Annotated in this window: 54 protein-coding genes (2 of these 54 only partly in view); 28 read left to right on the top strand and 26 right to left on the bottom strand. The window is 66.4% G+C overall.

Annotation, left to right across the window (positions count from 1 at the left end; genetic code table 11):
* The 5 genes from NL241_RS28740 to NL241_RS28720 all read right to left on the bottom strand — a co-directional run.
* Positions 1 to 966, bottom strand: the 5' portion of a protein-coding gene (locus NL241_RS28740) for an ArnT family glycosyltransferase (protein WP_494395727.1). 846 nt of this gene lie to the left of the window's left edge; the window shows 966 of its 1812 coding nt (coding positions 1-966); the start codon lies at positions 964 to 966; its stop codon lies off the left edge, out of view.
* On the bottom strand, positions 953 to 2833 hold the full coding sequence (locus tag NL241_RS28735) for a hypothetical protein (protein WP_494395726.1): 1881 nt from the start codon (positions 2831 to 2833) through the stop codon (positions 953 to 955). The genes NL241_RS28740 and NL241_RS28735 overlap by 14 nt, the downstream gene beginning before the upstream one ends.
* A gap of 35 nt (positions 2834 to 2868) precedes the next feature.
* Entirely contained in the window at positions 2869 to 4317 is a 1449-nt protein-coding gene (locus tag NL241_RS28730; protein ID WP_494395725.1) for a glycosyltransferase family 2 protein, read from the bottom strand.
* The gene (locus NL241_RS28725) at positions 4314 to 5807 is read right to left on the bottom strand and encodes a hypothetical protein (protein ID WP_487696667.1); all 1494 of its coding nucleotides are present in this window, start codon (positions 5805 to 5807) and stop codon (positions 4314 to 4316) included. The genes NL241_RS28730 and NL241_RS28725 overlap by 4 nt, the downstream gene beginning before the upstream one ends.
* 461 nt (positions 5808 to 6268) lie before the next feature.
* Positions 6269 to 7663 (bottom strand): hypothetical protein, encoded by a 1395-nt coding sequence (locus tag NL241_RS28720; protein ID WP_494395724.1) that lies wholly within the window; start codon positions 7661 to 7663, stop codon positions 6269 to 6271.
* Positions 7664 to 8311: 648 nt separating this feature from the next.
* On the opposite strand from NL241_RS28720, the gene pta reads away from it, so the two are divergent.
* Entirely contained in the window at positions 8312 to 10408 is a 2097-nt protein-coding gene (gene pta, locus NL241_RS28715; RefSeq protein ID WP_494395723.1) for a phosphate acetyltransferase, read from the top strand.
* Entirely contained in the window at positions 10405 to 11598 is a 1194-nt protein-coding gene (locus tag NL241_RS28710) for an acetate kinase (RefSeq protein WP_494395722.1), read from the top strand. The genes pta and NL241_RS28710 overlap by 4 nt, the downstream gene beginning before the upstream one ends.
* A gap of 13 nt (positions 11599 to 11611) precedes the next feature.
* Here NL241_RS28710 and NL241_RS28705 read toward each other — a convergent pair whose 3' ends face one another.
* Genes NL241_RS28705 through glnX form a run of 3 tightly spaced genes read right to left on the bottom strand, consistent with a single transcriptional unit; the run spans position 11612 to position 16317 of the window.
* On the bottom strand, positions 11612 to 14026 hold the full coding sequence (locus NL241_RS28705; RefSeq protein WP_494395721.1) for a serine/threonine-protein kinase PknG: 2415 nt from the start codon (positions 14024 to 14026) through the stop codon (positions 11612 to 11614).
* A 9-nt stretch (positions 14027 to 14035) separates the two neighbouring features.
* Positions 14036 to 15001 (bottom strand): glutamate ABC transporter substrate-binding protein, encoded by a 966-nt coding sequence (locus NL241_RS28700; RefSeq protein WP_487696672.1) that lies wholly within the window; start codon positions 14999 to 15001, stop codon positions 14036 to 14038.
* Entirely contained in the window at positions 14998 to 16317 is a 1320-nt protein-coding gene (glnX, locus tag NL241_RS28695) for a protein kinase G-activating protein GlnX (protein WP_494395720.1), read from the bottom strand. The genes NL241_RS28700 and glnX overlap by 4 nt, the downstream gene beginning before the upstream one ends.
* Before the next feature lie 140 nt (positions 16318 to 16457).
* On the opposite strand from glnX, the gene NL241_RS28690 reads away from it, so the two are divergent.
* Positions 16458 to 16958: an NUDIX hydrolase gene (locus tag NL241_RS28690; protein WP_494395719.1), complete on the top strand. Its 501-nt coding sequence runs from the start codon at positions 16458 to 16460 to the stop codon at positions 16956 to 16958.
* 31 nt (positions 16959 to 16989) lie between these two features.
* Here the strand turns inward: NL241_RS28690 and thiE are convergent, their stop codons facing one another.
* A complete protein-coding gene (thiE, locus tag NL241_RS28685; protein ID WP_487696675.1) occupies positions 16990 to 17676 on the bottom strand; it encodes a thiamine phosphate synthase in 687 nt (228 codons plus the stop codon).
* A gap of 127 nt (positions 17677 to 17803) precedes the next feature.
* Here thiE and thiO point away from each other — a divergent pair, with 127 nt between their 5' ends.
* From thiO to NL241_RS28655, 6 genes are read left to right on the top strand one after another with little or no spacing between them, the layout of a single operon-like run.
* Positions 17804 to 18826 (top strand): glycine oxidase ThiO, encoded by a 1023-nt coding sequence (thiO, locus tag NL241_RS28680; RefSeq protein WP_494395718.1) that lies wholly within the window; start codon positions 17804 to 17806, stop codon positions 18824 to 18826.
* A complete protein-coding gene (thiS, locus tag NL241_RS28675) occupies positions 18823 to 19020 on the top strand; it encodes a sulfur carrier protein ThiS (protein WP_487696677.1) in 198 nt (65 codons plus the stop codon). The genes thiO and thiS overlap by 4 nt, the downstream gene beginning before the upstream one ends.
* A gap of 1 nt (position 19021) precedes the next feature.
* Complete coding sequence (locus NL241_RS28670) at positions 19022 to 19789, top strand: thiazole synthase (protein ID WP_487696678.1); 768 nt, start codon at positions 19022 to 19024, stop codon at positions 19787 to 19789.
* A gap of 4 nt (positions 19790 to 19793) precedes the next feature.
* On the top strand, positions 19794 to 20579 hold the full coding sequence (locus tag NL241_RS28665) for an SGNH/GDSL hydrolase family protein (protein ID WP_487696741.1): 786 nt from the start codon (positions 19794 to 19796) through the stop codon (positions 20577 to 20579).
* Positions 20576 to 21505 (top strand): ABC transporter ATP-binding protein, encoded by a 930-nt coding sequence (locus NL241_RS28660; RefSeq protein ID WP_494395717.1) that lies wholly within the window; start codon positions 20576 to 20578, stop codon positions 21503 to 21505. Before NL241_RS28665 ends, NL241_RS28660 begins: the two co-directional genes overlap by 4 nt.
* Entirely contained in the window at positions 21502 to 22260 is a 759-nt protein-coding gene (locus NL241_RS28655; RefSeq protein WP_494395716.1) for a DUF2705 family protein, read from the top strand. The genes NL241_RS28660 and NL241_RS28655 overlap by 4 nt, the downstream gene beginning before the upstream one ends.
* Here NL241_RS28655 and NL241_RS28650 read toward each other — a convergent pair.
* Positions 22225 to 22914 (bottom strand): slipin family protein, encoded by a 690-nt coding sequence (locus NL241_RS28650; protein WP_494395715.1) that lies wholly within the window; start codon positions 22912 to 22914, stop codon positions 22225 to 22227. The genes NL241_RS28655 and NL241_RS28650 overlap by 36 nt on opposite strands.
* Before the next feature lie 348 nt (positions 22915 to 23262).
* Here NL241_RS28650 and NL241_RS28645 point away from each other — a divergent pair, with 348 nt between their 5' ends.
* Together NL241_RS28645 and NL241_RS28640 are read left to right on the top strand one after the other, a co-directional pair.
* The gene (locus tag NL241_RS28645) at positions 23263 to 24762 is read left to right on the top strand and encodes a M28 family metallopeptidase (protein WP_494395714.1); all 1500 of its coding nucleotides are present in this window, start codon (positions 23263 to 23265) and stop codon (positions 24760 to 24762) included.
* A 23-nt stretch (positions 24763 to 24785) separates the two neighbouring features.
* Positions 24786 to 26261 carry a M28 family peptidase gene (locus NL241_RS28640; RefSeq protein ID WP_494395713.1) on the top strand — a complete coding sequence of 492 codons (1476 nt, stop codon included), beginning with the start codon at positions 24786 to 24788 and terminating at the stop codon, positions 26259 to 26261.
* Positions 26262 to 26267: 6 nt separating this feature from the next.
* Here NL241_RS28640 and NL241_RS28635 read toward each other — a convergent pair whose 3' ends face one another.
* The 4 genes from NL241_RS28635 to NL241_RS28620 form a co-directional block, all read right to left on the bottom strand.
* Positions 26268 to 27512, bottom strand: a complete 1245-nt coding sequence (locus NL241_RS28635; RefSeq protein WP_494395712.1) for an acyl-CoA dehydrogenase family protein — start codon at positions 27510 to 27512, stop codon at positions 26268 to 26270.
* Positions 27513 to 27584: 72 nt separating this feature from the next.
* Positions 27585 to 28649, bottom strand: a complete 1065-nt coding sequence (locus NL241_RS28630) for a phosphotransferase family protein (RefSeq protein WP_494395711.1) — start codon at positions 28647 to 28649, stop codon at positions 27585 to 27587.
* The gene (locus NL241_RS28625) at positions 28646 to 29224 is read right to left on the bottom strand and encodes a TetR/AcrR family transcriptional regulator (RefSeq protein WP_494395710.1); all 579 of its coding nucleotides are present in this window, start codon (positions 29222 to 29224) and stop codon (positions 28646 to 28648) included. Before NL241_RS28625 ends, NL241_RS28630 begins: the two co-directional genes overlap by 4 nt.
* Positions 29225 to 29288: 64 nt before the next feature.
* On the bottom strand, positions 29289 to 30956 hold the full coding sequence (locus NL241_RS28620) for a class I adenylate-forming enzyme family protein (RefSeq protein WP_494395709.1): 1668 nt from the start codon (positions 30954 to 30956) through the stop codon (positions 29289 to 29291).
* A gap of 246 nt (positions 30957 to 31202) precedes the next feature.
* Here NL241_RS28620 and NL241_RS28615 point away from each other — a divergent pair, with 246 nt between their 5' ends.
* The 3 genes from NL241_RS28615 (at position 31203) to NL241_RS28605 (ending at position 34364) form a co-directional block, all read left to right on the top strand.
* Positions 31203 to 32504, top strand: a complete 1302-nt coding sequence (locus tag NL241_RS28615; RefSeq protein ID WP_494395708.1) for an MFS transporter — start codon at positions 31203 to 31205, stop codon at positions 32502 to 32504.
* Between the two features lie 100 nt (positions 32505 to 32604).
* Positions 32605 to 33447, top strand: a complete 843-nt coding sequence (locus NL241_RS28610) for an SDR family NAD(P)-dependent oxidoreductase (protein ID WP_494395707.1) — start codon at positions 32605 to 32607, stop codon at positions 33445 to 33447.
* A complete protein-coding gene (locus tag NL241_RS28605) occupies positions 33444 to 34364 on the top strand; it encodes a TIGR03619 family F420-dependent LLM class oxidoreductase (RefSeq protein ID WP_487696690.1) in 921 nt (306 codons plus the stop codon). Before NL241_RS28610 ends, NL241_RS28605 begins: the two co-directional genes overlap by 4 nt.
* Here NL241_RS28605 and NL241_RS28600 read toward each other — a convergent pair.
* The 3 genes from NL241_RS28600 to NL241_RS28590 all read right to left on the bottom strand — a co-directional run bounded on the left by NL241_RS28600 (position 34345) and on the right by NL241_RS28590 (position 37374).
* Positions 34345 to 35634 (bottom strand): uracil-xanthine permease family protein, encoded by a 1290-nt coding sequence (locus NL241_RS28600; protein WP_487696691.1) that lies wholly within the window; start codon positions 35632 to 35634, stop codon positions 34345 to 34347. The genes NL241_RS28605 and NL241_RS28600 overlap by 20 nt on opposite strands.
* 111 nt (positions 35635 to 35745) lie before the next feature.
* Complete coding sequence (locus NL241_RS28595; protein WP_487696692.1) at positions 35746 to 36522, bottom strand: SDR family NAD(P)-dependent oxidoreductase; 777 nt, start codon at positions 36520 to 36522, stop codon at positions 35746 to 35748.
* Between the two features lie 9 nt (positions 36523 to 36531).
* Complete coding sequence (locus NL241_RS28590) at positions 36532 to 37374, bottom strand: sugar phosphate isomerase/epimerase family protein (protein ID WP_494395706.1); 843 nt, start codon at positions 37372 to 37374, stop codon at positions 36532 to 36534.
* A 207-nt stretch (positions 37375 to 37581) separates the two neighbouring features.
* On the opposite strand from NL241_RS28590, the gene NL241_RS28585 reads away from it, so the two are divergent.
* Genes NL241_RS28585 through NL241_RS28570 form a run of 4 tightly spaced genes read left to right on the top strand, consistent with a single transcriptional unit; the run spans position 37582 to position 41459 of the window.
* Positions 37582 to 38925, top strand: a complete 1344-nt coding sequence (locus tag NL241_RS28585) for an MFS transporter (RefSeq protein ID WP_494395705.1) — start codon at positions 37582 to 37584, stop codon at positions 38923 to 38925.
* Positions 38922 to 39761 (top strand): transketolase, encoded by an 840-nt coding sequence (locus NL241_RS28580; RefSeq protein WP_494395704.1) that lies wholly within the window; start codon positions 38922 to 38924, stop codon positions 39759 to 39761. Before NL241_RS28585 ends, NL241_RS28580 begins: the two co-directional genes overlap by 4 nt.
* A 3-nt stretch (positions 39762 to 39764) precedes the next feature.
* Positions 39765 to 40748: a transketolase family protein gene (locus tag NL241_RS28575; protein ID WP_494395703.1), complete on the top strand. Its 984-nt coding sequence runs from the start codon at positions 39765 to 39767 to the stop codon at positions 40746 to 40748.
* A gap of 51 nt (positions 40749 to 40799) precedes the next feature.
* Positions 40800 to 41459 (top strand): GntR family transcriptional regulator, encoded by a 660-nt coding sequence (locus tag NL241_RS28570; protein ID WP_487696697.1) that lies wholly within the window; start codon positions 40800 to 40802, stop codon positions 41457 to 41459.
* A 31-nt stretch (positions 41460 to 41490) separates the two neighbouring features.
* Here the strand turns inward: NL241_RS28570 and NL241_RS28565 are convergent, their stop codons facing one another.
* The gene (locus NL241_RS28565; protein ID WP_494398409.1) at positions 41491 to 42651 is read right to left on the bottom strand and encodes an APC family permease; all 1161 of its coding nucleotides are present in this window, start codon (positions 42649 to 42651) and stop codon (positions 41491 to 41493) included.
* Positions 42652 to 42740: 89 nt separating this feature from the next.
* Complete coding sequence (locus NL241_RS28560) at positions 42741 to 43580, bottom strand: alpha/beta fold hydrolase (RefSeq protein ID WP_494395702.1); 840 nt, start codon at positions 43578 to 43580, stop codon at positions 42741 to 42743.
* 64 nt (positions 43581 to 43644) lie between these two features.
* Between NL241_RS28560 and NL241_RS28555 the strand changes: the two genes are divergently transcribed.
* Positions 43645 to 44262, top strand: coding sequence for a TetR/AcrR family transcriptional regulator (locus tag NL241_RS28555; RefSeq protein WP_487696699.1), 618 nt, complete (start codon positions 43645 to 43647; stop codon positions 44260 to 44262).
* Here the strand turns inward: NL241_RS28555 and NL241_RS28550 are convergent.
* The 3 genes from NL241_RS28550 to NL241_RS28540 are packed head-to-tail and all read right to left on the bottom strand — an operon-like array spanning position 44237 to position 45662.
* The gene (locus NL241_RS28550) at positions 44237 to 44569 is read right to left on the bottom strand and encodes a hypothetical protein (RefSeq protein WP_487696700.1); all 333 of its coding nucleotides are present in this window, start codon (positions 44567 to 44569) and stop codon (positions 44237 to 44239) included. The genes NL241_RS28555 and NL241_RS28550 overlap by 26 nt on opposite strands.
* A complete protein-coding gene (locus tag NL241_RS28545) occupies positions 44569 to 45441 on the bottom strand; it encodes an oxygenase MpaB family protein (protein ID WP_487696701.1) in 873 nt (290 codons plus the stop codon). Before NL241_RS28545 ends, NL241_RS28550 begins: the two co-directional genes overlap by 1 nt.
* Positions 45438 to 45662: a hypothetical protein gene (locus NL241_RS28540; RefSeq protein ID WP_487696702.1), complete on the bottom strand. Its 225-nt coding sequence runs from the start codon at positions 45660 to 45662 to the stop codon at positions 45438 to 45440. The genes NL241_RS28545 and NL241_RS28540 overlap by 4 nt, the downstream gene beginning before the upstream one ends.
* Positions 45663 to 45788: 126 nt before the next feature.
* On the opposite strand from NL241_RS28540, the gene NL241_RS28535 reads away from it, so the two are divergent.
* Positions 45789 to 46997 carry a TetR/AcrR family transcriptional regulator gene (locus NL241_RS28535; protein WP_494395701.1) on the top strand — a complete coding sequence of 403 codons (1209 nt, stop codon included), beginning with the start codon at positions 45789 to 45791 and terminating at the stop codon, positions 46995 to 46997.
* 30 nt (positions 46998 to 47027) lie between these two features.
* Here NL241_RS28535 and NL241_RS28530 read toward each other — a convergent pair whose 3' ends face one another.
* On the bottom strand, positions 47028 to 47711 hold the full coding sequence (locus tag NL241_RS28530) for a GntR family transcriptional regulator (protein WP_494395700.1): 684 nt from the start codon (positions 47709 to 47711) through the stop codon (positions 47028 to 47030).
* 212 nt (positions 47712 to 47923) lie between these two features.
* Here NL241_RS28530 and NL241_RS28525 point away from each other — a divergent pair, with 212 nt between their 5' ends.
* The 8 genes from NL241_RS28525 to NL241_RS28490 are packed head-to-tail and all read left to right on the top strand — an operon-like array spanning position 47924 to position 55212.
* Positions 47924 to 48739: a transporter substrate-binding domain-containing protein gene (locus NL241_RS28525; protein WP_487696705.1), complete on the top strand. Its 816-nt coding sequence runs from the start codon at positions 47924 to 47926 to the stop codon at positions 48737 to 48739.
* A gap of 15 nt (positions 48740 to 48754) precedes the next feature.
* Positions 48755 to 49417: an amino acid ABC transporter permease gene (locus NL241_RS28520; RefSeq protein WP_487696706.1), complete on the top strand. Its 663-nt coding sequence runs from the start codon at positions 48755 to 48757 to the stop codon at positions 49415 to 49417.
* On the top strand, positions 49417 to 50127 hold the full coding sequence (locus tag NL241_RS28515; RefSeq protein WP_494395699.1) for an amino acid ABC transporter permease: 711 nt from the start codon (positions 49417 to 49419) through the stop codon (positions 50125 to 50127). The genes NL241_RS28520 and NL241_RS28515 overlap by 1 nt, the downstream gene beginning before the upstream one ends.
* Positions 50124 to 50852 carry an amino acid ABC transporter ATP-binding protein gene (locus tag NL241_RS28510; RefSeq protein ID WP_487696708.1) on the top strand — a complete coding sequence of 243 codons (729 nt, stop codon included), beginning with the start codon at positions 50124 to 50126 and terminating at the stop codon, positions 50850 to 50852. The genes NL241_RS28515 and NL241_RS28510 overlap by 4 nt, the downstream gene beginning before the upstream one ends.
* Before the next feature lies 1 nt (position 50853).
* Complete coding sequence (locus NL241_RS28505; protein ID WP_494395698.1) at positions 50854 to 52449, top strand: N-acyl-D-amino-acid deacylase family protein; 1596 nt, start codon at positions 50854 to 50856, stop codon at positions 52447 to 52449.
* Positions 52450 to 52481: 32 nt separating this feature from the next.
* Entirely contained in the window at positions 52482 to 53618 is a 1137-nt protein-coding gene (locus NL241_RS28500) for a mandelate racemase/muconate lactonizing enzyme family protein (RefSeq protein ID WP_487696710.1), read from the top strand.
* Positions 53615 to 54250, top strand: a complete 636-nt coding sequence (locus NL241_RS28495; protein WP_494395697.1) for a bifunctional 4-hydroxy-2-oxoglutarate aldolase/2-dehydro-3-deoxy-phosphogluconate aldolase — start codon at positions 53615 to 53617, stop codon at positions 54248 to 54250. The genes NL241_RS28500 and NL241_RS28495 overlap by 4 nt, the downstream gene beginning before the upstream one ends.
* On the top strand, positions 54247 to 55212 hold the full coding sequence (locus NL241_RS28490; protein WP_494395696.1) for a sugar kinase: 966 nt from the start codon (positions 54247 to 54249) through the stop codon (positions 55210 to 55212). The genes NL241_RS28495 and NL241_RS28490 overlap by 4 nt, the downstream gene beginning before the upstream one ends.
* Positions 55213 to 55228: 16 nt before the next feature.
* On the opposite strand, the gene NL241_RS28485 is transcribed toward NL241_RS28490, so the two are convergent.
* From NL241_RS28485 to NL241_RS28475, 3 genes are all read right to left on the bottom strand, one after another.
* On the bottom strand, positions 55229 to 55492 hold the full coding sequence (locus tag NL241_RS28485) for a DoxX-related protein (protein WP_487696712.1): 264 nt from the start codon (positions 55490 to 55492) through the stop codon (positions 55229 to 55231).
* 16 nt (positions 55493 to 55508) lie between these two features.
* On the bottom strand, positions 55509 to 56999 hold the full coding sequence (locus NL241_RS28480; RefSeq protein WP_494395695.1) for a flavin-containing monooxygenase: 1491 nt from the start codon (positions 56997 to 56999) through the stop codon (positions 55509 to 55511).
* A 77-nt stretch (positions 57000 to 57076) separates the two neighbouring features.
* Positions 57077 to 57156, bottom strand: partial view of a cytochrome P450 gene (locus tag NL241_RS28475; protein ID WP_494395694.1) — the 3' end only. Its footprint extends 1291 nt past the window's final position; the window shows 80 of its 1371 coding nt (coding positions 1292-1371); the start codon falls outside the window, past its right edge; it ends in the stop codon at positions 57077 to 57079.

Below are 57156 nucleotides of genomic sequence, written 5' to 3'. Positions count from 1 at the left end.
AAGTGCGGCTGCCACTGCGACGGCGATCAGGACGAAGGGCTGCATGCCCAGCAGCCGGGCCGCAATCACCACCCAATCGTCGGAGGCCGCCAGTGCCGCCGGACCGCCACGTTCCATGGCTTCGGCGACCTGGCTTCCGTTGCCGTACTGCGAGGTCAGCGTCGCGAAGAGCTCACCGGTGACCACCCATCCGGTGAGCGCCCAGATCAGGAAGACCGACACCACCGGGAACATGACGATCAGCATCGCCAGCAGTGCGGAGTTGAACCTGGAGCCCTGCCGTGAGCGCAGGAACGTCACCACACCCACCAGGGCGGCTGCCCCGCAGGCTGCTGGTATCACCTCATAGCGGGCCAGGTACCCCAGGCCCAAAGCGATTCCGGCCCAAGCCAAGTCGCCGACCCAGTTGTCCTGCAGCCAGCGCAGCAGATGCCGGACGCACCACAGCAGGAAGAAGGCTTGGGCGGCCTCACTCATCCCGGAGGCGCCGTAGACGACGATCATCGGCTGCAGTGCGAAAACGCCGACGGCGAGCCTGCGCCACACCGTTCCGACCCCGCGGTCCAGGGCGATCCGCCGGACCATCACCGCGGCGCCGGCCATGAACAGCGCGCTTTGAACCACTGCAGCCAGCCCGTGGGTCTTCAGTTCGGGCCACCAGCCGCTGAACTGCAGCACGGGGATCTGCACCAGGCTCGGCAGCGGGTTCCAGACGAACCCGATTGCCGAGAGGTGAGGTTGCCGGCTGAACAGCGCGTAACCGGCGTTGGCGACCCGGCTGGGTGCGTCGGGGTCGAACATGTTGTACCGCAGTACGAGTATCGCGCCCACCGTGAAGTAGAGCCCCGAGAGCGTGGCGAAAAGGGCTGCGCCCCAGAACTTCTTGGGTGCGGAGTTCGGCCCTGTCACGGCGGTGCCGGTTGGCACCACCGTGACAGGGGGCGTCAGGACGTCAGTGGCCGGCACGCCGGCGCCGTACGAAGACGAACGTCACCGCACCGAGCACTGCCGCGGTGCCTGCTGCGATGGACACCCAGGCCCACCATTTCCAGCCGTCGCCGGGGTACTCGTTGGTCATACCGCCGCCCTCATGGAGGGTGAGGTTCACCGAATCGCCCGCGGTGCCTGTGGCCACCACATCACCGGTCAGTGAAGCCCACCGGTTGGGGAGACCCCGGATGTAGTCGAAGCTGGCGTCCACCAATGCCCAGTCGTCGCTGCCGGAGATCGCCAGCACCGTGCGGTCATTGTGGGTGAATGCCTGCACCACACCGACGCCGCCCTTGAGGTCGACGTCGGTTTCCGGGCTGCCGTTGACGTCCACCGCCGAGGCCGACGACGGGAGCAACGGCGGTTGCATACCCGCTTCGGCCAACTGACTGCCGTCGGTCACCGCGAGCAGCCCGGTACCCGCGGTGGCCGCCTCGGTGAACGTGGTGACGTGTGGGCGCAGCGGCACGGTGCTCTGCTGACCCATCAGGTTGATCGCCTGCGCGGCGAAGTCAAGATGACCGGGCTGATCGAGCGCCACCTCGAAGTCGGGGTTGAAGGCCATGGGCAGCACCGGGAATCCGCCGCGGTTGCGGCTGCCGGGGGTGACGGTGACCGTCGACTGCGGGTCCAGAGCGAAGGTGATCCGGTCGTTCATCGGTGCGCAGTCTTGGTCCGGTGAGTATCGGAGTTCCAGCGCCATACCGATATTCGAGGTGACCGACTCGGCCGGGATGTCGCCGGTGACGTCCAGGACACCGGACTCGTCGAGCTTCTGGGTGGCGAGCACCGTGGAACCCGAGCGGATGAGCACCGATGCCTCGCCTCCCACCACCGGGGTGTACCGGGCCTTCAGATGCACCTTGGCGTTGGTGATCGAGCCGACGCCGAAGGTGCTGACGTCGAAGCCGGCATACATCGTGGTGAGGCCGAGGACTGAAGCCTGCCCGGTCATTCCGAGTTGTTCGAAGGTCTTGATATTGGTGATCTGGGCCTGCTGCTGGTTTGCGGTCAGCACTATTGCCGAGGGGTTCTGTGCCAGGCCGAATCGGCGATCAGCGAACAACTCGACCTGTTGCTGGAGCTCCGGGCCGCTGCCGGTGATCGCCAGCACCGCCTCGGGACTGTCCGGATTTTCCACCGCCACACCGGGTTCGCCGTCTTCACGGATGACGATGGTCCGGCTGGTTCCCCTGTTCGGGCCCTGGGCCGACTCCGACTCGGTGTCGATGTCGATACGGACCGGCATCGGGCGGTACAGGTGGGTGAGCTTGGCCACCAGGTCCAGAGCTGCCTGCTGCTGATCCTGGGTCGGCTCCGGGCCCACCTCGATGGTGATGCGGTCGAGATAACCAGGAAGGAAGTCGGCGACAGTGGTCGGATCCGGTGTAGCGCCGGAATATGTTGCCGCGAGCTGACTCAGCGTCACCTCGGGCGGCTGGACACAACTGTCGATGCGTTTGTTGTCGAGGTCACGCAGCCGGAAGCTCAGTTTGGCCACTCCGTCGACCACCTGCGCTTTGGAGACGTCGATGTTGAAGGGAACCGTCTGCAGATCAGCCGGAATGGGGATGTTGGCGATGAGTACCCCACGCGCGTCCAGCACGTCGATCCGGCCGGTGGTGTTGACGACGGAGCCGATCTGGCCGCTCAGACGCGCGGGCGTCACCCCTGCGGGTACCGGCATCTCGATGTCGGTCGGCTGGTTCGCGCCCAGAAGCTGAATCTGGTTTGACAGGCCGAGCTGACTCCAGCCGATGGCCGGTGAGGAAGTTCCCGGTGCGGCAAATGCCGGCGCGCTCAGCGGGACCGCCATGCCGGCGGTCATGGCGACTGCGCCCACAGCGCAGATGATTCGTCGAACTGATTTGTGCACGGTCACTTTTCTCCGTTGCTCTCTACGCTGCTGATCGCAGGCCTGGTGGGGGTCAGAGGGGTCTGGGTGAGACCGTGGACGGTCTTCTCCCAGAAGAAGGGACGGAATACGAGCTGGTAGATGGCTTTGAGCGCGGCCACCGACTGCAGGACCCAGTAGAGCGGGACCAGCAGGGCCGCCCACCACAGGTACGGCTTGCCCTGGGCGTAGCTGACGACCAGGCCGACGAACACCGCCATCGGTGCGACGATCACGAACAACGCCAGACACAGGTAATAGGTGAACGGTGGGAACAGAAAGCTCACGAACGGTGGCCGGCCTGCGATCCAACAGAGCAGCGCGAACCAGAACAGGAGGTTGAACGCGTTGCCCAGGGGGACAGCACCGATCATCGTGATGAGCCGCAGGATCGCCTTGGTGCCGATTTCACGTCTGAGTTGAACCGGGTGACGAAGGTGCACCATCATCGTTTGCAGATAACCCTTGTACCAACGGGAGCGCTGCCTGACCCAGTTGATGACGTCGGAGTTGGCCTCCTCCAAGGTCACCGAGTCCAGGATGATCGTCCGGTAGCCGTACCGGGCCAGGCGGACGCCGAGGTCGGCGTCCTCGGTGACGTTGAACTCGTCCCAGCCGCCGACTTCCCGCCACACCCGGGTGGGCATGTGGTTGGAGGTACCGCCGAGGGGCACCACACAGCGGGCGTCCTGTATGGCGGGCAGCACCACGCCGAACCACTGATCGTATTCCAGCGCAAACCATCTCGTGAGGAGGTTCTGCTTCTCGTTGAAGTAACCGAGGCGGCTCTGCACGCATCCGACATCCGGCGATGCGCGGCGCAACGCCACCACGGCCCGCCGCAACTGGAGGGGTTCGGGGATGTCCTCGGCGTCGTAGATGGTCATCATCTCGCCACGCGGATCAGCCAGCAGCATTCCGTAGTTGCAGGCCTTCGGCTTGGTGCGGGGCATGCTCGGCGGCACCAGCACCACGCGGATGGATTGCAACTGGATGTCGGCCACCGCGAGCTGTGTGGCCAGGTCGTCCTCTTCGATCAAGAGCAGGACTTCGAGCTTTTCGGCCGGGTAGTTCAACTGACCCACGCCGGTGACGAGATTGTGCATGATCGTCGGTTCGTTGAAGACGGGCAGCAGCACCGTGTAGAAGGGCAGTTCGTCATCGGGAACCGCCAACGCTTCGGCGTCGCTGATCTGCACCAGTGACGGCGAGGTGAAACCTTTCACCAACAACCAGTTTCGGTCCAGCGACGTGAAGAGGTAACACACCGCCACGAATGTCGTTGCCACCGCTGCTGTTCCGTCCGGAATCAATGCGAAGGCGAGCACAACCAGCCCCACCACCACAGCGATGCGCACAATCGAGCGGCGGTCGAGCACCGTGCGCGCGGACAGGTGAGGCGGCAGCTGTGCCGAGCTGAATTCGTGGTTCACTGCGCGAGATTCCCGGCAATGGCCGGAGTCTGCTCGCCGAGGAGCCGGGACACCACGGCCTCGGTGTTGGCCCGGGCGATCGGATTCACCACACCCGGCTCGGAAGGCTGCTGGCGCAGCGTCCACAAGGTGGGCTCGATGAACGCCGTGTGCAGCGTGAGGGGTTGTGGCTCCGGCGCGGCCTGATTTCTGCTCTGACTGGTCAGCACCGTCACCTGCTGGAAGACCGCCCCGCTACGCCAGATCCAGGTCACCGCGTCCCAGTCCGTCGCGGAATTCGTGGTAGCGGAGTCCGCGTCGCTGTGGGCCGATTTGATTCCGGCCGGGGCTGCGACCTGGGCATCGAAGGGCGTGTAGTTGACCGGCACGGCCGACGGGTACCAAATGGCGTCCGTGAAGTCCTGCAGGCGCGCGAGATCTGGGGACGTCATGACGTCGACCACGGTTTCGTAGGCGCCGGCGTCATTGGCAACTCGATACCGGTCCAAACTGGAGCCCGGGCCCAGGAAACGGGTGATGAACGGGAAGCTCTGCGCGCGCTCGAGTCCGGTGTTCTGGATCCAGTCGGTGTTGACCTGTTCCACCGGCGCCGGCCGGGTCATCGGCAATTGCAGGCAGAGCATCACGATCGCAGCGACGACGAGCACCGCGTAGGACTGCGGCCTGCATTGGGGGAGAGGGGATGTCGCGACGGTCTGCTGCGCTCGGCGAGGTGCCGTGATCCGGTGCAGCGCGAGTACCACCACAACAGGAACGGCGCCGGCGGCGACGACCACACGAACATAGAGGCTGGTGTCGATGAGCAGGACGACTGCGAGGCTGGACAGTCCGAGGTTGATCAGCGTGCTCAGCAATCGTCGGCCGAATGAAACGAAACGGGTGGCCAGGAACACCGCTACGGTCCCGATGAAGGCGGAGACCAGGGCCACTGCTGTGTCCGATCCGCCCAGTTGAGCGGTCATCAACATGACCGGCATGACTGGCGCGAGGACAAGACCGAGCACCCACACGTTCCACAACCGAAGGACATGACGAGCGGAGAAGACCACCATCCCGCAGGCAGCCACCCAGATCAGGAAGCCGACGTTGTCGATGTGCCACAGTGCGGCCAGTGACGGCAGGCGGCGTTCGATCAGGATGATTGCGGCGAACCCTCCGACGCACAGGAGAGCGGCCGCGATCCAGTCCGACTCGGCGTCGATGACACCCCTGGGGGGATGGCTGTATCCGGCCGCCACCAGCCCTGCCAAGACCGGCGCGATGACCAGGTAGGCGGACTGCGAGCCAGCGAAGGCGGTGCGACCGGCCTCACTGAGCTGAACGAAGTAGGCGAGCACACCGACGAAGAGGACGAACCAGATCCGGGCCCACAGCTCGGGGTTGACGGCCGGGCGCGCGGATCGGACAACATCGTCGAAGCGATCCAGCTCCACACCGGCGGCGCCGGCAGCGTTCGAATCGGCTCGGTACAGGGGGAGATCGATGGACATGTTCTCTGTTCTCGATTACGGGTCGTGTCGTCCGGTGACACGACCAGCGGTATGGCGGTCGGTTTGCCTCCGTCGCAAGCGATTTCGGCGGCCTGGACTCTCCCCCTCGAGTGCAGGCAAAACGTGCTTCAAATACGGTGGAACGCCCCCCGCACTGCGTTGCCGATGCGGCGCGGTTCGTCGAGGGGAGTCCGGGCGATCGATCGGCCGGTGATGTCGCTGACCAACTTCCAGCATCGCAAGACTGAGGCCTAGCTAATACTGACGAACTGGAAAAAACGTTACTGCATGCAAATCTAGCAAACAAAGTCGATACGCTGTGATCTCAGTCACAACGGGTTTGAGGGGTGTGGGTCACCGGCCACCGCAGGTGAGTGGCGCGCCGACGTGGGCGTGCCGTGAAGCGCAGACGTGGCGGTGAAGGCAGCGGCGTGGCTACGAGCCCAATGGCGTTGTGGCGCTCAGGAAATCGGGTTTTCCACCGTCTGTGGCTGCCCCGCGGCGAGCAGGCGATTCACCACTACCTTGGTGCTCGCCAGGACAATCGGATCCACCACACCGACCTGCAACTGCTGCTGACGGGTCATCCACAGGGCGGGCTCGACCACGACGTTGTGCACCGACAGTGGTCTCGGCGCGGGTGCCGGGACGCCTCTGGCCTGACTGGTGATGACGGTGACTCGCTGGAAAGTGTTGCCGGAGCGCCACACCCACGTGACGGCGTTCCAGTTGTGGGCGCCTTGGGTTTCGGCGGCATCGGCGTCGCTGTGTGCGGTCTGGATGCCTGCCGGGCTGTCGGGCCCGGTGTCGTAGGGCGCGTAGTTCACCGGGGCCGACGACGGATACCAGACTGCATTGGAGAAGTCTTGTAGCCGAGCCAGATTCGGTGAGCTCATGACATCGACCACCGTCTGGTACTCGCCGGATCCGCCGGGGGCCCGGTAGCGGGTCAGGGTGGCATCGGGGCCGAGAAAGCGCGTGATGAAGCCAAACTCCTCGACAGGATCGAGGGTGGCGGCAGCGATCCAGTCGGAACGCACCTCCTCGACAGGGGCAGGGCTGGTCATCGGCAGGTGTAACCACAACATCGCAACAGCAGCAACCGCCAGCGCGACCCAAGACTGGGGCCTGCGCCGCGGCACCGTCGCTTCGACAGCGGGAACTTCGATGCGACGACCCGAACGTGCGAATCGGTGTGCGGCAAGCACGGTGATCAGCGGGACGACACCGGCGGCGACGACCACCCTGAGGTACAGGCTCACTTCGGCGAGCACGAGCACAGCTGCGATGGCGACGACGGCGTTGGCAGTTGTGACGAGCAATCGCCGGCGCAGGTCTGCGAACCGGGCCGCCAGGTAGACCGCGAACGTGCCGAGGGCCGCCGAAGTCATGGCGATCGCAGTGTCGGATCCGCCGAACTGAGCCGTCAGCAACATGAAGGGCACAACCGGTGCCAGTAACAGGCCCGCCACCCAGATGTGCCACATCCGCAGCATGTGGCGAGCGGAGAAGATGACCATGCCGCTGGCGGCGACCCAGATCAGCAGTCCAGCGTTGTCGATGTGCCACAGTGCCGCCATGGTGGGCAGGCGACTCCCGATCAGCCATAGCGCGGCGAACCCCGCTGCTGCGACCAGGATGGCACCGATCCAGTCCGACTCCGCGTCGCCCACTCCGCGCGGCGCGCGGATGTAACCCGAGGCCACCAGGCCGGCCAGTACGGGGGCGACCACCAGGTATGCCGATTGAGAACCGGCAAAGGCAGCGCGGCCGATTTCACTCAAGGGGACGAAGTAGGCGAGCGTCCCGATTGCCAGGACGAACCAGATCCGCGTCCAGATCTCCGCACGACTCATGCGGGGATGTGCGGATACGGCAACGTTCGGTGTTCGATCCCAATCGTCGCTGGCTACGTCGGCGTGAGTGGAACCTGCACTGTACGCGGAGGTATCGGGGGCCATGTTCTCTGTTCTGACTACGTGCCACGGTCGTTGTGGCAAAGGCCTACAGTACGCATCTTGCGGTGCGGCCGCCGGGCAAGGCGGCGCCAACCGCGTGTCGGTTCGACAACGTTTTCGTTGTCGATTCGCTTCAGCCCCGCGGTTTCGGGGTTGATCGCCGGTGCGCGGGTGCGAAATGAGTGGTGGAGGCCATCTCGCTCCGCACGACGGGCGACGTGCTCACATCCATGCGCTCGTTGCCCCGGTCCCGCCGCATTGCCCCCCGGCAATCGCAACGGGTGAGGGTCGACACTCGACGTCGCCCCGGGCGGGAACGGCGGCGAATTCGACCATGGCTCGACTTTCTTGCCGGTAGAGTGCGACCGGCTTCCCAACGTCGGCCTGCATTTCCAGCATCGTGATTCTGGAATCGATACGTTATTTACGAACTGGCAAAAACGTTAGCTGACGCGATTACAGCAAACAAATACATTCGGCTGTGACCTTGATCACAACTGCGTTTGACTCGGTTAGCCAGGGGGGCCTCTGGATCGTCTCGGGAAGATGCGGAAGGCTGTAACGGTGCCGCAAGGACCGGGTTTTGCCTCCAGCATCTACGTCGCCTCACCAGAAGGTGACACCGGCAAGTCGACCATCGCGCTCGGCATTCTCAATCGCCTGACAGCCACGGTCCCCAGGGTCGGGGTGTTCCGCCCGATCACCCGGCTCGGCGAGGTACGCGATTACATCCTCGAGCTCCTGTTGGCTCAGACCTCGGCCGGGCTCACCTACGAGGAATGTGTCGGCGTCGGCTATCAGGAACTCCACGAAGACCCCGACGCCGCCATCGCGCAGATCGTCGACCGCTATCACCGAGTTGCCGACCGCTGCGACGCCGTGCTGATCGTGGGCAGTGACTACACCGACGTTGCGAGCCCGAGCGAACTCGGGGTCAATGCGCGCATCGCCGTCAACCTGGGCGCGCCCGTGGTGCTCGCCGTCCGCGCCAAAGGTCGGACACCGGACGAGGTGGCTCAGGTGGTGGAGCTGTGCCTGGGCGAACTGCGCGCCCAGCACGCCCATGCCGCCGCCGTCGTGGCCAACCGATGCGAGCCGGCCGAGCTCGAAGCCGTGGCCGCCGCGCTGAGTCGGTTCGAGCCCAAATCGTATGTGCTGCCGGAAGACAAACTGCTGGTCGCGCCGTCGGTGGGTGATCTGCGCACCGCTGTCGGTGGCACGCTGATCAAAGGTGACGAGTCGTTGTTGGGCCGCGAGGTGCTCGATGTCCTGGTGGCGGGTATGACGGCCGAGCACGTGGTCGAGCGGCTCACCGAAGGCGTTGCGGTGATCACCCCCGGTGACCGCTCCGATGTGGTCCTGGCGGTGATGAGTGCTCATGCGGCCGAGGGCTTTCCGTCTCTGTCCGGTGTGATTCTCAACGGCGGCCTGGACCTGCACGACTCCATCGCCGCCCTGGTCGACGGGCTGCGGCTGCGGCTGCCCATCATCGCCACCGATCTCGGGACCTTCGCCACCGCCAGTGCCGTGGCCAATGCACGCGGGCGGGTGACGGTCGACTCGGCGCGCAAGATCGACACCGCATTGGAACTGATGGACCGATACGTCGACACCGCCGATCTGTTGGACCAGCTGGCCATCGAGATCCCGACGGTGATCACGCCGCAGATGTTCGAGTACCAGCTGATCGACCGCGCACGCGCCGACCGCAAACGCATCGTGCTGCCGGAGGGTGACGACGACCGGATCTTGAAAGCCGCCGGTCGTCTACTCGACCGCGGCGTGGCCGACCTGACGATCCTCGGCGACGAGGCAGCCGTGCGGGCCCGCGCGGCCGAGCTCGGTGTCGACCTGTCGGCGGCGGACGTACTGGACCCGCGCACCAGTGAGCTGTGCGACCAGTTCGCCCAGCAGTACGCCGAGATCCGCAAGAAGAAAGGCGTGACGGTCGAGCAGGCTCGCGAAATCATCCACGACGTCTCGTATTTCGGCACCATGCTGGTGCACAACAACCTCGTCGACGGCATGGTCTCCGGAGCGCGGCACACCACCGCGCACACGGTCCGGCCGGCGTTCGAGATCATCAAGACGCTGCCCGATGTGTCCACGGTGTCGAGCATCTTCCTGATGTGTCTCGAGGATCAGGTCCTGGCGTATGGGGATTGTGCGATCGTGCCCGACCCCACCGCTGAGCAACTCGCCGACATCGCCATCAGTTCGGCGCGCACGGCCCAGCAGTTCGGGATCGAGCCCCGGGTGGCGATGCTGTCGTATTCGACGGGCACGTCCGGCACCGGAGCCGACGTGGACAAGGTCCGTTCCGCCACCGAACTCGTCCGCCAGCGTTCCCCAGAATTGTTGGTGGAAGGCCCCATTCAGTACGACGCCGCCGTGGAACCGTCGGTGGCGGCCACCAAGATGCCGGATTCGCCGGTGGCCGGCCGCGCGACGGTACTGATCTTCCCGGACCTCAACACCGGCAACAACACCTACAAAGCGGTGCAGCGCAGCGCCGGCGCGATCGCCATCGGTCCGGTGCTGCAGGGCCTCAACAAGCCGGTGAATGACCTGTCGCGAGGAGCATTGGTGTCCGATATCGTCAACACGGTGGCCATCACGGCGATCCAGGCGCAAGGCAAGTGAACGACGAACGCACCGTTCTGGTGCTGAACTCCGGCTCGTCGTCCGTCAAATTCCAACTGATACAATTCGATAGCGCCGCCTCGATCGCGCACGGCATCGTCGAGCGCATCGGTGAGGACAACTCGACGGCCAAACTCGTCTGTGGCGATCAGGAGTTGCGCCGCGACGGCGCGATCGCCGATCACGAGGCCGCACTGCGCACCGCATTCGAGCTCTTCGACGAGGCCGGGGCCCGGCTGGGTGAGCAGGGCCTGGTGGCGGTGGGGCACCGCGTGGTGCATGGCGGTCAGGAACTGTACCGTCCGACCGTCGTCGACGACGCACTGCTGGCCACCATCACCGAGCTGGCACCCCTGGCTCCGCTGCACAACCCGCCGGCGGTCCTCGGTATCGAAGTCGCGCGCAAGGTACTGCCCGACCTGCCGCACGTCGCCGTCTTCGACACCGCGTTCTTCCACGATCTGCCTCCCGCCGCCGCGACGTACGCGATCGACCGAGATGTGGCCAGTGAGTGGAAGATTCGCCGCTACGGGTTCCACGGGACGTCCCATCAGTACGTCAGCGAACAGGCCGCGGCATTCCTGGGCGTCCCGCTGCAGAGCCTCAACCAGATCGTGTTGCACCTGGGTAACGGCGCATCGGCGTCGGCGATCGTCGGGGGCAGGCCCGTCGACACCTCCATGGGACTGACGCCGATGGAGGGCCTGGTGATGGGAACCCGCAGTGGGGACATCGATCCCGGCGTCATCATGTATCTGTGGCGAGCAGCCGGGATGAGTGTCGAAGACATCGAGACCATGCTCAACCGCCGCGCGGGGGTGCTGGGCCTGGGCGGGGAGATCGATTTCCGGGAGCTGCACACACAGATCGACGCCGGCGACGCTGATTCGCAGTTGGCCTACGACGTCTACATCCACCGGCTGCGCAAGTACATCGGTGCCTATCTTGCGCTGCTGGGCACCGTCAACGTGCTGACCTTCACCGCCGGGGTCGGGGAGAACGACGCCGCGGTACGCCGCGACGCCCTGTCCGGTCTGGCCCCGCTGGGCATCGAACTCGACGAGCATCTCAACGACAGCCCCGCCCGCGGCCCCCGGATCATCTCGGCGGAACGCTCACCGACCACCGTGCTGGTGATCCCGACCAACGAGGAACTCGCCATCGCCCGGGCCTGCACCGCAGTCCTCTAGAACCACGCCGAACTCAGAAGGTGGAGGGCGGTCGCACCGTGTTGGCCATGTCCACCAGCGCATACCGATGCGCCTGGGTGGGCGCCACCCGGGCCAGCGCCCGCAACGACGCCTCGACGCCGAGCTGCAGGCCGTGCGCAGTGAACGGGAAGCCCAGGATGTGATTGGTGCTCGCCTCGTTGTCGGCAATCCAGTCCATCGCGGTGCCCAGCACCAAAGCGCGCAGCTGGAGCACGCGGGGCTCGCTGTCGGGCAGCGCCTCCACCCGGCGTGCGGCATCGCGGATCTGCTGTTCGGTCAGTTCACTGGTGGAACGCCCGGACAGCAGGGTGACCGCACTGGTGAGCCGCGCGGTGGTGAAATGTCGCGACGTGGCGGGCACCTGGTCGAGGGTTCGAACCGCGGCTTCGCGTTCGCCGTTGGCCGACTGCGCCCGCGCCAGGCCGAAACCCGCTGAGATCACGCCATTGTCGGTGTTCCAGACCGTGCGATAGAACTGCGCCTCGTCGGCGTCGCCGGCCAGCTCCGCGGTCGCGGCCAACGCGATCTTGGGGGCCAGCTCGCCGGGCAGAGTGTCGAGGACTTCGTTGAAATGTTTGATGGCTGAGTCGTAGTCGGCGGTCAGTAGATCGGACACGGCGCGGAACCAGACGAGCCGCCATCGCCAGCCCACCCGATCGGCGAGGTCGTCGAGCTTGCGGGTGGCCTTGGCGACATCGCCGAGATCCAGCAGCGCCCGCACCTCCATCAACGGCAGGTCGGTGGACTCCGACAGGTCGATCTCGTCGGAATCCAACGTGCCGTGCCGGGCGGCGCGCAGCGAGTCCAGCGTCTGCACCGGTTGCGACAGCAACGTCGCGCTGAGCACCTTGGCTCCGACGTCGCTGGGGTCGACCAGCGGGACGGGCAGTGCCGTCACGATCTCGCCGGCGGTCAGCTTCTCCGAGTGCGGCTGCCCGTCGAGGTAAACGTCGGTGTGGGCCACCAGCAGATCCACCCCGAACGTCGACCGCGACGGTGAGAACATCGTCGACAAGCCGGGACGCGGGACGCCACTGTCCTTGGCCACCACTTCGCGCAGCACACCCAGCAACTGACTAGACATCTCGTCGGCGCTGGCGAAGCGCCGGCGCGGATCGCGATCGATGGCGCGGCGCAACAGCCGACCGAAGCTGTCGTACTCCTTGAGCACCGGGTCGTCGTCGGGCAGCCCGTCGACGTAGCGGCCCTTGCGGGTTTTCAGCTTCAGGGTCAGCGCCGCCAGCGTCCGGCCAACGGTGTAGATGTCGGAGGCCACCGTCGGGCCCGTCCGCACGATCTCCGGGGCCTGATAACCCGGGGTGCCGTAGAGGTATCCGAACGAGTTGATCCGGGACACCGCGCCGAGGTCGATGAGCTTGAGCTGCGATTCGGTCAGCATGATGTTCTCGGGCTTGAGGTCGTTGTAGCACAGCCCGATGGAGTGCAGATACCCCAGCGCGGGAAGGATCTCGAGCATGTAGGCGATGGCCTGGGCCACCGGCAGTCGTGTGCCTCGTGCCTGTTTGAGCGACGTGCCGCCGACGTACTCCATCACGATGTAGCCCACCGGCTCGCCATGCGAATCCGGGTGCTCGACGAAGTTGTAGATCTTCACGATCGACGGGTGGACCACTTCGGCGAGGAACTGGCGCTCGGCCATCGCGATGGCCTGGGCCTCCGCGTCACCTGAGTGCACCAGTCCTTTGAGCACCACTGGTCGCTCGTTGACGTTGTGGTCCACGGCCAGGTACACCCAGCCGAGACCGCCGTGGGCCACGCAGCCCTTGATCTCGTACTGGTCGGCGACCATATCGCCGGGCCCGAGCTGGGGCAGGAAGGAGTACGCGCTACCGCAGTGCGGGCACCAGCCCTCCGAGAGCGCTTTGCCGTCGGGGGTGGACCGCCCGACCGGTTTGCCGCAGTTCCAACAGAACCGTTTCGATTCGGCGACAACCGGATTGGTCATCAATGCGGCGAACGGATCGATCTCGGGAACGCGCGGAATCTCCACCAGGCCACCGCCCAGGCGCCGGGTAGGGGAGATGGCCCGCGTCAGCGCGACGGTGTGGTCCTGCGGTTCGGTGCCTCCACTGGAGATGAAGGTGCCCTCGGAGTCATCGTCGAAGTTCGGCCGGAAAATGGCCTGGGTGGCCATCGGGCGCAGGGTCGACATGGAGTCGAAGAGAGCCTCGGCAGGCTGGGTGCCCGGTCCCTCGTCGTCGTCCGTGTCCGGCCCATGCTCGATGATTGCGCCCGGCCCTTCCTCGGTACTTGCGCCCGGCCCTTCCTCGGTCTCCTTCGTCGACCTCGTGGACCGGTCGGTGGTCTCGTGCGTCGACCTCGTGGACCGGTCGGTGGTCTCGTGCGTCGACCTCGTGGACCGGTCGGTGATATCGGAGTCACTCATTCGACTCACCTAATCCACATACCGGGCGCTGGGTGGGGCCGGCGGCGGACCGAGCACTGTCAACCACTTGCGGTACAACGTATTCCACGTGCCGTCCCGACGGATACGTTCCAGCGTACCGTTGACGAACCGCACCAGCCCCTCGTTCTGCAGGTTGATCCCGATACCGTACGGCTCCTGGTTCATGTTCGGGCCGACGATGTGCAGATACGGGTCCTGCGACACCAGCCCGGCCAGGATCGAGTCGTCGGTGGACACCGCGTCGACCTGGCGCTGCTGCAGCGCCACCAGGCAGTCGGCCCAGGTCACCACGGTCACGATGATGGGCGCCGGGGTGATCTGGCGGACCCGCTCCAGCGATGTGGTGCCCTTGGCGGCGCAGACCCGCTTGCCGGGCAGATCGGAGGCCTGCGTGATCGCCGAGTCGCGCGGGGCCAGAATGCGTTGATAGGCATTGAGATACACCGTCGAGAAGTTCACCAGCTCTTTCCGCTCGCAGGTGATGCTCATGGTCTTGACCACGATGTCCACTTCATTGTTCTGCAGCGCGCTGATCCGGTCGGCCGACGACAGGATGCGGTACTCCACCTGTGATGGGGTGCCGAAGATGTCGCGAGCCACTTCGCCGGCGATGTCCACGTCGAATCCGGTGATCTCACCGGAGATCGGATCGCGGAACGAGAACAGATTGCTGCCGATGTCGAGCCCGACGATGAGCCTGCCGCGGTTGCGGATGTTCGCGACGGCATCCTGGGCTTCGGAGCGGCTGGAGAACGGCCGCAGACTGGCGGTGCGGTCGCAGTCCTCGTCGTCGGTGTCGGGCGGGCCGGGAGCTTCGGGCGCCATCTCCTCCATACCGGCGGGTGTCGGCGGCGGCAAGGTCAGCACCGGGGCCGGTGTCGGCGGGACCGTCTGTGCGCACCCGGTGAGCAGGACCATCAGCGCGGCCATCGCGGCCGCCAACCGCCTTGTCATCGGTACTCGCTGAGCCGGGGCCAGATTCCGAGGGCCACCGCAACCGCCGCCCCCAGTGAGAGCACCACCCCGCCGACGGTGGCCCCGGAGAGCACCCGGCGAGCGTTGCCGATGTCGTTGCGCAGCTGGTTGCGGCTCTCGCGGATTCCGCCTGCCAGCGCCTCTTCGAGCTTGTCGAAGGCCGGGGTCGAGTCGTCCTCACCGGTTCCGAGCGCCACCTGTGTGGCCGCCTGGTAATTGCCCACCGAGATGTAGGCGTTGATCCGCTCATCGGCCGACCGCCACTTGGCCAGTAGTTCGTCGGCGTTGGCCAGGTCGGACTTGTCGATCGCGTCCTCGCGTTGGAGGTACTCGGCGAGCTGCTGCTGCATGGTGTCGATGCGTTGGTAGTAGGACTGCTTGCGGACATCTTCGTCACCGCGGCGGATCAGCGACAACGTTTCGTCGGCGCGGGCCTGCTGGGCGGTGATCGCCAGCGTAGTGATGGTCTTCAACGATTCCGCCGCGGTGTTCTTGGCGCTGCGGCTGCCCGCGGTCGAGATCGTCAGCGCGGTCCCCACCCAGACGACCATGATCAGGATGGCCAGCCCGCCGGCGATCAGTCCGATGTTGACCCGGCGCCGGGTGCGGCGGGCCAGCCAGCGGTGGGCGAAGGCGCCGAAGAGGATGGTGGCGCCGACGACCAGGATCACCGGTGCCGGGATGCGGGTGGACGCCGTGGTCTCCTGGTCGACGCGCGCCGAGGTCACCTCGTAGAGCCGTTGGGCGCTGGGCAGGATGGTCTCCTGCATGAGCGACGAGGCCTCCGACAGATACGACGAGCCGACCGGATTGCCCGCGCGGTTGTTGGTGCGCGCCGTCTCGATGAGCCCGGTGTAGACGGCCAGCTCGGCGTTGATCTTGCCGAGCAGCTCTTGCATCGGCTGGTCGGTCAGTCCGCTGGAGGCCTGGGTCAGCGCGATCGCGGCGTCGGTGATGGCCTGTTCGTAGCGTTGCCGCACCGGCCGGGGTTCGGCGCCGGCGATGAAGGCGGTGGCCGCGGCGGCGTCGGCCACCGACAGGGTGGTGTAGAGCTGTCCGGCGGCGAACGCTAGCGGCTCGGTGTGGTCGAGCACGGTGGTGAGCTGCTGCTGACGTTGGTCGATGGTGGTCGATGTGGCAAACGCGCTGATCACGCCGAGCGTGGCCAGAATCACCCCGATCGCCAAGATGCGACCGGGTGTGGTCCACAGGAACCACCACCGGGGATGGGCGGGCTCGGCGGGCGACCGGGATGCCAGCGGCTCCGTCGACGGGTGCGCCAACTCAACCGTCACCTGGGCGGACCTCGTTTCCCGCTCGCGCTTGTCCGGACTCTTGCCAACTGTATAAGCGAATTCTAAGAGCATCTGTGTGACGCGTGGGGCGAGATCGACGAGCCCACGCGTGACGAACTCGTGCGCTTATTGTTGAGCGCGTGCATGGCGATGGCGACGGTTGGGTGGTGTCGGACACGGGTGCACATTTCTGGGGCCGGCACGGCGCGGCGGGACTCCTGTTACGCGCCCCGCACCCCGACGGATCCACCGCCGTGCTCCTCCAGCACCGCGCCCCGTGGAGTCACCAGGGCGGCACCTGGGCGCTGCCCGGCGGCGCGCGCGACAGTCATGAAACCCCCGAACAGGCCGCCGTCCGGGAAGCCGAGGAAGAAGCCGGGCTGACCGCCGATGTGCTGGTGGTGCGCACCAGCGTCGTCACCGCCGAAGTGCCGGGATGGTCCTACACCACCGTGATCGCCGATGCCCCGTCGATGCTGGACACCGTGCCCAACCGGGAGAGCTCGGAGTTGCGCTGGGTCCCCGTCGACGAGGTGGCCACGTTGCCGCTGCACCCGGGGTTTGCCGCCAGCTGGCAGAAGCTCCTGGGGATCCTCAGAGATCTGGGCGTGATCTCAACCGGTCAGCGACCCACTACTTAGACCGGTGTCCCTGGCTCGGCCGGTGTCCCCTTCAGTCCGGAATCCCGGCACGCAGGCGACGGGCCGCGGCTTCCGGGTCGTCGGCGCCGGTGATCGCGCGTACCACGACCACCCGCCGGGCACCGGCCTCCACCACCTCGGGTAGCCGTTGCTCGTCGATACCACCGATGGCGAACCAGGCCCGGTCGGTGCCGGTCTGCGCGGCGTGGCGCACCAGATCCAGGCCGGGCGCCGCCCGGCCCGGCTTCGTCGGCGTCGGCCAGCACGGTCCCACACAGAAGTAGTCGATCTCTTCATTGAGGGCGTGATCGACCTGCGCCCGATCGTGGGTGGAGCGGCCGATGAGCGGACGCGCTCCGATGATGTCGCGTGCCACAAGCACCGGCAGGTCGTCCTGGCCCAGGTGCAGCACGTCGGCGTTGGCTGCCCGGGCGACGTCGGCACGGTCGTTGACGGCGATCAGGGCCCCGTGACGCAGGGCCGCATCGGCCAGGATCTGGAGGGCCTGCAGTTCCTGCAGGGCCTCCAAGGGGCCGAACTGCCGTTCACCGGCCGAGCCCTTGTCGCGGAGCTGGATGATGTCGACGCCGCCCGCCAGGGCGGCGTCGACGAACTCGGCCAGGTCACCGCGTTCGCGCCGGGCGTCGGTGCACAGATAGAGCCGCGCGCTCGCCAGCCGGTCCAGCGGAAGCCGATCGGCTTGGGGCTGTTCAACCATGCGGCGAGAGTACTGTGGAGGGCCTGATACACGGGAGTCCCGGTCGCGGGACTGAGAGTGGGCACACGACACGGCCCTTACCGTCACACCTGATCCGGGTCATGCCGGCGATAGGGAGCTAGGAAGCATGCAGCTGGCAGTCATCGGCGGAGGCGTGATCGGGCTGTCGGTAGCCCGCCGGGCAGCCCAGGACGGCTGGTCGGTGCGGGTGCATCGCACCGCTACCCCCGGCGCGTCGTGGGTGGCCGGCGGCATGCTCGCTCCGCACAGCGAGGGCTGGCCCGGCGAAGAGGAACTGCTGCGGATGGGGCTGGAATCGTTGGCGCTGTGGCGCGCCGAGGGGCCCGGGTCCTTCCTCGACGGGTTACCCCCCGGCGTGGTGACGGCGCGGGAGTCCCTGGTGGTGGCCGTCGACCGAGCCGATGCCGCCGACCTGCGCACCGTCGGCGAATGGCTGTCCGGGCAGGGCCACCCCGTCGAGTTCACCACCAGCGCACGCGATATCGAGCCCCTGCTGGGACAGGGAATCCGGCACGGTTTCCGGGCGAGCACCGAACTGGCCGTCGACAACCGCGCCGTGGTCGAGGCGCTGGCCGCGCAGTGCGAGCGGCTCGGTGTGCAATTCGCCGGGCCGGTCACCACACTGTCGGACGTGGACGCCGAGACGACGGTGATCGCCAACGGTATCGACGCGCCCGCGTTGTGGCCGGGCCTGCCGATCCGGCCGGTGAAAGGTGAAGTGCTGCGGCTGCATTGGCGCAAGGGGTGCCTGCCGGTGCCCCAGCGGGTGATCCGTGCGCGGGTACGCGGCCGGCAGGTGTACCTGGTGCCGCGCGGCGAGGGTGTCGTCGTCGGCGCCACCCAGTACGAACACGGCCGCGACACCAGTCCCACGGTCACCGGGGTGCGGGAACTGCTCGACGATGCGTGCGCGGTGATGCCCGCGCTGGGGGAGTACGAGCTCGCCGAATGTGCGGCGGGACTACGGCCGATGACGCCGGACAACCTGCCGCTGGTCGGGCGTCTCGACGAGCGCACGCTGGTGGCCGCCGGTCATGGCAGATCGGGATTCCTGCTTGCGCCGTGGACTGTGGAGAAGATCAGTGCGGAGTTGGCGGCGGTGGGAAGTGTGGTGCTGGATCGCTCATGAAGATCACGGTGAACGACGAAGAGGTGCAGGTCGACGAGCAGACCACGGTCGCCGACCTGCTGGTGCGGCTCGGGATCCCGGAGAAGGGCATCGCGGTGGCCGTCGAGTGGGCGGTGCTCCCGCGGTCGCGTTGGGACACAATACTTTCCGAAGGGGCGCGGGTGGAGGTAGTGACAGCGGTGCAAGGTGGCTGAGATGACGAACATGCTGACCATTGCCGGGCGCAGCTTCGGCTCCAGGCTGATTCTGGGCACCGGCGGTGCGGCCAACCAGTCGGTGCTCGAGGAGGCGCTGATCGCCTCGGGGACCGAGCTGACCACGGTCGCGATGCGCCGGGTGGACGCCGCCGAGGGCACCGGTGTGCTCGCGCTGCTCGAGAAACTGAACATCACCGCGCTGCCCAACACCGCCGGATGCCGTGGTGCCGCCGAAGCCGTGCTCACCGCGCAGCTCGCCCGGGAAGCCCTCGGCACCGACTGGGTGAAGCTGGAGGTCATCGCCGACGAACGCACCCTGCTTCCCGATGCCGTCGAATTGGTCCGTGCCGCCGAGCAATTGGTGGACGACGGCTTCACGGTTCTGCCGTACACCACCGACGACCCGGTGCTGGCCCGGCGGCTGGAGGACACCGGTTGCGCTGCGGTGATGCCGCTGGGATCGCCGATAGGCACCGGCCTGGGTATCGCCAACCCGCACAACATCGAGATGATCGTGGCGCAAGCCGGTGTACCGGTGATCCTCGACGCCGGCATCGGCACCGCCTCGGATGCGGCGCTGGCGATGGAATTGGGTTGTGATGCCGTGCTTCTGGCGAGCGCGGTGACGCGCGCCGCCGATCCACCGGCGATGGCCGCCGCCATGGCGGCGGCTGTCACCGCCGGCTATCTGGCGCGGCACGCCGGCCGGATTCCGAAGCGGTTCTGGGCCCAGGCATCCAGTCCCACCGGCGCGGTCAGCTCCTGACGTGGTGAGGGGGCGCTACGTCGCGCTGGGCTCGTCCATGGCGGCGGGCCCCGGAATCGCGCCCCGGGTGCCGGGTTCGCCGCGCCGGGCCGGGCGCTCGGAACGCAACTACGCGCACCTGGCCGCGCACGCACTGCAGCTCGAGCTGACCGACGTCACGTACTCGGGTGCCACCACGGCCAACCTCCTGGACGAACCCCAACACGGTGCGCGGCCGCAGCTGGAGGCGCTGCGCGGGGACGAAACGCTGGTCACCATCACCGTCGGCGGCAACGACATCGGCTATGTGCCTGCCTTGATGGCCGCCGGCCTGCCGCGCGTGCTGCGGCGACTGCCGCTGCTGGGTCCCCGGCTGCAGCAGCTGCTCGATCCCGAGACCCGGGAGCAGCCCTTGCGGGAGCTCGATGTGTCCATGCGGGCGGTCGGCCGGGCCGTGCGCCTGCGGGCACCCGAGGCCCGCGTGCTGTTCGTCGAGTACCTGACGCTGCTGCCGCCGGCCGGCAGGCCGGCGAAACCGCTGACCCCGCCCGAGGCCGACCTGGGCCGGTATCTGGCCGCCCGACTGCAGGAAATCACGGCGGCCGCCGCTGCGGAGACGGGCTGCGAAGTACTCCCCGTCGCCGACGCCAGTTCGAGCCATCACGCCTGGTCAGCGATACCGTGGACGGTGGGTGCACGGGTGCCCGTCCCTCTGCCCGGCCTGGGTGGCCCCGCCCCGTTCCATCCCAATGCCGCCGGTATGGCGGCGGTCGCGGAGATGGTGGTGAGCCGCGTAAGGTCGCCGCAGTGATCGAACGCGCGAGGATCGAACTCACTGGGCTCACCAAGGTGTTCGGCCGTGGTAATCGCGCCACTCGCGCGGTCGACGATCTGACCTGCACCGTCGAACCGGGTGTGGTCACCGGCTTTCTCGGGCCGAACGGGGCGGGCAAGTCCACCACCATGCGACTGATCCTCGGCCTGGACCAACCCACGTCGGGTTCGGCCACCATCGCCGGGCGCCGGTATCGCGACCTCGACGATCCGTTGCGGACGGTGGGCGCGCTGCTCGATGCCCGCAATGTGCACCCGAGCAGGTCGGTGCGTGCACATCTGTGCTGGATCGCCGCCTCCAACCGCATCCCGATCACCCGGGTCGACGAAGTTCTGGGCATCGTCGGGTTGCAGGAGGTGGCCTCGAAAAAGGCGGGGTCGCTGTCGTTGGGTATGAGCCAGCGGATGGGCATCGCCGTGGCGCTGCTGGGTGATCCTCCCGTGCTGATGTTCGACGAACCCGTCAACGGTCTCGATCCCGAAGGCATCCGCTGGGTGCGCACCCTGATGCGGGACCTGGCCGCCGAGGGACGCACGGTGTTGGTGTCCAGTCACCTGCTCGCCGAAATGGCCAACACCGCCGACCGGCTGGTGGTGATCGGGCGGGGCCGGTTGGTCGCGGCCACATCGGTCGACGATTTTGTGGCCCGGTCCCGAGGTGATGTCGTCCGGGTGCGCAGCCCGCACCTGGAGCGGCTTCACTCGGCGCTGGCCGATGCCGCGATCGATGTGGTCGAGCACGCCGATGCCTTGTCTGTCACGGGCGTCTCCGCCGAGGTGATCGGAGAGCTGGCCGCGCGCAACGGCATCACGCTTCACGAGCTGAGCCCGCAGCGCGCGTCACTGGAGGAGGCGTATCTGGAGCTCACCGACGCGGTCACCGATTTCCGGTCGGCGTCATGACCCAGGTGGTTTCGGCGCTGGCCGCCGAACGCGTCAAACTGTTCAGCACCCGCGCCCCGCTGCTGGCGGTCGCCGCCGCGGCCGCGGTCAGTGTGGGCCTGGCGGCGCTGCAGGCGTCCTCCCGCGGCATGTCGGCGATGACGCCGCAGGAGGCTGCGCTGGGGGTGGCGCTGATCGCGGTGCCCGTGCTGATGGTGGTGGCATCCATGACGATCACCGCCGAGTTCCGCACGCAGATGATCAGGACCACCTTCCTGGCCGTCCCGAACCGTTCCCTGGTGCTCGTCGCCAAAGCACTGGTGAGCGCGGCGGCGGCGGCGGTTGCGACGGTGGTGATGGTGCTGGTCACGGTGCTCGTCGCCGGAATGCTGGCGCCGCCGTTGACCACCGAGGCGCTGTCACCGGCCGGTGCGCGGCCGTGGGGTACCGCCGGCGCTTTCGCGGTGTACGCGGCGGTGGCGGCGGTTCTCGGTGTCGCCGTCGGCGCCTTGGTCCGCGCTGCACCGGGCACCGTCGCGATCCTGCTGCTGTGGCCGATGGTGATCGAAACCGTGCTCGGGCTGCTGCCGGGCACCGGGCCCCGGGTAGGGCCATACCTGCCCTTTCAGAACGCGTACACGTTCATCGGAGTGGACTGGCTCTACCCGGGTTACGACATGCGCTGGGGTCCGGAGGGCGGACTGGTGTACTTCGCCGCCGTCACCGCGGTGCTGTTCGTCTCAGCTCTCGTCGTCGTCAACCGGCGCGACGCCTGACACGGACAACACCACCCGCGAGCCGTACGGCATCGCCTGGACCAGCCGCAGCTGCGCCAGCGCCGGATGCGCATCCAACAGCCGGCCCGCGTTGGCCAGTGCCCGAAGCGCCGCGGTCTCCGCACGCGCCGTCTCCAGCTGCGCGGCACCGCGCGCCTTGGCCGTCACCAGTTCCATTGCCGCCGATCGTATTTCGGCGGGCACGATGACGTCCTTGACGAACACCTCGCGCACCTCGATACCGACGCGTGCACCGGCGGTCCTGGCCGCGCTCAGGATCGCCTCGGCGTCCACCCGGTGGTTGCGCTGCACCACGTCCTCGGCGGTGACGGCGGAGACGGTGTCCCGCAGCGCGATCTGGGCAGCCAGGTACACCGCAGACACCGGGTCCGCGGCCGTCTCGGTGTACGCCACCGGATCGGCGACCGCGATGCGCAGCGCCATCGTGATACGCAGCGCCACCGCGTCCGCGGTCAGCACGTCCTGCGGGGCCAGCGCCACCAGGCGCTCACGCATCTCGACCACCGCGGTGGTGGTGTTGCCGACGATCCAGTGCGTGCCCGGGCGGAGGACACGCTGCAGCGTCCCGTTGCGGTAGATCAGAGCGCTCTGACCCACGGTAATGGTCAGGCGGTTGACGATCGAGACAGACATGCGAACCTCCTTTCCCTGGTGCGTACGTCGCGGTCTGTCGTATTCGGTTGTGGCATCGCATGAGCACGGGGATACCGCCGCCGGGCGGATACGCCGGTGGGGAACCGCGGCTCTGAACGGGCAGCCACGCTCCGCAAGACCGGCGCACCCGGAATCCCGGGGGCGGCATCAGGAAGGGTTGAAGAGGACTCGAACCTCAGGTTTTCCAGACCGTACCGTCGGCGCCGGCGCAACTCACGGAACTGCGCGGTACCCCGCTTCGCCCGCCACCGGCTCAGCGCCGCACAACACAGTGCCAGTCCGGGTCAGGAAACTGCAACGCATTAACGCATCAGTACATTGGAGCCAATGGGCCGCAGGACACTTGCCGCAGTCATGTTGCTGGTTTTGGCACTCGCCGGCTGCAGCAGGGAGGCGGAGGCGCCGCAGCCGGCTCCTGCCACCTCCGGCGCGCTACCCGAGGCGGTCGAGTTCGCGACGGCGTTGCAGCAGGATGTCACCACCGACGCCCTGATGGGACACCTGCGCAAGCTCCAGGAGATCGCCGACGCCAACGACGGCAACCGCGCGGCCGGAACGCCCGGGTATGACGCCAGTGTCGATTACGTCGCCGAGGAACTACGGGCCAAGGGCTTCGATGTCCAGACACCGGAGTTCGACGTCCGGGTGTTCCGGTCCGAACCCGGCACCGTTCGCCTGAATGGCGCCCAATTCGAGGCCCGGGCCCTCGAATACAGCACCGGCACCGCCGAATCAGGGGTGACGGCGCCGTTGGTGCCCGCCCGCGCCGAGGACACCCCCGGCTGCACACCCCAGGACTACGACGGTCTACCGGTCTCGGGTGCCATCGTGCTCGTGGACCGTGGCCACTGCCCGTTCTCCGAGAAGGCGGCCGTGGCTGCCGACCGGGGCGCGGCAGGTGTCGTCATCGCCGACAACGTCGACGAACGTCGGATGGGAGGCACCCTCGGCGAGGACACGAAGGTCAAGATCCCGGTGGTCAGCGTCAGCAAGGCCGACGGTGCACAGCTTCGCGCGCAGCCCGGTGAGGTGACCCTTCAGGTCAACGCCAGCATGCTCGAGCTGACCACCCGCAATGTCATCGCGCAGACCACCACGGGCTCCACCCAGGATGTCGTGATGGCGGGGGCACACCTCGACAGCGTTCCCGAGGGCCCGGGCATCAACGACAACGGTTCCGGAGTGGCGGCAGTGCTGGAAACCGCTCTGCAGCTCGGCGGGGCCCCGGAGGTACGCAACGCGGTGCGCTTCGCGTTCTGGGGTGCCGAGGAGATCGGCCTGGTTGGCTCGCAGCGCTATGTGGAGTCACTCAACGAGGATCAACTCAAAGACATCTCGATGTACCTCAACTTCGACATGGTGGGCTCACCGAACCCGGGCTACTTCACCTACGACGGCGACCAGTCGACACCGTTCCAGCGCGACCAGGTGCCGGCGCGGGTCCCCGAAGGATCGGCGGGGATCGAACGGACCCTGGCGGCCTATCTGGAGTCGGCGGGCATGCCGGCCGAAGACACCTTCTTCGACGGCCGCTCGGACTACGACGCCTTCACCTTCGCCGGGATCCCGGCCGGCGGACTGTTCTCCGGCGGTGAAGGTGACAAGACCGAAGCCCAGGAACAGGAGTGGGGTGGTCAATCGGGTGAGCCGTACGACCCCAATTACCACAAGCCGGCGGACGACATCGACAACATCGACCAGACCGCGCTGGGAATCCACGGAGCCGGCGTCGGCTACACCGTCGGCCTCTACGCGCAGGATCAGACCGGACGCAACGGTATGCCGATTCGTGATGATCGCACTCGGCACGAGATCACCCGGTCCTGATGGCGGACCGCTAACCTGGGCGGGTGAGGCGTGCAAGTGCGGTGCTGGTGGCGGTTGCGGTACTGGCGGGGTGTGCGCCCAGGGACACCGAGCCGACGCCCGAACCGGCTGCCGACCTGGCCGGTGAGCTGCCGGAGAAGGTCACGATCGAGGGCATGGACGTGCACCTGCAGAAGCTGCAGGAGATCGCCGACGCCCACGGCGGTAACCGCGCCGACGGTTCCCCGGGTTTCGCCGCCAGCGCCGACTACGTGGCCAAGGTGTTGCAGGACAAGGGGTTCGACGTCCAGTCCACGGAGTTCGACCGGCTGGAGACGCTGAATCCCGGTAAACCGGTGGTCAGCGTCGGCGGGCGCACCTTTCGGGTCGACCAGGCATCGCTGCTGCTGCAGACACCGGCAGGCGGGCTCAGCGGAGCCGTCATCAAGCCGACCCGCAGCCCCGGCGGCTGCGCCGCCCCCGATTATCCCGGTGTGGTCGCCAAAGGTGGTGTGGCCGTCGTCGACGACACCGGCTGCTCGGTGGTCGCCAAACAGAAGGCCGCCGCGGCCAAGGGCGCGGCGGCCTTGGTGGTGGTCAGTGCCGGCGGCCGAAATGGCAGCCCGCCAGGGCTTTTCGAACCCGGGTACTACGAACAGCTGACCATCCCGGTGGCGGTCATCGGCACTGACGGTGGAGCGGCGCTGCGTCGAGCGACCGGCCCGGCGCGGGTGGTGCTCGACGGCAGAACCGTCAAGGTGACATCGCGGAATGTGTTGGCGCAGACCAAGACCGGTTCGACGCGTGATGTGGTGATGGTCGGCGCCCACCTGGACAGCGTGCCGCAGGGGCCGGGCCTCAACGACAACGGATCCGGTGTGGCGGCGGTGCTGGAGACGGCCCTGCAGATGGGTGCCGAGCCGTCGGTCACCAACGCGGTGCGCTTCGCGTTCTGGGGTGCCGAGGAGAATCGGCTGGCCGGATCAGTGGATTACGTCTTCGGGTTGGGCCGCGACGACCTCAACGACATCGCGCTGTACCTCAACTTCGACATGCTCGGTTCGCCCAATGCCGGCTATTTCACCTATGACGGTGACCAATCCGGCTCGCCCACAGCCGATGTCGACCCCGAGGATGTGCCTATCGGCTCGGCGGGTATCGAACGCACGCTGGCCGGCCATCTGAACCTGGCCGGTAAACGCCCGGCCGACATGCCGCTGGCCGCCGACTCCGATCACAACCCGTTTCTCACCGCCGGCATCCCGATCGGCGGCGCCACCACCGGCGGCCCGCAGCAGAAGACCAATGTCCAGGCCCGGCTGTGGGGCGGCAAAGCCGGTGCGCCGTTCGACCCGAATCATCACAGTGCCCGCGACACCGTCAAGGCGGTGAACCGGGACGCGCTGGCCATCATGGGGTCTGCGGTGGCGTTCGCTGTCGGAACGTATGCGATGTCGATCGACGGGCCCAACGGGGTACCGGGGCGGGACAAGCGCCACCGCCCCGCGATGGGACCGTGACGGAGCTCAACCGTGCTTGCGCAGTTCGGCTTTGGCGATCGAGCGCAGATGCACTTCGTCCGGGCCGTCGAAGATGCGCATCGACCGGTGCCAGCCGTACATGGCGGCCAAGGGGACGTCATCGCTGACTCCGGCACCGCCGTGGACCTGGATCGCCCGGTCGATGACGTCGAGGGCGACGCGCGGAACCGACACTTTCGCCGCGGAGATGTACTGTGCGGCCGCCTTGTTCCCGCGTTCGTCGATGATCTTCGCCGCGTGCTGGCACAGCAACCGCGCCTGGTCGATCGCGATACGTGACTCGGCGATCTGCTGTTGCACGGTGCCTTGATCAGACAGGGGTTTGCCGAACGCCACGCGCGAGGTCGCGCGTGTGCTCATCAGCGCCAGCGCCCGTTCCGCCGCGCCGAGCGCGCGCATGCAGTGGTGGATGCGGCCCGGTCCCAGACGGGCCTGTGCCACCGCGAATCCGGCGCCTTCCTCCCCGAGGATGTTGCGGACTGGGACTCGGACATCCTGGTAGAGCACCTCGCAGTGACCGTGCTGGTCGTGCCTGCCGAACACCGGCACATCGCGCACCACCGTGACGCCGGGGGTGTCCATCGGTACGAGCACCATGGACTGCTGTCGGTGCGGCGCGGCCGACGGATCCGTTTTCCCCATGACGATCAGGAGCCGGCAGCGCGGGTCAGCGGCACCGCTGGTCCACCATTTCCGGCCGTTGATGACGTAGTGGTCGCCGTCGCGTTCGATCCGTGTCTCGATGTTGGTGGCATCCGAACTGGCCACGGCGATCTCGGTCATCGAGAATGCCGAGCGGATCTCGCCGTCCAGCAGGGGCTGCAGCCACCGGGTTTTCTGCTCGTCGGTGCCGAACAGGTGCAGCAACTCCATGTTCCCGGTGTCGGGTGCCTGGCCGTTGGTGGCCTCAGGCGCCAGATGCAGGCTCCAGCCGGTGACTTCGGCGAGGCCGGCGTAGTCCAGTTGACCGATCCCGGATTCGGCGGGCAGGAACAGGTTCCACAATCCGCGCGCGCGTGCTTCCTTCTTCAGGTCTTCGACCACCGGTGGCAGGGCGTGGTCATCCGGCCCGGCGCTGCGGCGGTACTGCTCGTACGTGTGTTCGGCTGGGAAGACGTGGGTGTGCATGAAATCCACCAGCTCCGCCCGCAGCTGCCGCGCTCGCGCCGACGGCCGCAGATCCAGTGTCTCGGAGTCGGTTTCGGGCGGTAAGACCGGTGTCGTGGTCATGGAACTCCCTTCGTAGGGTAGCGGCTGACGCCGCACGCAGGGCCGGCCGGTGGGGTCGAGGGTGCAGGCGGGTCAACCGGCGAGGCCGGGAATTCCTGAGCTCGAGGCGCGTTCCAGGGCGCGGTTCAGCAGCGGGCCCACCATGGCCCCCACACCCTCGAAATCCTCACCTTCGGTGTGCCCCTGCAGGTGCCGGGCATGAATACCCTCGAGGATCACCGCCACCTTGAAATCCGCGAACACCAGATACCAGTCGATGTCGGCCACGTCGATGTTGCGAGCGGTCAGGTAGGTGTGGACCAGCTGGTCGCGGGTGGGGAACCCGGGCAGGGCGGTGGCGCCTGCGGTGATCGGGTTGTGGAACTCGCCGTCCTGGTCCCAGAACGAGCACAGTATCCCGAGGTCGGTGAGAGTGTCACCGAGAGTCGACATCTCCCAGTCCAGCAGACCCAGAATCCGTGTCGGGTCGTCCGGGTCCACCATCAGGTTGTCGATCTTGAAGTCGCCGTGGACAATTCCAGGCAAGCGGGTGGTCGGCAGGGCGGCTTCCAACCGGGTGTGCAGCTCGTCGACTTCGCCGCGGGGCGCGGTGGCCGACGCTTCCCACTGTCTGAGCCAGCGCCGGAGTTGGCGTTCGAGGTATCCGTCGGGCCGTCCCCAGTCGCCGAGGCCGACGGCGGATGGCTCGATGTCATGCAGGGCGGCCAATGTCCGGATCGCGTTGTCGGAGAGTGCGGCACGCTGTGCAGGGGTGAGCAGCCGGGTGTCGTCGGCGGTGCGCAACGTGATGCCGTCGAGTTTGTCCATCACGTAGAACGGCGCGCCCATCAGCGCGGGGTCCAGGCACAGGCCCACGGTTCTCGGGACGGGGACCGCACTGCCGAACAGTGCTGTCATGGCCCGGTATTCACGTCCCATGTCATGGGCGGTGGGCAGGACGTGCCCCACGGGTGGGCGGCGCAGGATCCAGTACCGCTGCCCGTCGGTGAGCTCGTAGGTGGGGTTGGAGCGGCCACCGGCGATCAGCCGGGTTCGGAGTTCGCCGCCCACGGGTTCCCGGCCGGCAAGCCAGTCCCGAACCCGTGCGGATACGCCGGGGTCCAGCGACTGTCCGCTCTGCGCGGTGGTCTGGTTCACGGTTGTGCCCCAACGGTTCCCAACGCCAGCGCGGCGTAACGTTCGGCCATCTCCTCGGGTGAGAGGCTGCCGTCCGGGCGGTACCAGCTGGCGATCGAGTACCCCATGTTGATGATCGCCCGGGCCGCTTCCCGCGGGTAGGGAGTGGTGAAGCTGCCCTCGGCGACACCGCGGTCGATGATCTCTCGGAACATCTGCTCCTGCTGGTCGCGCAGTGCGACGACGATCCGGTGCCCGACGTCGTCGAGGCTGCGGATCTCGGAGGCACCGATCAGTGCCTCGGCGCGGCGCTGCGTGTGGAACAGCGCCCACGCCCGCATCAGCGCGTCGAGTTGTTCGGTGGGCGTGTTGCCCGCGCGGATGAGTGCCGCATTCGTCCGGGCGATCACCTCTTTCATCACCGCCTCCATGATGTGTTGGAGGATGTGCTGTTTCGAGGGGAAGTGGTGATAGATCGAGGCCGGTGTCATCCCGGCGTCGCGGGCGATGTCACGGATGGACGTGCCGTGGTAGCCGCGCGCCTGGAAGTTGTCCACTGCCGCGGCGATGATGGTCTGGCTTCCGTTCCCGCTCACCGGCCTCACAGTACGGACCGGACGCGCCGGGGGAGTGCGCCTCTGGCTGATCTCGGTGACCACATCAGGCATGTCGAAGCTCTCGTTTCAGCAGTTTGCCGGCGGCGTTCTTGGGTAGCTCGTCGAGGATGACGATCGACCGCGGGTACTTGTAGGCCGCCATCCGGTCCCGGCAGAAGTCGATCAGTTCCTCGGGCGTCGCGCTGGCGCCGCGGACCAGCGACACGAAGGCTCGGACCGTCTCGCCCCGGTAGTCATCCGGCACACCCACCACCGACGCTTCCAGGACGGCCGGGTGTTCGTAGAGGACGTCCTCGACATCACGAGGGAAGACCTTGTATCCACCGGCGTTGATCAGGTCCTTGAGCCGGTCGACGACGAACAGCCATCCGTCGTCGGTCATCCTGCCGATGTCGCCGGTGTGCAGCCAGCCGTCCCGGACAGCGTGTGCTGACTCCTTCGGTAGCTGCCAGTATCCGGGAATCACCATCGGGCCGGACACCACGATTTCCCCGGTTTCGCCGGGCGGTAGGTCGTGGCCGTCGTCGAGATCGACGATCCGCACCCGTGCGCCCGGGACGGGCACACCCACGGCGGTGGCACCGGATTCGGGATCGGTGGGCGGGTCCACGTCGACGGGACCCAGATGGGTGGGCGAGGTGGTCTCGGTCATGCCGTAGGCGCCCCGCAACGTCCAACCCGCCGCCGCGTGCACGCGGTCGATCAGGGCCTGGCTCACGGGTGCGCCGCCGGAAGGTGTCTTGGTCAACGACGACACGTCGAACCGGGACAGTGCAGGATGATTGGTCAGCGCGATGAATGCTGTGCTGGCCCCGATCATGAAGGTGCCACGCCACCTCTCGATCGCCGAGAGTGTTTCCTCGGCGTCGAACCGGTGCATCAACACCACCGGGGCGCCGCTGACGATGTGCACCCCCAGACCGGCGATGAGCCCGGTGATGTGGAAGACCGGAGCCAGTCCGACGATCACATCGCGGTCGGGTTGGAGGTCCCACCAGCGGCAATACACCGTCGAACTGTGCATCATGGCGCTCTGCAGATTCATCGCGCCCTTCTGCCGTCCGGTGGTGCCCGAGGTGTACACCAGCGCGCCGACATCGCCGGCGCGCGGCCGCGGCGCCGGCGGTGCCACCGCAGCCGAGGAGGTCATCACCTCGTGCCAGTCCAGGGTGCCGGAAAAGGATTGGCGGGCAGGCACAGTCGCTGCGACGGCCGCGGGCATTCCGGCGGCAGGCGTCATGTCGAGCGGATGGGTGGTGACGACGGTGTGCAGGGCGGTGTCGGCAGCGATATCGCGCACCTGGGGGTAGAGGCTGTCCAGGCAGACCAGGGCCGTGGCTCCGGAGTCGGCGAGGATGTGCAGGAGTTCCTTGGCGCGCAGCATGGGGTTGACGGCCACCGGGACCGCGCCCGATTTCCATGCCGCCAGCAGCGCCACCAACCATTGCGGGTCGTTCTGCAGGTAGACGGCCAGCCGGTCACCAGGCTGCACACCGTTGGCGCGCAGGGCGCAGGCCAACCGGTCAGCGGCGGCGGTCACCTCGGCGAAGGTGAGTGTCGCGTCGAAGTAGTGCACGGCGGCAGCGTCGGGTCGCACCCGCAGGTGCGTGTCCCAGGCGTCCAGCAGGGTGGCGTGATCGGCGGCCAATTCGGGGGACACCCCGGCGGGATACAGCGGCGTCCAGGGTGCCGCCACTCGGTCCAGCTGCACAGCTTCCTCCTCGCCGGGTTGCCTGTGTCACAACGTACCGCTGTCGAGACTCAGCTCTCAGCCGATGCTCTCAACCGAACGATCGTTTGTCAATGAGCCTGGTTATTACACTTTTCCGCAGTTCAAGACCATGTTGGTCCGATTATGCAAGTCGAGTGTTGACAAAACGTTCGATCGGCTTACAGGATGGCGGCTGACCAGAGCATGACTTGGATCACAGGGATTCCGGAAAGTACGGAGCGCCACATGGTTACACCAGAGACAGACGTGCATCCTCCACTCGCGGTGCAGCAGCACCGTCAGCGAGCCCGCCGAGCGGCGCTGGCAGGCGGCGTCGGCACGCTCATCGAGTACTACGACTTCAGTCTCTACGGCTTCATGGCGGTGGTCATCGCGCCGATGTTCTTCCCGAGCGACGACCCGGTGACCTCGCTTCTGTCGGCGCTGGCGGTGTTCGGCACCGCCTATCTGATCCGCCCACTGGGCGGCATCGTGTTCGGCCACATCGGTGACCGGTTCGGCCGCAAGAAAGCCTTGATGGCGACCCTGATCTGCATGGGCATCGGAAGCACCGCCATGGGCCTGTTGCCGACACCGGCGCAGGTCGGCATCTGGGCCACCGTCCTTCTCGTGATCGTGCGTCTGCTCCAGGGTTTCTCGGCCGGCGGTGAGGTGGGCGGGTCCGCCACGTTCATCTCGGAATCGGCTCCGGCACAACGCAAAGCGACCTACGGCGCGTTCACCCCGCTCGGCTCGACGGGTGGTTTCGCGATGGCGGCCGGCGTCGCCGGAGCCGTGACCGCCCTGACCACCGACGCGCAGATGGAATCGTGGGGCTGGCGGATCCCGTTCCTGCTCGCGTTCCCGTTGACCCTGTTCTGCCTGTGGGCCAGGACCCGGGTCACCGAAACCCACGACATCTCGGAGTCCAAGGCCAAAGAACACCTGCCGGTGGGGTTGCTCTTCCGTAAACAACCCCGAGCCTTGTTGCAGGCCACCGCATTCAGCGCCGCGGTCAACGGCACCGCCTATATCGGCCTCACCTACATGGCGATCCACCTGGGCAAGCAGTTGGGCTACGAGGCGTCCTCGGTGCTGTGGGTCACCACGCTCGCACTCGGGCTCTCGGCGCTGGCCATGCCCCTCGGTGGGATGCTCGGTGACCGGATCGGCCTGACCCGGCTCCTCGCACTGGGGTTCGTCGGATTCATCGTGCTGACCTACCCGTTGATGGGCGTCATGCACGTCAGCTTGTTCGTCGCCGCGCTCGCCTACATCGTGCTGATGATGAATTCGGTTGCCGCACAGGTGGGCGCCTACACATTGCTGCCTCAGCTGTTCGACCAGAAGTCCCGCTACACCGGTGTTGCGATGGGTTGGAACCTCGGGGTGATCCTGGCAGGTGGAACCGCGCCGTATGCCGCGGTGTGGCTGGTGGAGCGCACCGGCAACATCCTGGCGCCCGCCTTCTTCGTCATCGCGCTTGCGCTCGTCGGCCTCGTCACCGTGCTGACCGTCCGTCCGAGGCACCTGCAGACGACGGCCTGAGACCTCCGGGGTACCCCACCTCTGCAGAACCGCCGTGTGGCCCGCGCATAAGTGCTAGGACGGCATGAGGGCGCGTTCATCGCAGAACGAAGGTGCCGACATGCGCATCATCGTGACCGGGGGTAGCAGCGGGGTCGGAAAGGCGATCGCCGCGGCCCTCGCCGCTGCCGGACACGACGTGCTGATCGCCAGCCGGACCGTGGCCAAGGCGCAGCGGGCGGCCGCTGAGATTGGTGGACACGTCGAGGTGCGCCACCTCGACCTGGCCGACCTCGAGAGTGTCCGCCGGTTCGCCGCCTCGGTCTCCGATGTCGATGTGCTGGTCAACAACGCCGGCGTCTTCGCCCTGCCACTGACGCGCACCGTGGACGGGTTCGAGGCCCATATGGGCACCAATCACCTGGGGCATTTCGCGCTGACGGTCTTGCTCGCCGACCGCATCACCGACCGGGTGATCGTCGTGGGTAGTGCGTTGCACCGCTTCGCGCGCCTGCACCTCGATGACCTGAACTGGCAGTCCCGCCCTTATTCGAGATGGGCGGCCTACGCGCAGTCCAAGCTCGCCGAAATGCTGTTCGCCCACGAGCTCGCCCGCCGCGGTGTCCGCACCTACATCACGGATCCGGGTGCCGCCCACACCGACATCACCCGAGACAGCGGTGGGCTGACGCAGTGGTCCGGGGAGTACTTCGCGGACAAGAGGGCGCCGTGGCTGCAGACCGCTGAACAAGGCGCGCGGGCGTCTGTGGAGGCCGTGTTCACCGATCTACCCAGCGGAACCTATCTGGCGCCCCGCTTCAACCAGTGGGGCCGGCCCCGGGTCACCGCGCTGCGCGCCAAGGTGCGCCACCCCGAGGCCGCGCGGCGCCTGTGGGAGGCGTCGTCGGCGCTCACCGCCTGTCATTGGGACGGTCTGCTCACCAACACGGAGGAGGAGTTGTGAAATTCGGGTTCAATCTGCCTCACCTGATGGAGCTTTCGGCGATGACCCAGCAGTGGGAACTCGCGGTGACGGGCGCGGATCAGACGCGCATGGCCAAACGCGCCGAGGAGCTGGGATACGACATGGTCGCCATTCCCGAGCACTTCCTGATGCCTCGTACGCACATCGAGTTGTCCGGATCGCACTGGCTGCACTCGATCACGGCGCAGGCGTACCTGGCGGGAGCCACGGAGCGGATCCGGCTGGCTTCCTGCGTGACACTGCTACCGCTGCAGCATCCCGTGATCACCGCCAAAGCGCTGGCGACGGCAGACTGGCTCAGCAGCGGCCGGATCATCGCCACCTTCGGGGTGGGTTGGCTGCGTGACGAATTCGACCTCCTCGGGGTGCCCTTCGAGAAGCGCGGCCGGATGTGTGACGAATACCTGGCTGCCATCATCGAACTGTGGACCAGCGAAGCGCCGAGCTTCGACGGTGAGTTCGTGTCTTTCCACGATGTGGCTTTCGACCCCAAACCCGTGCAGAAACCCCACGTCCCGATCTGGATCGGCGGCGACGCCGACGCCGCGCTGCGCCGGGCGGCCCGGTTCGCCACCGGGTGGATCCCGTTCCTGACCGCGCCGGAGGACATCGCCGCACGGGTCGACTTCATCAAGTCCGACCCCCACTACGACGGTCGCGACTTCGAGGTGGTCTACGGTGTCGGCACGTCGCTGATCGGTGAAGGACATGTGGCGCAGGATGATCCGGCGACCCGCGCCGACATGAGCGCCGAGGCGATCATCGACGAGCTCGGCCGGCTGCACGCGGCCGGCGTCACCATGAGTGCGGTCCTCATTCCGCGGGTCCGCGACGTCGACGAGTACCTCGACTATGCCCAGTGGGTCATCGACGACATCAAACCAAAGGTTCCGTAGGCGGCGCGGGGGTGTGCCGCGGCTGGCCCCGCAGGGCGCCGAGGCCCCGCATCCCGTGGTAGACCAGCAGCGCGGCGATCGAGCCCAGGGCGATGCCGGTGAAGGTGAGATCGCCGATCTGCCAGGTGAAGTCGGCGATCCCGATGATCAAGGCGATGGCCGCGGTCATCTGGTTGATGGGCAGCGAGAAGTCGACGTGGTTGGTCAGCCAGATCCGGATGCCGAGCACACCCACCAGTCCGTACAACACGATCGTCGCGCCGCCGAGCACCCCCGGCGGGATCGCCGAGATGGTGGCGCCCACCTTGGGGCACAACGCCAACAGGATCGCGGCCACACCGGCCACCCAGTACGCCGCCGTCGAGTACACCCGGGTCGCGGCCATCACGCCGATGTTCTCGGCGTAGGTGGTGGTGGCCGATCCGCCACCGGCACCGGCCAATACGGTCGCGATACCGTCGGCGGCCAGCGCGCGGCCGGTGAGCGGGTCGACATCGGTTCCGGTCATCTGGCCGACGGACTTCACATGGCCGATGTTCTCGGCCACCAGCGCGATCACCGCGGGCAGGAACATCGGCAGCACCGCGAGGGAGAACGTCGGCGCCTGGAATTCCGGCAGGCCGATCCAGGCGGCCGACGCGATTCCGGAGGTGTCGACGTCACCCATCGCCAAGGCCAGCAGGTAGCCGATCACCACGGCCAGGAAGATCGCCAGGCGCCCGATCAATCCGCGGAAGAAGGCGAGCGCGGCAACCAGCAGGACCAACGTGACGAACCCGACCAGCGGGCCTTCGACGAAATTGTTCTTGGCGGCCGGCGCCAGGTTGAAACCGATCAGCGCGACGATGGCGCCGGTGACGATCGGCGGCAGGGTGACGTCGATCCAGTGTGTGCCGGCCAGGTGCACCACCGCGCCGATGATGATCAGCAGTACTCCGACGGCGATCAGCCCGCCGAGCGCGCTGCCGGTGCCGGCGGCCGCGGTGGCTGCCGTCACCGGTGCGATCACCGAGAAACTCGAACCCAGATAGCTCGGCAACCGGTTGCCGGTGATGATCAGGAACAGCAGCGTCCCGATCCCGGAGAACAGCAGCGTCGTCGCCGGTGGGAAACCGGTCAGCACCGGCACCAGGAACGTCGCACCGAACATCGCCACCACATGCTGGGCGCCGATGCCGATGGTCCTCGGCCAGCTCAACCGCTCATCGGGAGCGACGACGAAACTCGGGTCGGTGGTACTGGCGACCGGCTTCCAGGTCAGCGGAATCATCCGTAGATGAGACACCACCGGGCGCCGCGCTGCACACCGAACCCCCGCCATCGAGATTCACCACAGGGTGGGAATCCCGGCGAAATCCCGCCCTGGAGTGAATCTCGATGGTCAGTGCATGTGGCTGCCGCCGTTGATGTCCATCGTGGTGCCGGTCAGGTAGCTGGCATCCTCGCTGGACAGGAAGGTGATGCAGGCGGCGATCTCCTCGGTGGTGGCCGTGCGGCCCACCGGGATCGCCGCGGCCAGCGCGGCCTCCTGCTCGTCGGTGGAGCCGACGCGGATGTTGGTGTCCACCGCGCCGGGGGTGACGGCGTTGACGGTGACGCCGGTGTCGGCGACCTCGCGGGCCAGCGCCTTGGTGAACCCGAGGATGGCGGCCTTGGCCGAGGAGTAGGGCACCTTGCCGAAGACGCCGCCGCCGCGCTGCGCGGATACCGAGCTCATGTTCACGATGCGGCCCCAGCCCTGCTCGATCATGGCCGGCAGGAACGCCTTGGTCACCAGGTAGGTGCCGGTGGCGTTGACGGCCATGACCTTGTTCCACAGCTCGAGGGTGGTCTCCAGGAACGGAACCGGGGAGGTGATGCCCGCGATGTTGGCCAGTGCGCCGACCGGCGGCAGGTTGCCCGAGGCCACCTCGGCGGCGACGGCGGCTGCGGCCGCAGCCACCGACTCCTCGGAGGTGACGTCCACCGCGTGGCCGAAGGCCGGAACGGTGAACTGGTTGCCGATCTCGGCGGCGACCTTGGCGGACTTCTCGCCGTCCAGGTCGAGGATCACCACGGCCCAGCCTTCACGGGCATACCGCTGCGCCACGGTGACGCCGATGCCCTTCTCGGAGGTGGCGCCGGTGATGACTGCGGTGCGCTGGATGGTGTTGGACATGTTTCTCCTTCAGATCAGTTCGGTGATGAAGCGGCCGGCCCGGGCGGCGGCCGCGGGACGTTCGTCGTGGGTGATGTCGCGGGTTTCGAGCTCCAGAGAGAAGTGGCCGGCGTACCCGGCGTGTGCCAGCGCCTTGAGCCCGAACCCGAAGTCCACTTGGCCGTTGCCGACCGAGAGGTTGATGTTGCCTGCCACCGCGTCGCGGATGTGCACGTGCGTGATGCGGGGGCCGAAGCGCCGGACGAACTCGCCGGGGTCACCACCGGATGCCACGATGTGGCTGAAGTCCATGACGATGCCGACCTCTTCGGGTAATCGGTCGGAAAGTTGTTGTGCGCGTTCGATATCGCAGCAGAGACGGTGGTAGTGCAGCGATTCCGTCCACAGTTCGACGCCTCTGTCGGTGGCGGTGCGCGCCGCGGCGGTGAGCTCGGCGGCGACGAGGTCGAGGTCGGCGGCCAGCGAGTCGACCGGATCGTGGTCCAGCGCACCGCAGGGCAGGACGAGGGCACGGGAGCCGGTGGTGGCGGCGAGTTCGACGAGCATGTCGAGATGGCGTTGACGGTCGGTGCGGGCCTGCTCGGTCAGCGGCCTGTTCAGGTCGCCGATGTCCCCGTTGATGGAACGGACTCGAAGCCCGGAGGCGGCGACGGTCGCTGCGACCTCGGCCACCGCGGCCTCGTCGAGCACATAGGGCACGTGGTCGCAGACACCGGGCAGGGCGCCCAGATCGATCTCGGTGAAGCCCAGGCCGGCGATGGTGGCCAGAGCCGTTGCGAGATCCTGGTGCCGGAAGCTGATCGTCGAGCAGCCGAGACGGCTGTGAAACTCGTGGGCTGCGGCTGTGGGCATCGGAAGACCTCGAAAACGTAGTGCGGGGGTTGTGATGGCAGCCACATTACGTCGTTCGACTGTTAACAGTCAACTGATACCAGTCACTTGATGTCGACTGTTGACAATGACGTGTGCCCGGGGTCACACTGGTGGCACAGCGCACTGTTGACCGTCAACAGTGACCGTGATTGCCCAGGTAGAGCAGGATTTGAGAGGATGACTCCCATGAGCGATGACGCTCTGAAAATGCGGGGCCCGGTGCGAGGCACACCGGAAGCCAAGCGGGTCGCTGTCGGTTCCGGCGTCGGCGCCGTCATCGAGACCTACGACTTCATCGGCTTCGGCACCGCCGCCGCACTGTACTTCGGTACGGCCTTCTTCCCGGGCGCGAGCCCGGTTGCCGGAACGCTGGCCGCCTTCGCGACACTGGGCGTCGGGTTCCTTGCCCGGCCCCTCGGAGGTGTCATCGGCGGGCACCTGGGCGACAAGGTCGGTCGCAAGCCGGTGCTGGTCGCGTCGCTGATCCTGATGGGCCTGGCCACCTTCGCGATCGGTCTGCTGCCCACTTACGAGAGTGTCGGCATCCTTGCGCCGATCCTGCTCGTCACCGTCCGCGTCATCCAGGGCCTGGCCTTCGGCGCGGAGTGGGGTGGCGCCATCCTGATGAGCTACGAACACGCGCCGTGGAAAGAGAAGGGCCGCTACACCGGCATCGTGCAGGCCGGTTTCCCGGTCGGCCTGTTGTTGGCCAACCTGGTCTTCCTGTTCAGCGTGCACCTCGGTGGTGACTGGGCCTGGCGCGTGCCGTTCCTGGCCAGCATCATCCTGGTGATCGTCGGGCTGATCATCCGGGCCAAGGTGCCCGAGTCGCCGGTGTTCGAAGAGGTCAAGGAGTCCGGCACCATCGTGCGGGCCCCCATTGTCGAGGTGTTCAAGACAGACTGGCGAAACATCCTGCGCGGCATCGGCCTTCGTATCGCCGAGACCGCCGGCTACGCCGTGTCGATCACCTACATGATCTCCTACCTCAAGAGCACCGGTGTGGCCACGGCCACCCAGACCCTGACCGCGCTGTGCATCGCGTCCGCCCTGGGTATCTTCGCCACACTCGGCTGGGCGGCCCTGACCGACCGGATGGGACGACGCCCTGTCTACATCGGGGTCTGCGCGTTCGGCATCCCGTTCGGTGTGGTGATGTTCCTGTTGGTCAACACCGGGCTGATGTTCTTGATCATCGCCACGTTCGTCATCGCCTACGGTGTCTGCCAGAACGCGCTGGCCGGCGCTCAGGGCGCCTGGTTCCCCGAACTGTTCAACGCCAACACCCGCACCTCGGGAGCGTCGCTGGCCTACCAGATCTCGGCCATGGTCTCCGGTTTCACCCCGTTCATCACCACTCTGCTCTACGAAGGCTTCGGCTGGGTCGGCCCGGCGCTGCTGTTCAGCGCTTACGCCGCGATCGGTTTGGTGGCCGCGCTGCTGACCCGCGAGACCTGGGGTCCGCGTGAGCGTCAGCTGGCCGCCGAGGCCGAGGCCCGTACGCACTCAGCGCAGTCGGCGATCGCATGACCGCAGTGATCACCACCTCCCAGAAAGTCCGGGAGGCGGCCTACCGCATCCGTCACTACGCACTCAACATGGGCGAGGTCCAGGGTCAGGGCTACGTGGGTCAGGCGCTCGGCGCCGCCGACATGCTGGCCGCGGTCTATGCACACGAATTGAATTACCGCGCAGACGATCCGCACTGGGCGGGCCGGGACCGGTTCCTGTTGTCCACCGGGCACTACGCCATCGGTCTCTACGCTGCCCTGGCCGAAGCCGGCATCATCAGCGTCTCGGAGTTGGAGACCTACGGGTCCGACGATTCGCGGCTGCCGATGTCCGGGATGGCCAGCTACACCCCGGGCATGGAGATCTCCGGTGGCTCGCTGGGGCACGGTCTGACCGTGGCCGTCGGCATGGCACTGGGCCTGCGTTACCAGGGTTCGGCTGCCCGCGTCATCAACTTCCTGTCCGACGGTGAGCTCGACGAAGGCTCGACGTGGGAGGCCGCCATGGGTGCGTCGCACCACAAGCTCTCGAATCTCGTTGCGATGGTGGACATCAACGCGTTGCAGGCCGACGGACCCACCGTCGGCGTACTGCGCACCGAACCGGTCACCGACAAGTGGGCCGCCTGCGGCTGGCACGTCGAACGCGTCGACGGCAACGACGTGGACGCGCTCTTGGCTGCGTTCGACGCGATCCGGGACGCTGACAAGCCCGCAGTCATCCTGTGCGACTCCAAGATCGGCCGCGGAGTGCCGCTGCTCGAGAACCGCGAGAAGGCGCACTTCATGCGCATCGAGGAACACGAGTGGGCGATCTGCCGCGAACAGCTGACAGCCGGATATGAAGGAGTCTGAACCATGAGTTCCCCCACCAAGCTCCGCACGTCGGCCATGATCGCGTCATTCGCCGATCCGGGGCAGAAGACCACTCCCGCGCCGTTCGGGCACGCGATGGTCCAGGCCGCCGAGGCCGACCCCCGGATCGTCGGCCTGACCGCTGATCTGGGCAAGTACACCGATATGCACATCTTCGCAAAAGCGTTCCCGGAGCGCTTCTTCCAGATGGGCATGGCCGAGCAGCTGCTGTTCGGCGCCGCGGCGGGAATGGCCGAAACCGGCCTGGTGCCGTTCGCCTCCACCTACTCGGTGTTCGCGGCGCGGCGCGCCTACGATTTCATCTGCCTCGACATCGCCGAGCCGGGCCTCAACGTCAACATCATCGGCGGACTGCCCGGTCTCACCACGGGGTACGGGCCGTCGCATCAGGCCACCGAGGACATCGCCATCTTCCGCGGTGTTCCGGGGCTGACGATCGTCGACCCGTGCGATTCGGTGGACATCGAGCAGGCGGTGCCGCAGCTGGCGGCCAGCCCGGGCCCTACCTACCTGCGGCTGTTGCGTGGGCAGGTCCCGACGGTGCTCGACGAGTACGACTACACCTTCGAGCTCGGCAAGGCCAAGGTGCTGCGCGGCGGCAACGATGTCGTGCTGATCTCCAGCGGTCTGATGACGATGCGAGCGTTGCAGGCCGCCGCGGAACTGGCCGCGCACAACGTCGACGTGGCCGTCGTGCACACCCCGACCATCAAGCCGTTCGACGCCGAAACCGTGCTGCAACAGGTGAATACGGACCGCCTGGTGGTGACGTGCGAAAACCACACCGTGGTGGGCGGGTTGTTCGAGACCGTCGCCTCCGAGGTGGTGCGCCGCGGTCTGGGCAAGCAGGTGGTCCCGGTCGCGTTGCCTGACGAGTTCCTCGCGACTGGCGCTCTGCCCACGCTGCACGAACGGTACGGCCTGTCGACGGCGCGAGTCGTCGCCACCGTGCTCGACCGCCTGTAGTCTGTTGACAAACAAGTGTTGACAGCTATACATACGAACCGGGAGCGGCCGATGTCCGTGGATACGACGTCGCTGCTGCGGCTGGAGAAAACGAGTCTGCGCCAACAGGCGCTGACTGCACTGCGCAGAGCCATCACCACCGGCCAACTGCCGCCGGGCACCCACCTGGTGGAAACCGATCTGTCGGAGAAGTTGCAGATCAGCCGCGGCACCCTGCGTGAGGCGATGCGTCAGCTCCAGCAGGAGGGACTGATCTCGGCGGGTGCGCGGGGCCGGCTGTCGGTGCGGCACCTGGACGCCAAGGAGATCCGCGACATCTTCAACGTCCGCGCCGCGCTCGAATCGCTGGCCGCACGGGAACTCTCCGAGTCCCCTGAGCGTGGTGAGTTCGTCAAGCTATTGCGTGCCGCGGTGGAGGACATGGACCGCTGGGCCGCCTCGAATCTGGAAGACCGGATCGAGGCGGACCTGCGCTTCCACCGCACCATGTGCCAGCTCACCGGCAACGAGACGCTGTTGCACCAGTGGACGTCACTGGAAGGCAGCATCCGGATGTCGATCATGTTCGCCGGCGTGGACCGGGCCATCAAGAACATGGACGCCAAGCGGCACATGGACATCGTCGACGCCATCGAGGCCGGCGATGCCGACTTGGCCGCATCCACCGTCGCCAGCCACATGGCGGGCGCCGCGGGCGTGCTGGTCGCCTGAGTCCGAGGGATTTCGGCGCGCTGGTAACCGCTCAGCGGTTACCAGCGCGCCGAAATCGCAGGTAGTAGAGCAGGGCGCCGACGGCCAGGACCGGCGCGCCGGTGACGACCGAGGCCCAGGGCAGGGTGACCGCCAGCACCAGGCAGCCCACCAGCCCCACAACGGGGATGAACCGGCGCCCGAGGGTGAAGGCCGAACAGTTGGCGATGGCGTAGTACACCAACACCCCGAATGACGAAAAGCCGATGGCGCCACGCAGATCGGCCGTCGCTGCCAACACCGCCACCACGGCGCCGACGGCGATCTCGGCATGGCGGGGCACACCTGAGGAGTGCACCGTCGCCAGCAGTGCCGGCAGGTGGCGGTCGCGAGCCATCGCCAGCGTGGTGCGGGAAACGCCGAGGATCAGCGCCAGGAGCGCGCCCGATGCCGCCAGCGCCGCACCCACCCGCACCACCGGCGCCAGCCAGTCCAGGCCCGCGGCGCTCACCGCCTCGGCGATGGGCGCGGTTGTCGAGGCCAGGCCGTCGCTGCCCAGCGCCGACAGCACCGCCACCGCCACCGCGACGTACACCGCCAAGGTGATACCCAGCGCCAGCGGGATCGCCCGCGGAATGGTGCGTGCCGGATCGCGCACCTCTTCACCCAGCGTGGCGATCCGCGCATAGCCGGCGAACGCGAAGAACAGCAGGCCCGCCGCTTGCAGCACACCGAAAAGTGTTGTGCTGTCGCCGGTGTCGAAGACCGGGTGACGGGTTGATCCGGACAGCGCGATACCCGCCACCACGGCTGCCAGCACCGCCAGTACCACGGCCACGATCACCCGGGTCAGCAGCGCCGAACGCTGAACCCCGAAACAGTTCAGCACGGTCAGCCCCACCACGGCCGCCACGGCGACCAGATGGGCCTGCGCGGGCCACACATAGAAGCCGACCGTCATGGCCATCGCCGCACACGACGCGGTCTTGCCCACCACGAACGACCATCCGGCCAGGTACCCCCAGAACGGGCCCAGCCGCTCGCGGCCGTACACGTAGGTGCCGCCGGATGCCGGATACAGCGCTGCCAACCGGGCCGACGAACTCGCATTGCAGTACGCCACCACCCCGGCCAGGGCCAGTCCTGCGAGCAGCCACGACCCGGCTGCGGCTGCGGCCGGAGCGAACGCGGCGAAAACTCCCGCGCCGATCATCGATCCGAGTCCGATGGTGACGGCGTCGGTCAGGCCGAGCCGACGAGACAGCGGTGCACTCACCGCCCACTCATAGCACGCTCAGGTGATCACCGAGTGGCGCCGACCGTGACGATCGCGTCGACCACCGCCGCCGGGTTGTCGATCGGGACGAAGGTTCGGGCGCCGGGCACCTCGAGGAAGCGCCCGTGGGGGAACAGCGCGGCCAACCGTCGTCCCAACGCGGGGGTGAAACAGCGGTCTGCGGTACCCCACACCAGCGTGACGGGTTTGGTGAAGCGGCCCAGTCGCGGTGCCACGCCGGTCAAGTCGGTGCCTGCGACGTTGCGCAGCATCGCGGCCAGATCGCCGGCGATGCGAGCGTCGTCGCGCGCGGGGGTCAACCACGAGGCTGTCAGCGCCGGATCCGCATCCGCGAGCAGTCCGAAGCCAAGAGGGGAGTGCCGTAATGACTTGAGCCGCAAAGCCGTGAACAGAAGCTTGATGGAGACAGGGCCGCGTAGAACGGCGAACACCGCGTTGAACGGGAACGGCGGGAACTTGTCGAATGCGTCGCAATTCGTGAGCACCAGCCGGCCGATCCGTTCGGGATGGGCGTCGATGAGGAACTGGCACAGTCCGCCGCCGGTGTCATTACCGACGAGGGTGACATCGCGCAGGTCCAGCGCGGCCAGGAAATCGTTGAGGGTCTCGGCCACGCCGGTGGGGGATTGCCGGGTGCGGTCGGTCACCGGCACGGTGTGTGAACCCAAGGGCAGATCCGGCAAGATACAGCGAAATCCCTGGTCAGCCAGCCGCTGGGCCACCGTGGACCACAGCCGGTGGTCCACCAGCATGCCGTGGACGAAGACCACCGGCGGATGAGGCGAATCCGCGGGCCCGGCCTCGGTGTACTCGATTGTGGTGTGGGGGAGCGTGAGGTACGGCATGTCGGATACCCTTTCGCAGTCCGCAACTTACGAACACTGAGTATGAAAGTTACGTACTAGCTGTATGAAAGTCAACCCTCCGGTGCGCCGCACGCAAGCCGAGCGCACCGCCGCCACCCGCACCGCGCTGCTCGAAGCCGCACGAAAGCTGTTCACGCGCAGCGGTTTCAATGACGTCTCCACACAGGCGATCGTCGAGGCCGCCGGTGTCACCCGCGGGGCGCTCTACCATCAGTTCGCCGACAAGGCCGAGCTGTTCACCGCGGTGTACGAGGAGGTGGAAGCCGAGCTGGTGGCGGCGGTGGCCGCCCGCATCGCCGAGGACGGTCCCCCGGACACCGTCGCGGCGATGCGCCTGGGAGCCCGGTTGTTCCTGGACCTGTGCTCAGCCCCGGATGTACAGCAGATCGTGTTGGTGGACGCGCCGACGGTGCTGGGGTGGGAGCAGTGGCGTGCGATGGGCGCCAGGTACGGGCTGGGCGTCATCGAAGCCATGCTGGCGCAGGCCGTGGCCGAAGGGGCCATTCCGGAGCAGCCGCTGCGGGCCAGTGCGCACGTACTGCTCGGCGCACTGGACGAGGCCGCGCTCTACGTGTCGCGCGCCGAGGATCCGCAGCAGGCCCGCGAGGAGATGTATCTGGTCTGCGACCGCGTGATCACGGGCTTGGCGGCGCCGAACTGACCGGCCGGGCCACTGTGGTGCCGCGCAACGCCAGCGCGATCAACACGCCAGAACCTCCCACCATCAGCGGAATCGACCAGGCACGCCGGACCGCCAGTGCGGTATCACAGTCTTCGGCCAGCGGCGCCGACGTTCGTTGCGCATGGGACAGATCGCTGACAAAACCTGAGCCGCAATCGATCTGGATCCCGTACTGATCGAAGTCCGACAGGTAGACCGGCCACCACATGCCCAGGAAGCCGATGAGGACAACCGCGGCCGCTGCGATCATCGCGAGCAGTCGCCGAGTGGTCAGCTCACCGTTCATCAGATCAGCCGCCTTCCGCGCCGGATGCGCCTGCGGATATCCCATAGCAGCACGTAACTGCCCCCTTGCCGGATGAACTGAGGGATGAACCTGTTGACGAACGCCACCATCAGGAACAGCCATTCGAAACGTCTCTGCTGCGCGGCACTCCACCGGACTCCCAGTGCATCGCGGAACACCGGAGCCAGGAATCCGGTGGTCAGAAAGCGAAGCAGCGGAACGGATCCCGGTCGAAGGGCCCAGCTGACCATCCGGAGTCCCAGGAGGTCCTGCAGGTAGCCGCGCACCGTGTCGTCCATCGCCACCCGGGCGCATGCGGTGTTCCAGTAGTCATCGAATTCGGCACGCGTGGCCGGCCATTGATCTTCGGTGACCTGCAACGTGGTGCCAAGGGTGAATCCGGAGCGGTAGAAGGTCTCCGCCTGTTCGGGTGTCAGTGCGCCCCGCAGCAACTGATAGGTGTCTTCCAGGCCGACGTAGAGGCAGGCGGCCACCCACATCTGCAGGTCACGGTCAAAAGCGTTGTAGCGCACCGGGCTCTGCGGTGTCGAGCGCACCTGCCGGTGAGCGCCGTCGACGGCCTCGCGGTAGGCGCGCCGGTCATCGTCGGTGCCCATGATCGCCACCGCCAGGTAGCTGAACGTGGTGCGTGCGCGCTTCCACGGGTGGTGCATCAGGCTGCCCGATATCACCTGGGACTCGGCGACGCCGTGGCCCACCTCCGGCCGGGACAATTGCATGACGACATTGGCGGCCCCGGCTGCGAACGACCAGAAATCCATCGCCTCGGCAACGGTGACCTCCCGGTCATCCCAGCGTGCGGTGCGCCGTGTGATTCGGATGCGGGTCTGATCGGTGGTCAGCACCGTCATGTCATGCACACATTCGAGAAGATGAGTACCGGCCAGGACACGATTGATCCCAGGAACGAGACGACGAGATCGGTGCCCTGCAATTGGGTCAGGTGCTCGGTGTGGGTGATGGACCAGATGGTCCCGATCACCAGGTACGGCGTACCCAGGATGATCCCCAGGCCGATGAGTTCGGCGATGGTGAACTGGTGGCTCAGCACCGACCGGAGCTTTTCCAGCATGCGCCCTCCTTTCCGGATGGCGCGGGTCCCCCGACCCGCTCCCGATGCGCTATGTTAACGGCGATTCTGCCCCTTGTGGTGCGGTTTCGCCCGAAAACTGCGGTGCCCGCCCATTATCGTGGGAACGTGCCCAGCAGACGGACCGGCATCGGCGAGGACATCCGCCGCCGACCCAAGGACCGCAAAGCGCAGATCGCGCGCGCGGCCGCCGAGGCGTTCAGCGCGCACGGCTATCACGCGGTGGGCATGGATGAAATCGCCGCGCAGGTCGGTATCACCGCCACGGCGTTGTACCGGCACTACAGCGGAAAATACGATCTGTTCCGCGAGGCGGCGCTGGCGCTCGGCCAGCAGCTCGTGGACGCCACCGCCTTTGCCGACGAGCTCACGGGCACCCCACCGGCGGACCAACTGGCCCAGATCTTCGCCGCCCTGGCGGATACGGCGATCGTCAACCGTGCCTCCGGCGGTCTGTACCGCTGGGAGTGGAGGTACCTGCGCGGCGACGACCGGACGGCCCTGATGGCGGGGTTGCAAGTGGTCAATCGCCGGATCCAGCGGCCACTGCTGCTCCTGCGGCCCGAACTGACGTCCAGCGAACGCTGGATGCTCTCGACGTCCGCGATGAGTGTGATCGGCAGCGTGGTCGACCACCGCGCCAGACTCGACGCCGACGAGATGCGGGCCCTGCTGGTGGGACTGGCCACTTCGGTGACGAGCACGATCCTGTTCGTGCCGGGGGATGCGCCGGCCCCGCCCGACGCGCTGTCGGTCACCGGAGCGGGTGGCCGTTTCGAGTTGCTGCTGCATCACTCGCTGAGCCTGTTCAACAAACAGGGTTACCGGGAGACCACCATGGGCGAGATCGCAGCCGCCGCGGGCATCCCGACATCGGGCATCTACCGGTACTTCTCGGGTAAACGCGACATCCTCACCGCGGTGTTCCGGCGCGCCGCCGACAGGGTGGCCCAGGATCTGTCGGCGGCGGTGTCGGCTCATGACACCGACCCCGGTGCAGCGCTGCACAGCTTGGTCGCCGCGTACGTGGCCAGTTCGTTCGCCAATCCCGAACTGGGTTATGTGTATTACACCGAGCGGCTGAACCTGCCTGATTCCGATCAGACCGTGCTGCGCGACGTGCAGCGGGCCACCGTCAACACCTGGGTCCAATTGCTCTGCGCCGCAAGGCCGGACATCTGCTCATCGCATGCCAGATTCGCCGTGCACGCCGCCATGGCGCTGGTGATCGACGTGGGCCGGCTGGTGTCCTACGACGACTCGGCGCGGGTTCAGGCCGGTGTGTGCCGGTTGATGACGCAGACGCTGGGCGTCTAGCGGTTGCGTGTGATCGTTTCGTGCACAGGGTTAGTCGGAGTGTTCGCAGGCAAGTAGGTTCCGCGCGCTGGCTACGATGTGGTCATCCAACGCCACTCGTCGCTGTTCTGGGTCGTCATCGCGGATCGAAGCAAGCAGTACGCGGTGTTCCTCGGGAATGGCGAAGGGGCTGCTGTGGCGCCTAGCCAGGCGATGGATCTGCATCCGAATTCGAGGCTGTACGTTCGCCCAGAGTTGCAGTGCGTGTTCGGAATGTGCACTTCGAACAATCGTCTCGTGGAAGGACACATCGAGCTCGTTGAGCTGATCGAGGTCATCGGCGGCGGCGGCGGTGTTCATCAACCCCACCAGACGCTCCAATTCGGCCAGCGTCTCCGGATTGTCGCTGACCTTGTCAATAGCGAAGGACTCGATCGCCAAGCGCACTGGCAGCAGCACACCGAGTAGTTCGTCCGCACTGACAGAGCCGACGAAGGCGCCGCGATTCGGAATGTGCTGGACGAGCCCTTCACTTTCGAGCTGCCTCAACGCCTCTCGGACCGGCCCGGGGCTGGTTCGGAGATGGGCCGCGAGGATGTCCTGCTTGAGTTGCGCCCCAGGTGCCAGAGCGCCTTTGACGATCTCCTCCCGGAGCCAGTCTGCGATCTGGTGACGTCGTGAAGGGGCGATCATGCCTGGTGCGGCCACAGACAAGCCCTCTGCGGCGTGGGTCATGTGACTGTCTCCCTCCGCGCCTGGCCGGCGCATTCTCAATCCTAGGCAACACGAACCGCCGAGTCGGATCGCGAAGCGATTTCGACTCAGGGGTTGCACAGATCATAGATTGTAAATAATCTGCAATCACGCCGGGGCGGCCGGCGCGCGGGTATCACCGCCATCTGGCGCGACGGATGAGTCGCAGCCACTCAATGAATCAGAGGAAAACCATGCGTAAAGGCATTCGCAATGCGATCGCCGCGCTAGCGGCGGTGGTGCTGGCATCAGGCTGTACGTCGGCCGGCCAAACTGGCGGGGCGGCAACAGGCCCGAGCACGCTCACGAAAATTCTCGAGTCCAAGAAGATCGTTGTCGGGGTTTTCGCGGATGCGCCGCCATACGGCGTGATGAACAGTTCGGGCCAGTACGAGGGTTTCGACATCGACAAGGCTCGTGCTCTGGCGGATTCGCTGGGTGCAGAGGTGGAGTTCGTCAGTACCACCAACGCCAGCCGTATACCCATGCTGGAGACTGCCAAGGTCGACGTGATCATCGCCGCGTTGACCAACCTCGACGAGCGCGCCCAGGTTGTTGCGATGACGCGGCCCTATGCCTCAGAAGGCCAGCTTGTCGTAGTACCCGCGGACAGCGATATCCGCACCTACGACGACCTAATCGGCCGCAACGTCGCGGCCACTCGTGGCAGTGTTCCAGCGACGATCCTCGAAACGCGATTCCCGCAAGCCAATGCCAGTCTCTTTGATGCCGTGGCTGATTCGATCCAAGCGCTGCGCAGCGGCAAGGTGGACGCATTGATGGAGAGCACGGCGGTTGTCGCCGACATCCGTGACAGCGAGGGTGACGCCGTGCGGGTGTTGGAGGCGCCCGCGCTGTCCCCGTCGCTCGTGTCGTTCGGCGTCAAGATGGGCGACCAGGTTTGGCTGAACTACCTGAACAACTTCATCTTGAACTACAACATCAGCGACGCTGCAAACGAGTCATACAACAGGTGGCTCGGCATGGACGTTCCCGACCTGATCAAGTAGCTCTGGTCGACCATCATGCAGATCTACTACGGCGATATTGTTCCGTACCTCGGCCCACTCCTGAAGGGGCTGCTGATCAGCCTCGTGGTCAGCCTTGCCGCCGCGGTCGCCGGCGGTGCCCTCGGAATCCTCCTCTACGCGGGCCGGACGTCCGGTATGCGAGCCTTGCGGGCAGCGGCAGGTACGTATATCGAGATCATCCGGAACACCCCGTTGTTGTTGCAGCTCTATCTTGTGTACTTCGCCCTACCCCAGGCCGGTGTCAATCTGGAACCGGTCGCGGCGGGCATCGTGGCACTGACGATCAACAACGCGGCGTACATGGCCGAGATCTATCGCGCGGGCTTCGAATCTGTGCCCAACGGCCTCCGCGAAGCCGGAGCGGCGTTGGGTTTGAACCCCCGGGACACGTTCTGGCGCGTGCTGTTTCCGCCGGCGATGCGAAATGTCCTGCCGGCCATCACGAATCAGACCATTCTGCTGTTCCTGGCGTCATCGGTCACCTCTGTCGTCGCCCTTCCCGATCTCATGCATGCCATGTTGGGGATCACGTCGACCACATTCCGGACGATCGAGACGTTCACGGTCGGGGGCCTGCTGTATTTCAGTGTCGCTTTCCTCGTCGCAACCGTCTCGCGGGTCATTGAAACCAAATTCATCAAATGGAAGGTGGCGTGATGTTCGAAGCGTTCGGCTGGGAACACATGTCGCTGATCTTGCACGGAGCACTTGTGACAGTGCAGATCTGTGTCTTGTCCGTGTTGTTCGGGACCGTGCTAGGCCTTGTGATCGGGCTGATGTCCACCGGAACCGTGCGCCCGCTGCGCTGGGTCAGCGGCGTCTATGTCGGCGTCATCCGCGGCATCCCGGTGTTGTTGATCATCTTCTTTGTTTACTTTGGAATACCGCTGCTGGCCCCGGGAACCAGCCTCCCGGAGTACTGGGCCGGAGTGATCGCGCTGTCGCTGTTCGCATCGGCCTACATCGGCGAACTCGTCCGAGGAAGTATCCAAGCGGTGCCGCGCGGCCAATTCGAGGCGGCTGAAGCGCTCGGAATGCCCTACGTCGAGCGGATGCGCTGGATAGTCCTGCCCCAGGCTGTGCGCCTGATCGTGCCGCCCGGTGTGGGTTTCCTGGTAGTCCTCATCAAAGACAGTTCGCTGGTTGCGGTGATCGGTCTGATCGAGTTGACCCGCGCGGGAAACATTGTGAGCTCTCAGACGGCTGACCCGATTCTCGCCTACGCCGTTGTCGGGGCCTTCTACTTCGTCATCTGCTTCGTTCTATCGGCATTGGCCAGGCGGTACGAGTTGCGTCTCGGCGCTCGCGTGCCCGCGCCCAAAGTCGGTGACGCGCTCACCGCACTCACCATAGGAGCCAAGAAATGATCCAGATCGAGAATCTCCGGCTGAGCTATGGAGAAACCGAGGTGTTGCACGGGGTTTCGTGTGAGGTCGCCGAACGCGAGGTGGTGTGCATCATCGGCGCCTCGGGGTCGGGCAAGAGCACACTCCTGCGGTGTATGAACGGTCTGGAACGTCCGTCGCACGGCAGTATCGTCATCAACGGCCATACTCTCGGTCCGCAGGAGAACACCGCTGATCTGGCGGTCGTCCGTCGCGATGTGGGCATGGTGTTCCAGCATTTCAACTTGTTCCCCCACATGACAGTGCTGAACAACGTTTCGCTGGCGCAGCAGCGAGTGCTCAAGCGCACCAAAGCGGTGTCTGACGAACGGGCCCGCAGTTTGCTGGGCCGGGTCGGTTTGACGGACAAAGCCGAGGTGTACCCGGATTCTCTGTCCGGCGGCCAGAAGCAGCGCGTGGCCATCGCCCGGGCACTCGCCATGGACCCGAAGATCATGCTGTTCGACGAGCCGACATCAGCGCTCGATCCCGAAATCGTAGGCGAAGTGTTGGCCGTCATGAAGGCACTTGCCGCCGACGGCATGACCATGGTGGTGGTAACCCACGAGATGGGTTTCGCCCGGGAAGTAGCCGACCGCGTGATCTACATGGACAAGGGTAGTGTCATCGAAATAGCGGACCCCGGAGTACTTTTCACTTCTCCTCAGAACCCGAGAACCATAGAGTTCCTCAGCAAGGTCTTGTGAGATGCCCGCACTCGATACGTTGATCGTCGGTGCCGACCTCATCGATGGCACAGGTGCCCCTGCCACACGCTGCGACATCGGAATCAATGGCGACCGCATCGCCTACCTTGGCCTGAACACCGAGGTCCAGGCTGCGCACACGGTGGATGCCAAGGGGATGATTGTCACTCCAGGGCTCATCGATCCGCACAGCCATAGTGATTGGTCGGTTCTGGGCAACCGGGAGGCTTACAGCACGGTTCACCAGGGCGTCACCACTGAGGTGGTGGGCAACTGCGGTGTCACCTACGCCCCACTGGGCGACGACGATGTCGAACCGGCGCAGAACGCTCTGCGGGCTCTGGGGTTTGAGGGGCCGGTCGACTGGCGCAGTTTCGGTGAGCTGCTGCACAGGGTGCACTCCGGCGGAACGGCCCAAAACCTCATGTGGTTTGTCGGGCACACCGCGATACGGGCGGCAGCCAGATCCAACGCGAACAGACACGGAAAAGACGAGGATCGGGAGAAGATCAGGCTTCTGGAGGAGGCCATGGACTCAGGAGCGATCGGGTTCACCAGTGGTCTCGAATACGGCGACGGACGGTTCGCTGACACAGCAGAACTCGTCGATCTTGCCAGTGTTGCGGGCCGACGAGGCGGCATGTACGCCAGCCACATTCGTAATCGTGACGCTGGTCTGAGCGCAGCTGTCGACGAATTCTTCGACGTGGTGAACCGCGCCGGAATTCGGGCTCAGCTCTCGCACCTGAACGTGCGGTACGACACCGGTGCGCGGACCGGTGCCTGGGAACAGGTGACGCAGCGGGTGGTCGATGAGAGGCGCCGCGGTACCGATGTGCTCGCCGACATGACCCCTTATCCGCACGGAATCGGCATGGCCGCGGGTCTGCTGCCTGGTTGGCTCTTGAAGCGCCCCGCCGCGGAAGCCGCTGAATTGCTCAATGACAGCGAAGTCCGTGCTCGAGTCCGACAGGACTGCGATCGCTACTGGCGATTCGTCCATCGTGGTCAGTGGGAGAGGGTGCGGCTGGGCGTGTCCGCCACCCACCCCGAGTGGGAAGGGCTTCCGTTCCCTCGTATCGCCGAGTTGCACGGCCGCGACGAATGGGACTGTCTGTTCGACATTCTCGCCGCCGCCGGGTCTGACCTTGGTGGCGTGCAGCTTCTCGGGTTGTTGTTCACCGAGGATCACCTCACGGAGGCCATCGCGCACGATCACTTCTTGCTCGGGGTCGACGCCTTCACGGCATGCCGTCAGGGTCCGCTGCACGCACGTACCCGAGATCCGCTCTTCTACTACGGGCACATGCATTACCTCGCCCACCATGTGCCTGCGGGAACACTGTCTTTGGAGAGTGCAATCTGCAAGATGACCGGCATGGTGGCAGACCACTTCGGGATTCGCGACCGCGGGTATCTGCGTCAGAACTACCGCGCCGACGTGGTGGTGTTCGATCCAAAGGTTCTGTCGCAGACGGATACCTGGGCGATGCCACATGAGTACGCCGACGCCGCTCGATACGTCTGGGTCAACGGGGTCGGGGTCATATCGGGTGCCCGGCACACCGGGCGTCTGCCCGGCCAAATGCTGCGCTGACAGTCACAAACAACAAGGAGGAACACCTAGACATGAAGATCACACGAATCGAGACATGCGGACTGCGTGGGGCCACACCGGAGGGCGGTTGGTCGAACGAGCTGCGTCCCGACGATGTCGTCCACACCCTCGTTGCCGTACACACCGATTCAGGCCAGGTCGGTATCGGTAGTGCATTCACCGCCGAAGGCCTGGTCCGTGCAGCCCTCGATCTGCTGCGCCCGCATCTCATCGGACAGGATGCGCTGGAGGTGGAGCGGCTCACAGAGACGCTGCACCAGAGTGCCTTCTGGATGGGCCGTGGCGGTGCCTTGACCCACGCGACCAGCGCCATCGACATTGCACTGTGGGACCTCGCCGGTCAGGCGTTGGATCAGCCGGTCGGCCGCTTGTTGGGAGGGCGCTACCGAGAGCGAGTCCGTCCGTACGCTTCCGTCCTGATGGATGAAACGCAGGTCATGACCGAGAACCTGAGATCGCTTGTCGCTGAAGGCTTCACCGCGTTCAAGATCGGCTGGTGGAAGTTCGGCCGCGTCGACAGCGCCACAGACGAGCGCACCGTTGCGGCAGCTCGTGAGGCGGTGGGTGACCGGCTGCTGGCTGTTGACGCGGGCGGCTCGGAGGCGTTCTTTCCCGGTGGGTTGTCCTGGGCGAAACGCACGGCAGACATGCTCGCTGCGTATGACGTGGCCTGGTTCGAGGAGGCTCTGGCCCCCGATGACGTCGACGGATTCGTGGCGTTGCGAGCACACTCGAAGATCCCGATCAGCGGTGGCGAGGTCCTCACCCGGCGGCAGACATTCGCGCCATACATCACCGCAGGAGCGTTCGATATCGTGCAGCCGGACACCACCAAAGGAGGTGGCTTGAGTGAATCACGGCGAATCGGTTGGGCGGCACAAGATCACGGCATCCGCCTGATCCCGCACGGATGGAACACCGGAGTGGGTTTGGCGGCCGACCTGCAGCTTGCCTCCGCACTTGCCGCCACCGATTTCGTGGAGTACAAGACCGGATCCGCGTACATCGACGAACTGGTGGCAGGCGGCTGGTCTCTGGACACCGACGGGATGTTGGTTGTTCCTGGAACCCCCGGGCTCGGGGTGACACTGAATCCTGACGCTTTGGCGGCTTACGGCACGAACCCGGCCTTCGCGCGGGCAGCATGAGTGCGGCCGAATCTGTTCAGACCTTGTTCACCCATCCTGTGGTTCCGCTTCTCACCGTGCGCGCCATGAAGGACGTCGATGTCATCGGCGACGGGCTGGTCGACGGCGGGCTGCCCGTGGGTGAAGTGGCACTGCGAGGTCAGTACGGCATCAGCGCGATACGGCAGCTCGCGGCGCGCGGTGACGTCTTGGTCGGCGCTGGAACGGTGCTGACGGTCGCTCAGGCGGACGAGGCGATCGATGCCGGAGCGCGATTCATTGTGACACCGGGACTCGATTCCGATGTGGTGCGCCACGTTTGCGACACCGGTATCCCGATCATCCCAGGCGTGCTCACGCCGTCGGAGGTCCAGGCTGCGGCGCGCCTTGGGTGCAACCACGTCAAGCTCTTCCCCGCTGGTGCGCTGAACGCAGCCGCCTGCTTGAGTGCCTTCGCGGAGGTCTATCCCGGCATGCAGTTCATGCCTTCCGGTGGGATCCGGCAGACCGATATCTCGGAATTTCTCGTATTACCAAATGTTTTCGCCGTCGCGGGGAGTTGGATCGGTGCCGTCGCGTACGGAGGTGCGGCGGCGGTGGCGAATGCGTGCCGGGCGGCCGTGGCCGCGGCTGAGTCGGTGCGGCCGCAGTGACGGCCGGCGAACCCGTCGATGTGGTCACGGTAGGGGAGAGTCTGGGATTGCTCACCGCGGGTCGGGTGGGCAGCCTACGGCACGTGCGAGATCTGCATCTGGGTTTCGGTGGCGCCGAGAGCAATGTGGCCATAGGCGTGGCGCGACTGGGTGGCTCCGCCCTGTGGATCGGTCGGGTGGGTGCGGACCCGCTCGGCCAACTCATCGTGCGGGAGCTTCGTGCGGAAATGGTGGAGACGGTCGCGGTCGTGGATGACGAGGCTGCAACCGCTCTGATGCTCAAGGAGCGCCCACGGCCCGGCGCCAGCCGGGTCACCTACTACCGCAGAAATCAGGCAGGGAGTCATCTGCGGCCCGAAGATCTCCCGCTCGGAATTATCGAGCGGGGCCGGATCCTCCACATCACAGGCATCACAGCAGCTCTGGGCGAACGTCCACTTGCGACTCTCCATATGGCCATCGATTACGCAAAGCAGGCCGGTCGCGTCGTTTCGTTTGACGTCAATCACCGTGCCAGTCTGTGGGCCGACAGCGGTGAAGCGGCAAGCACCTACCGCGACCTGGCCCAGCGCGCCGATATCGTGTTCGCCGGCGAGGACGAGGCGGCGCTGGTGACAGGCGAGACGGACCTGCGGAGGCAGGTCGACGGCATGCTCGCACTCGGTGTTGATCGAGTGGCCATCAAGCGGGGAGCCATGGGCGCGGCCGCCGCCTCCCGCAGCGGAATCGTACTGCGGGAGGCCCATCGGATAGCAGTGGCCGATACGGTAGGCGCGGGCGACGCCTTCGTCGCGGGCTGGCTGACCGACATGGTCCGCGGCGCCGACATCCAACAATGTCTGGAAACTGCTTCAGCGTGCGGCGCTTTGGCGTGCACCGGCCTCGGTGACTGGGAGGCCGCGCCTACCCGGAGCGATCTTCTCCGGTTGTCCGGCGTCGATGGCGATCCCGTCAGCCGTTGACGCAGACGCTGGGCGTCTAGCGGTTGCGTACCCCGTTGACGCCGAGATACAGCACGTACCCCAGGCCGCCGGCCAGGGCCAGCTTCCGGGTCCTCGCGCTGAGCAGTCCGAGGCCGATCGCGGTCTCGATTCCGCCGTTGACGTAGATGTACTGACGGGTGTTCGTCGGGAACGCCGGTGCGGTGATCGATTCGAAGAGTTGCGGCTTCACGAAATGCGAGACACCGGTGGCGGCCAGGGCCAGTCCGGCCAAGCTGGGGAAGCGTGACTTCTGGGTCAAGGTAACCGCTTTCTGCTCAGGCGATTTGGTAATCGGTCAGGGGGAACTCACTGGCTTCTTTGATGGCGTCGTGTGTCGACATCGGTCGGAGCAAGCTGGGTTCGCCCTGCGGGTTGAAATAGTAGGACCGCGAGGAGGCGCAGTTGCCCAGCGTCCACAGCGAGTCGCCCAGCAATTCCGTCATCCGGTCCAGGTAGGCGGCGTTGGCTTCCTCGGTGACTTCGAAGGTGGTGGCGCCGCGGCGTTTCAGTTCGCCGAACAGCCGGTCCATCAACCGCATCTGGTATTCCATGGTGTTGAAGAAGTTCAGGCCCAGGAACGCGTACGGGCTGGCCAGGCTCAGGAAGTTCGGGAAGTACGGCATGGACACGCCCTGGTAGGCCTGGAACCTGGTGTCGCGCCACCACTTTCCGAGGTTGCGCCCGTCCCTGCCGACGATCTCGATGGCCGGGAAGTTGGCCTCCCACAGATCGAATCCGGTGGCCAGCACCAGGGTGTCGATCTCGGTCTTGGTGCCGTCGTTGTTCACGATGCCGTCGGCGGTGATGTGGTCGATACCGTCGGTCTGCAGGTGCACGTGCGGCTTGGTGAATGAGCGGAAGTAGTTGTTGGAGAAGGTCGGTCGCTTGCAGCCGATGTCGTAGTCGGGGGTGAGCCTGCGGCGCAGTTCCTTGTCGCGGATCTGCACGAACTGGTTGATCTTGCAGAGGTCCATCGCGGAGATATTCAGCCGCCGGAACAGCGGAACGCGGTAGTGCACGACGCCGATGTTGATCATGGCTTCGTAGATCGTGTCGGTGATGGCACGAATCACGCGCTGGGTCCAGGGCAGCCGGCTGAACACCCGCTTGGCGCGCTCGGAGATCGCGAAGTCGAGCTTGGGCGCCACCCAGATGGGGGTGCGCTGGTACACCGTGAGGTCGGCGGCGTTCTTGGCCAGTTCGGGGATCAGCTGCACGGCGGTGGCGCCGGTGCCGATGACGGCGATCCGCTCATCGGCGGGGTTGTAGGTGTCGTCCCAGTCGGTGGTGTGAATGACCCGGCCGGTGAAGTTGGTGATGCCGTTGATGTCGGGCATCTTCGGTTGTGACAGGAAACCGGTGGCGGTGATCAGGTACCGGCAGCTCAGCGTGTCGCCGCCGGCCAGGGTGACGCGCCACAGCTTGGCCTCGTCGTCCCAGCGGGCGCCGTCGGCGGTGGTGTTGAACCGGATGTGACGCCGGATGTCGTACTTGTCGGCGACGTCGTCGGCGTACTGCTTGATCTCGGCGCCGGTGGAGAACAGCCGTGACCAGTTCGGGTTGGGCTCGAAGAAGTACGAGTACGTGGTGGTGGGGACGTCGACGGCGAGGCCGGGGTAGTGGTTGACGTACCACGTTCCGCCCAGGTCGTCCTCGCGGTCGAGAAGGACGAAATCGTGGAACCCGAGTCGCTTGAGCTGGATCGCGGCCCCGATCCCCGCGAAACCGGCGCCGACGATGACGACGTCCACTTGCTCCGTGGTCATGCGACGACGATACCTCAACTTACCCATGGGTAAGTTAGGGCCGTTAGACCCTTTCTGCGGTGCCGAAGGGGGGGGCATCAGCGCAGCTGCACCCGCGCCAACGCCGGCGCCGCCGCCACCACCGTGAATGGGGTCGCCAGCGGAAAGTCCGCGCTCA

This window comes from Mycolicibacterium sp. SMGY-1XX, from assembly GCF_059132455.1.
Note: the sequence above shows the minus strand (reverse complement) of the source record. Positions and strands in the feature narration are given on the sequence as shown.

Bases quoted from the DNA above. Each gene is read 5' to 3' on its own strand.
- NL241_RS28725 (WP_487696667.1), bottom strand. From the start codon at position 5,807: ATGTCCATCGATCTCCCCCTGTACCGAGCCGATTCGAACGCTGCCGGC.
- NL241_RS28720 (WP_494395724.1), bottom strand. From the start codon at position 7,663: ATGAGTCGTGCGGAGATCTGGACGCGGATCTGGTTCGTCCTGGCAATC.
- pta (WP_494395723.1), top strand. From the start codon at position 8,312: ATGCGGAAGGCTGTAACGGTGCCGCAAGGACCGGGTTTTGCCTCCAGC.
- NL241_RS28705 (WP_494395721.1), bottom strand. From the start codon at position 14,026: ATGAGTGACTCCGATATCACCGACCGGTCCACGAGGTCGACGCACGAG.
- NL241_RS28700 (WP_487696672.1), bottom strand. From the start codon at position 15,001: ATGACAAGGCGGTTGGCGGCCGCGATGGCCGCGCTGATGGTCCTGCTC.
- thiE (WP_487696675.1), bottom strand. From the start codon at position 17,676: ATGGTTGAACAGCCCCAAGCCGATCGGCTTCCGCTGGACCGGCTGGCG.
- thiO (WP_494395718.1), top strand. From the start codon at position 17,804: ATGCAGCTGGCAGTCATCGGCGGAGGCGTGATCGGGCTGTCGGTAGCC.
- thiS (WP_487696677.1), top strand. From the start codon at position 18,823: ATGAAGATCACGGTGAACGACGAAGAGGTGCAGGTCGACGAGCAGACC.
- NL241_RS28670 (WP_487696678.1), top strand. From the start codon at position 19,022: ATGACGAACATGCTGACCATTGCCGGGCGCAGCTTCGGCTCCAGGCTG.
- NL241_RS28655 (WP_494395716.1), top strand. From the start codon at position 21,502: ATGACCCAGGTGGTTTCGGCGCTGGCCGCCGAACGCGTCAAACTGTTC.
- NL241_RS28650 (WP_494395715.1), bottom strand. From the start codon at position 22,914: ATGTCTGTCTCGATCGTCAACCGCCTGACCATTACCGTGGGTCAGAGC.
- NL241_RS28645 (WP_494395714.1), top strand. From the start codon at position 23,263: ATGGGCCGCAGGACACTTGCCGCAGTCATGTTGCTGGTTTTGGCACTC.
- NL241_RS28635 (WP_494395712.1), bottom strand. From the start codon at position 27,512: ATGACCACGACACCGGTCTTACCGCCCGAAACCGACTCCGAGACACTG.
- NL241_RS28615 (WP_494395708.1), top strand. From the start codon at position 31,203: ATGGTTACACCAGAGACAGACGTGCATCCTCCACTCGCGGTGCAGCAG.
- NL241_RS28610 (WP_494395707.1), top strand. From the start codon at position 32,605: ATGCGCATCATCGTGACCGGGGGTAGCAGCGGGGTCGGAAAGGCGATC.
- NL241_RS28600 (WP_487696691.1), bottom strand. From the start codon at position 35,634: ATGATTCCGCTGACCTGGAAGCCGGTCGCCAGTACCACCGACCCGAGT.
- NL241_RS28595 (WP_487696692.1), bottom strand. From the start codon at position 36,522: ATGTCCAACACCATCCAGCGCACCGCAGTCATCACCGGCGCCACCTCC.
- NL241_RS28590 (WP_494395706.1), bottom strand. From the start codon at position 37,374: ATGCCCACAGCCGCAGCCCACGAGTTTCACAGCCGTCTCGGCTGCTCG.
- NL241_RS28585 (WP_494395705.1), top strand. From the start codon at position 37,582: ATGAGCGATGACGCTCTGAAAATGCGGGGCCCGGTGCGAGGCACACCG.
- NL241_RS28580 (WP_494395704.1), top strand. From the start codon at position 38,922: ATGACCGCAGTGATCACCACCTCCCAGAAAGTCCGGGAGGCGGCCTAC.
- NL241_RS28575 (WP_494395703.1), top strand. From the start codon at position 39,765: ATGAGTTCCCCCACCAAGCTCCGCACGTCGGCCATGATCGCGTCATTC.
- NL241_RS28570 (WP_487696697.1), top strand. From the start codon at position 40,800: ATGTCCGTGGATACGACGTCGCTGCTGCGGCTGGAGAAAACGAGTCTG.
- NL241_RS28565 (WP_494398409.1), bottom strand. From the start codon at position 42,651: ATGATCGGCGCGGGAGTTTTCGCCGCGTTCGCTCCGGCCGCAGCCGCA.
- NL241_RS28560 (WP_494395702.1), bottom strand. From the start codon at position 43,580: ATGCCGTACCTCACGCTCCCCCACACCACAATCGAGTACACCGAGGCC.
- NL241_RS28555 (WP_487696699.1), top strand. From the start codon at position 43,645: ATGAAAGTCAACCCTCCGGTGCGCCGCACGCAAGCCGAGCGCACCGCC.
- NL241_RS28550 (WP_487696700.1), bottom strand. From the start codon at position 44,569: ATGAACGGTGAGCTGACCACTCGGCGACTGCTCGCGATGATCGCAGCG.
- NL241_RS28545 (WP_487696701.1), bottom strand. From the start codon at position 45,441: ATGACGGTGCTGACCACCGATCAGACCCGCATCCGAATCACACGGCGC.
- NL241_RS28540 (WP_487696702.1), bottom strand. From the start codon at position 45,662: ATGCTGGAAAAGCTCCGGTCGGTGCTGAGCCACCAGTTCACCATCGCC.
- NL241_RS28530 (WP_494395700.1), bottom strand. From the start codon at position 47,711: ATGACCCACGCCGCAGAGGGCTTGTCTGTGGCCGCACCAGGCATGATC.
- NL241_RS28525 (WP_487696705.1), top strand. From the start codon at position 47,924: ATGCGTAAAGGCATTCGCAATGCGATCGCCGCGCTAGCGGCGGTGGTG.
- NL241_RS28520 (WP_487696706.1), top strand. From the start codon at position 48,755: ATGCAGATCTACTACGGCGATATTGTTCCGTACCTCGGCCCACTCCTG.
- NL241_RS28515 (WP_494395699.1), top strand. From the start codon at position 49,417: ATGTTCGAAGCGTTCGGCTGGGAACACATGTCGCTGATCTTGCACGGA.
- NL241_RS28510 (WP_487696708.1), top strand. From the start codon at position 50,124: ATGATCCAGATCGAGAATCTCCGGCTGAGCTATGGAGAAACCGAGGTG.
- NL241_RS28505 (WP_494395698.1), top strand. From the start codon at position 50,854: ATGCCCGCACTCGATACGTTGATCGTCGGTGCCGACCTCATCGATGGC.
- NL241_RS28500 (WP_487696710.1), top strand. From the start codon at position 52,482: ATGAAGATCACACGAATCGAGACATGCGGACTGCGTGGGGCCACACCG.
- NL241_RS28495 (WP_494395697.1), top strand. From the start codon at position 53,615: ATGAGTGCGGCCGAATCTGTTCAGACCTTGTTCACCCATCCTGTGGTT.
- NL241_RS28480 (WP_494395695.1), bottom strand. From the start codon at position 56,999: ATGACCACGGAGCAAGTGGACGTCGTCATCGTCGGCGCCGGTTTCGCG.